We start from the raw sequence: 55,197 nt of genomic DNA, 5'->3' as shown, positions 1-55,197 counted from the left end.
CCTCCCTATCGACTTGGAACTTTTCTTATCTCCTTTATCCATTCTGACGGCCAATCTTTTGGCAGGAGTATTTGGTCCCCTTCACCTTTTAGTAATGTTCCTGTTTTCGTGTATTGCTTTTCAACTCTACCGATATTTAGTATTTGCCCTTTAGGAACTTCTATTACCGCTTCATACTCTCTAGAATTTTTCCAATCAGGAACTAAAGCTGTATTTATTTTTGCATTGATTCTATTCCCAGCAGGACTAGTAGTAACAAATGAACCATTAACTCTTGCACTTCCGCCAAAGGTTCTATAAAAATTTATATTCTCTTCTGTAATTACAGTTCTATAATGACCATCAGTAAACGAATCACTGATCCAATTTTGTAAGTTTTGTTTTTTAATTACCTTAACTTTATGATCGATACTTGTGGAATACTTTCCAGTATACTTTGAAACTGCCTTTCCAACATCCTCCTTAATTTCCTTCTCCGCAACATGTTTAGCCACATCTGTGACAACACGCTTCCCGCCTCGAACCGCCAATTTTTTAACAGCGCCCAGAGGACTTACCCACTCAATAAATTCATACTGCGTTCCAGCCGGAAATGGATCCAATGACTTAGCTCCGCCTGGATAAATAGGTAAAAGGGTCTGTCTTAAGGAGAGTTATCCCGGTTCTAAATTGCTAAAAATTCGATTTATATGATTTTATAAGGGGAATGATAATCATAAAGGGGGTCTTTTTGTTTAGGCCTTCAACCTCACTACCATTTCTAGTTTTTTCTCACTCTTAACCGTTACTTATAGTCAATAAAGATCATAAAAAACGCCTTCTCTCGAAGGCGCTTCTCCATCTTATTTAGATCCCCAAACAGTCTCACCGCTACCATTCAATACACTAAACGTCATCACGTTCTTCTCTCTCACCGAATCCCACTGCTGTAAAAACACTCCGCTATACTTCTTGCCGGCTAACGTAAGTTCAGCTGTATTTTTTCCGGTTTTCTTCCATGTTCCAGTCATTTCCCCGGAAATGGTATGGTTTTTGTTGAGCTGGATGTTAATGGTTTTTTTGATGTCGGCTGAGATGTCTTTTCCGTGCTGGATGAGTTTGTATGTTCCTGTGATGTCTTTTTGTTTAACTTCTTTCAGTGTTTCTCCTGCGTAACGATATGGCGCTGTTACCGGCCAGCCGTCTTTGTTCATGAACATTTGGTGGACTCTGACTTCGTGTTCTTCACCTCTGCCCGGGAAGCGGCTGTGAAAGATTAAATAGGAGCGTCCGGTTTTTTCGTCATAATATGCGGAGTTGTGGCCTGGTGAGACGTAACCGGTTCCTTTTTCTTTTTCTGTCTCAAATGAATAGCTGCCCATGAGTTTGACGCCGTACGGTTCAATGGAACGGTCGTCGAAGAATGTTCCTTCTTTTCCGCGGACGTCAAGCATCGAGTTGCCTTCTGCGTCATAGTAAGGGCCGTCCGGTTTTTTGGAGCGGGCCACACGGAGGTTGTAGCCGCCTGTTGCGTCGAGACCGCCATATGATAGGTATAAGTAGTAGTATTGGGTGTCTGGATTGTAGAGAACATATGGGCCTTCAATTCTGCTGTGGTTGCCGCCGAGCAGTTTTTTCCCGTATCCCTGCCCAGGAAGCGGGAAGCCCGTTTTCGGATTCATTTCAAGAATGAAAATGCCGCCTGAGTATGATCCATACACCATCCACAGCTTGCCGTTTTTATCAAAGAAGGTATGCGGGTCTACGACATTCGGATGTTTGGTCGCGTCATACGGTGTTCCATCATCGCTTGTTCCTTCCATGCCTGATTTCAAAAAGATGCCTTTGTTTTTGTATGGGCCTTCGATGTTATCTGCGACGGCGACACCCATGGCGGATCTAGGCGAGTCGCCGCGGCAGGCGTTGTAATACATGTAGTATTTGCCATCCGCCAGCTGTGTGACGTCAGCCGCCCACAGGGTATCAGATTGCGCCCATTCGAAGGTATCTTTTAATTCTTCGTAGACATTCGGAATCAGAGGATTGTCGTTGCTTACACTGGTGGTCAGTTGCTGCCATTGCATGAGGTCATTTGTTTTTGCTGAAGCAAGATGAGATCCAAATACATAAAAGGTGCCGTTTGTCTCAATGATGGAAGGATCATGAACGCTGACTTCTGTAAATACGGGTTTTTCTGCCTTTTGTGCATAGACGGGGTTTGGCAGGGTGAAGGCCATGATAAGGGCTGCAAGAAAACATACACGGAACAATCGATTCAACATCTACACAATTCGCCTCTCTTTTTCATTAAATTTTTAAACGCTTACATTTTTCTATGAAGGAACCCCGGCCGTCATAAAAGCCGGATGTTTTCATATTCAAACGGGTAGGTAATTCCCCACTGTTCTCTTACATTGTCCATGATGCTCATGACATCCAGGGAGAGACTGATGGTCTGGCTGTCTGTTTGATGCAGGACTGCTGCTTGCATATCCTCTACTTCATAGTTCAACCCTTTTGCCGTTTCTCCTTCTTTCATCATCTCTGTTTTTCCATTTGCGTACGTAATGAACGCTTTGTCCGGCCTTGTCAAGTCGTCGACTGTGATAAAGCCATTTTCTCCGGCAACTACGCCTCTTTTTGGCATTTTCGCCCTCATTGTCAGTGATATGACAGCCATTTCGTTGTCTGCGTTTTTTAGAATCATGCCTGACTGCTCGTCTACACCTGTGTCAGTCGGCTTGGCCGTGCTGAGGATCTCATTTGGCTGGCTCGTGAGAAAGTACCTTGCGAAAGCGAGCGCATAGGCTCCCGTGTCTAGTAGTGCGCCGCCAGCCAGTTCTTTATTAAAGAACCGATTTGTGACGTCGTATGGCTTGCGCGTTCCAAAGGAGACTTGAACCATTTTAAGAGGCCCGATGCGACCCGCCTTCACAATCTCACGGAGTTTTTTGTACAGCGGCATATGGTAGATGGTCATCGCTTCAGACACAATCAGCTGTTTTTCTTGAGCCATGCTGATGATCTCCTTTAGCTGTCTCGCATTGACGGTAATGGCCTTCTCACAAAGAACATGCTTGTGATGCTGAAGGCATTTCATCATATATTCATAGTGATTGGAATGCGGAGTGGCAATGTAGACAATATCGACATTCTCATCTTGCAGCAGTTCTTCATAGCTGCCGTATGCTTTATCGACATGATGCTCCTTGGCGAACTTCTTTGCTTTGTCTAAGTTTCGTGACCCTGCGGCATAGACCGTTCCGTTTACTTCTCTCAGTGCTTTGGCGAAATCTGAAGCGATTGCGCCAAGTCCGATGATTCCCCAATTTAAGCTCTTCACTGCACTTCGCTCCTCTTTTATTGAAATTTATATCTAGAGTACGACAGCAGCCGCCCGCACTCCTGTCTGGCTACGGTGTGCAATGTGCTGAAAGAAAACCCGTCCTGCTTTCTGCGTCACGCTATTACAATAGCAATCTAACTTGTTAAAGACTGTAAAAAACCTTTTGACTTCTGCTGCTGAACCAATTAATATAATACTCAGTTAATAGTTATCAGAATTTTTAGGAATTGAGTGATTCATATGACACTGCATAAAGAGCGTCGGATCGGCCGGCTGTCTGTTCTTCTGCTGCTGAATGAGGCGGAAGAGAGTACACAGGTCGAGGAGCTGGAGCGAGATGGATGGAAGGTCTGTCTCGGCAAGGTAGGATCAATGGACGCGCATAAAGTAGTAGCTGCAATTGAAACCGCTTCCAAAAAGAGCGGTGTCATTCAATCTGAGGGTTATCGCGAGTCACATGCGCTTTATCATGCGACGATGGAGGCTTTGCATGGCGTGACCAGAGGTGAAATGCTGCTTGGATCGCTGCTTCGGACGGTGGGCTTGAGGTTTGCCGTTTTGAGGGGAAATCCTTATGAAAGTGAAGCAGAAGGCGATTGGATCGCTGTCTCGCTTTACGGAACAATTGGGGCGCCGATCAAAGGACTTGAGCATGAGACATTCGGCGTTGGAATCAATCACATATGAAACAGCCCATAGATCTTAGGCGATAGGGGGCTATGCGTGAAAACAGATTTTCACAGCATAGCCCCTTTTTGTATGGGCGCTTTACCAAAGTAAAGACAAAGGAGTTGGACTTATGGTGATTTTAGACGGTTCTTCATTGACAACAACCGACGTCGCGCGTGTGCTGTTTGATTTTGAAGAAGCAGCGGCTTCTGAAGAAAGTATGGAGCGCGTAAAAAAAAGCAGAGCGGCAGTGGAACGGATTGTTCACGAAGAAAAGACAATCTACGGCATTACAACCGGATTTGGCAAGTTCAGTGATGTCCTGATTCAGAAAGAAGACTCGGCGGCGCTGCAGCTGAATTTAATCCTTTCTCATGCCTGCGGTGTCGGCGACCCTTTTCCTGAATGTGTTTCCAGGGCAATGCTGCTTTTACGCGCCAATGCGCTGTTAAAAGGGTTTTCCGGTGTACGTGCTGAGCTGATTGAACAATTGCTTGCTTTTTTAAATAAACGCGTCCATCCTGTCATCCCCCAGCAGGGATCACTTGGCGCAAGCGGGGATCTGGCTCCGCTTTCCCATCTGGCACTTGCGCTGATCGGCCAAGGAGAAGTCTTTTTTGAGGGGGAAAGAATGCCAGCAATGACGGGATTGAAAAAAGCCGGTATTCAGCCGGTAACGCTGACATCCAAGGAAGGGCTTGCCTTGATTAACGGGACTCAGGCCATGACCGCTATGGGTGTGGTCTCATACATTGAAGCTGAAAAACTAGCCTATCAAACTGAGCGCATTGCCAGCTTAACGATTGAAGGGCTGCGAGGAATTATAGATGCCTTTGACGAGGATATTCACTTAGCCCGCGGCTATCAGGAGCAGATCGATGTCGCAGAACGAATACGTTTCTATCTATCTGACAGCAGCCTGACAACCTCCCAAGGAGAACTGCGGGTACAGGATGCATATTCATTGCGCTGTATTCCGCAGGTACACGGTGCGACTTGGCAGACGTTAGGCTATGTCAAAGAAAAATTAGAGATTGAAATGAATGCAGCTACGGACAATCCTCTCATTTTCAATGATGGTGACAAAGTCATCTCTGGCGGAAACTTTCACGGGCAGCCGATTGCCTTTGCCATGGATTTTCTGAAAATCGCAATTTCAGAGCTTGCGAATATCGCAGAGCGTCGGATTGAGAGACTTGTAAATCCACAGCTGAATGACCTGCCGCCGTTCCTAAGCCCTCATCCCGGTCTGCAATCCGGTGCAATGATCATGCAGTATGCCGCGGCCTCACTCGTTTCTGAAAATAAAACACTGGCCCATCCTGCAAGTGTGGATTCTATTCCGTCATCCGCAAACCAAGAGGACCATGTCAGCATGGGAACCATCGCCGCTCGGCATGCTTATCAGGTGATCGCGAATGCAAGAAGAGTCATTGCGATCGAAGCGATTTGCGCATTGCAGGCGGTTGAATACAGAGGCATAGAACATGCAGCGTCCTATACCAAACAGCTTTTTCAGGAAATGAGAAAAGTCGTGCCGTCCATTCAGCAGGACCGTGTGTTTTCCTATGACATTGAACGCTTGACGGACTGGCTGAAGAAGGAATCTTTATTACCAGATCATCAAAATGAAGAACTGAGGGGGATGAACATATGACTGATGTAAAAAAATCAATCCGTGCCAACAGGGGAACAGAGCTTGAATGCTTAGGGTGGGAGCAAGAGGCGGTGCTTCGGATGCTTCGAAACAACCTTGATCCGGAAGTCGCCGAGAAGCCGGAGGACCTCATCGTATACGGCGGGATTGGCAAAGCCGCACGGGATTGGGACGCTTTTCACGCCATTGAGCATTCCTTGAAAACACTAAAAAATGATGAAACATTGCTCGTGCAATCCGGAAAGCCCGTTGGCATGTTCCGTACACACCCGCAGGCCCCGCGCGTGCTTTTAGCAAATTCTGTTCTTGTTCCGAAGTGGGCGGACTGGGAGCATTTCCACGAGCTTGAGAAAAAAGGGTTAATGATGTACGGGCAAATGACGGCAGGCAGCTGGATTTACATTGGCTCACAAGGCATATTGCAAGGAACCTATGAAACCTTCGCTGAGCTGGCGAGACAGCATTTCGGAGGAAGTTTAAAAGGAACATTGACGCTGACAGCCGGGCTCGGCGGAATGGGAGGCGCCCAGCCGCTGTCTGTCACGATGAATGAAGGAGTCGTCATTGCCGTTGAGGTTGATGAGAAACGCATCGACAAGCGCATCGAAACAAAATACTGCGACTGTAAAACAGCCTCGATTGAGGAAGCATTAGCGTGGGCTGAAGAGGCAAAGCTGGCAGGAAAACCTTTGTCCATCGCTCTTCTCGGAAACGCGGCTGAGGTTCATCACACACTTTTGAACCGAGGCGTCAAAATTGATATTGTGACGGATCAGACATCTGCCCATGACCCTTTAATCGGTTATGTTCCCGAGGGCTATTCACTTGATGAAGCTGACCGTTTGCGGCAAGACAATCCAGACCTTTACGTGCGCCTTGCGAAGCAAAGCATGAAAAAACATGTGGAAGCCATGCTGGCCTTTCAACAAAAGGGCTCTGTTGTATTTGACTACGGCAACAATATCCGACAAGTCGCAAAGGATGAAGGGCTGGAGAATGCCTTCGATTTTCCGGGGTTTGTCCCTGCCTACATTCGCCCCTTATTCTGCGAAGGAAAAGGACCGTTCCGCTGGGCGGCGCTTTCCGGTGATCCGGCAGATATTTACCGTACGGATGCGTTATTAAAAGAACTGTTCCCGACAAATAAAGCCCTTCACCGCTGGATTGATATGGCACAGGAAAAAGTCACGTTCCAAGGCTTGCCGTCCCGTATTTGCTGGCTTGGATATGGAGAACGAAAAAAGATGGGCCTCGCCATTAACGAGCTGGTTAGAAACGGAGAGCTAAAAGCGCCTGTCGTCATTGGAAGAGATCATTTGGACTGCGGGTCTGTCGCCTCTCCAAACCGGGAGACAGAAGCGATGAAGGACGGAAGTGATGCTGTCGGCGATTGGGCTGTGCTAAATGCGCTTGTCAATACGGCGGCGGGTGCAAGCTGGGTTTCCTTCCACCATGGCGGAGGCGTTGGAATGGGCTATTCCCTGCATGCCGGCATGGTCGCGGTTGCCGATGGAAGTGAGCTGGCTGACGAGCGGCTTGCCAGAGTCTTAACGAGCGACCCGGGAATGGGCATTATCCGTCATGCGGATGCGGGTTATGAACGTGCCGTTGAAGTAGCGAAGGAACAGGACATTATCGTGCCGATGCAAAAATAAAGGAGTGATGACATGCCGAAACAAATTGATACGATGCTCATTAACATTGGTCAGCTTTTAACGATGGAAAGCAGCGGCCCCCGTGCGGGCAAAAGCATGCAGGATCTTCATATGATCGAAGACGCTGTTGTCGGCATCCATGAACAGAAGATTGTGTTCGCCGGAAAAAAAGGGGCTGAAGCCGGTTATGAGGCAGACGAAATCATTGACTGTTCGGGACGGCTTGTAACGCCGGGCCTCGTTGATCCGCACACCCATCTTGTATTTGGCGGATCTCGGGAAAAGGAGATGAATCTTAAGCTTCAGGGCATCTCCTATTTAGATATTCTGGCGCAGGGCGGCGGGATTCTGTCTACTGTCAAAGACACCAGGGCGGCTTCAGAGGAAGAGCTGCTGCAAAAAGGCCATTTTCACCTGCAAAGAATGCTGTCCTACGGCACGACCACGGCTGAAGTGAAAAGCGGCTATGGCTTGGAAAAAGAAACAGAGCTGAAGCAATTGCGTGTCGCAAAAAAACTGCATGAAAACCAGCCTGTTGACCTTGTCTCCACGTTTATGGGAGCCCATGCGATACCTCCCGAATATCAACACAATCCGGATGAATTTCTGGATCAAATGCTTTGCCTTTTGCCGGAAATCAAAGAGCAAGAGCTCGCCAGCTTTGCAGATATTTTTACAGAAACAGGCGTTTTTACCGTCAGTCAATCCCGCAGATATTTAAAAAAAGCGGCTGAGGCGGGATTCGGGTTAAAAATACACGCAGATGAAATCGATCCGCTTGGAGGAGCTGAATTAGCGGGTGAGCTAAAGGCTATCTCAGCCGACCATTTGGTAGGTGCCTCAGACGAAGGCATAAAGAAATTGGCTGAGTCAGGAACGATCGCCGTCCTCTTGCCGGGCACGACATTTTATCTTGGCAAAAGCACATACGCCAGGGCAAGAGCTATGATTGATGAAGGTGTATGTGTCAGCTTGGCAACGGATTTTAATCCTGGCAGCTCGCCGACTGAAAATATCCAGCTGATCATGTCGATTGCCGCGCTTCATCTGAAAATGACTGCGGAAGAAATATGGCATGCGGTCACAGTCAATGCCGCACACGCCATAGGAAAAGGAGAAGAAGCCGGTCAGCTCAAAGCCGGCCGATCAGCTGATCTAGTCATTTGGCAAGCCTCGAACTATATGTATATTCCGTATCACTACGGCGTCAATCATGTACACCAAGTCATGAAAAACGGAACAATTGTAGTCAACAGGGAGGGAGCCATTCTTGGATAAATACCCTTTTCTCAGAGAGGCAGGTTCTTCGTTTAAAGACCGGGATGTCACAAAAATGAGCGACCTGATATCAAAATGGGACGGCCAAAGCATTAAAGGGCCAGCATTGATAGGTGTCCCTCTATCAAAATCCTCTATCAGTCATTCAGGCGCTTCCTTTGCTCCTGGAACAATCCGCCAGGCACTCAAACATTCATCGGCCTATTCTGCGGAGCTTGAAGGACATGTCGTATCAGATTTTCTTTACGATCTGGGGGATATCGATATTCATGTAACTGATATCGTAAAGTCACATCAACAAATCTTCCATACCATGCATGCTCTGCTTTCGGACCATCCAGATTGGGTGCCGCTCATACTCGGGGGAGATAACTCGATCAGCTACTCCACCATAAAAGCGATAGCACAAACTAAAGGAGCGGCAGCAGTTATTCAATTTGATGCCCATCACGATGTTCGAAATACGGAGGACGGGGGGCCGACAAACGGCACCCCCTTCCGCCGCCTTTTGGATGAAGAGATCATTGAAGGCCAACATTTGATCCAGCTGGGTATCAGAGAATTCAGCAACAGTCAGGCATATGAAGCATATGCAAAAAAACACAACGTGAACATTCACACGATGGGCATGATTCGTGAAAAAGGACTAGTCCCGACGATAAAAGAGATTTTGCCTGCCATTCAAACAAGAACAGACTCCATTTTTATATCCGTTGATATGGATGTCTTAGACCAGTCCCATGCACCCGGCTGTCCAGCGATTGGCCCGGGCGGCCTCTATACAGACGAATTGCTCGAAGCAGTCAAGTACATCGCACAACAGCCCAATGTTGCCGGGATTGAAATCGTTGAAGTTGATCCTACCCTCGATTTTCGAGATATGACAAGCAGAGCCGCAGCTCACGTTCTGTTACACGCATTAAAAGGAATGAAACGCTCCCCATTCAAGTGATCTTCTGGCAGGTTGTATTTTGGGTATGAGAAACTCATCTGCCTAATGAATGGCAGCTAAAAGGAGGGCGAGACGGTGGATCTACAGGAGAACAGCGGCCAACAGCTAAAACGCACGATGAAAAGCAGGCACTTATTTATGATCTCATTGGGAGGCGTCATAGGGACAGGGCTTTTCCTCAGCACGGGTTATACGTTAAACCAAGCTGGACCCGGCGGTACGATACTCGCTTATTTAATCGGCGGGTTGATGATGTACCTCGTCATGCAATGTCTCGGTGAATTGTCGGTCGCCATGCCGGTGACCGGATCTTTTCAAAAATATGCTACCACATTCATCGGGCCATCTACCGGTTTTATGGTCGGCATCATGTACTGGGTGAATTGGGTGGTGACGGTAGGTTCTGAGTTTACCGCATCAGGTATTCTCATGCAGCGCTGGTTTCCTGACAGCAGCGTATGGATGTGGAGTGCGGTTTTTGCAGCTCTCCTTTTCATATGCAACGCATTTTCAGTCAAGCTATTTGCGGAAACCGAATTCTGGTTTTCCAGCGTGAAGATTGTCACGATCATTTTATTTATCATTTTAGGAGGAGCCGCCATGTTTGGTTTGATCTCTTTAAACGGGACGGCAGATGCTCCTATGTTGTCAAATTTTACAGGTCATGGAGGGTTGTTTCCGAATGGTTTTCTCGCCGTTTTTATCGCTATGATATCTGTGAGCTTCGCCTTTTCCGGTACAGAATTAATCGGAGTCACAGCCGGAGAATCAGCAAATCCTCAAAAGGATATTCCGCGATCCATCCGTAATGTTGCATGGAGAACAGTCATTTTTTTCATTGGCGCTGTCTTCGTATTATCCGGGCTGATTTCATGGAAAGAAGCAGGCGTGATTGAAAGCCCGTTTGTAGCCGTATTTGCGGAGATCGGAATCCCTTACGCCGCTGATATTATGAATTTCGTCATATTAACTGCCTTGCTGTCCGTCGCCAACTCGGGCCTATATGCTTCAACCCGTATGATGTGGTCGTTAGCAAACGAAAACATGATCAGCTCCCGTTTTAAGAAAGTGACATCTAAAGGCATTCCCTTAAATGCCTTAATGATCAGTATGGCCGTATCTTGTTTATCTCTCGTTTCCAGTATCGTGGCGCCCGGAACTGTATATGTGGTGATGGTAGCGATTGCTGGATTTGCAGGAGTCGTGGTCTGGATGAGTATTGCGTTGTCTCAACTCTTGTTTCGAAAGAGATTTCTTAAAAAAGGGGGGAATGTAAAAGATCTGACATTTCGCACGCCGCTTTATCCTCTTATGCCTATAGCTGCTCTTTTATTATGTTCAGCTTCTTGTATCGGTCTTGCTTTTGATCCCAATCAAAGAATCGCACTCTTCTGCGGAATTCCTTGTATCATCCTATGCTATCTCATCTTCTATTTCAAAAGAAAGGTTGAGAAAGCAAAAAAAATCAACCAAGAAGAATATCAGATCGATCATATCCTTTAATCAAAACAGCACACCCCACTCAGATGGGATGTGCTTTATTTTTATTCCGTAATCAACGTATGAATCAGTTTCGGCGCCTTCGCTTCCGCTGCGATACGGATGTTGTCATAGACTTTTGCGATGACTTCATCGACGTTTTCGCGGTTGGCGTAAAGCGTAACAAGAGACTCGCCTTTTTCTACCTTGTCGCCGACCTTTTTGCGGAGCATGATGCCGACGGCCAAGTCAATTTCATCTTCTTTTGTGGCGCGTCCGGCACCTAACAGCATTGCTGCGACGCCGATTTCGTCCGCGACAATTTCGGAGACAACACCGGCTTCTTTGGCAGGCACATCAATTTGATATGCAGCTTGCGGAAGCTTAGATGGATCGTCAACAATCGAGCTGTCACCGCCTTGGTTTTTGAGGAAGTCCTTGAATTTTTCAAGCGCTTTGCCGTTTTTCATGACTTCTTCCAGCTTCGTTCTCGCTTCGGCCAATGTATCAGCTTTTTTCGCAAGCACAACCATTTGGCTTCCGAGCGTTAAGACAAGCTCATGAAGATCCTCAGGGCCCTCGCCTTTGAGCGTGTCGATCGCTTCTTTGACTTCAAGCGCATTTCCGATCGCAAAGCCGAGCGGCTGGGACATGTCAGAAATGACAGCCATTGTTTGGCGGCCGACGTTATTGCCGATACGAACCATCGCTTTGGCAAGTTCAGCTGCGTCTTCTTCTGTTTTCATGAAGGCGCCCGCTCCCGTTTTTACGTCAAGCACGATAGCGTCCGCCCCGGCAGCGATTTTTTTGCTCATAATCGAGCTTGCGATCAGCGGAATGGAATTGACCGTTCCCGTTACATCACGAAGCGCGTACAGTTTTTTATCAGCCGGCGTTAAATTGCCGCTTTGGCCGATGACGGCGACCTTGTCGCGGTTCACAAGCTTAATAAATTCGTCCTTCGACAGTTCCACATGAAAGCCGTCGATTGCCTCTAATTTATCAATCGTACCGCCCGTATGGCCGAGGCCGCGGCCGGACATTTTAGCAACCGGCACATCAAGAGCCGCAACTAGCGGGGCGAGAACGAGTGTTGTCGTGTCGCCGACGCCGCCGGTGGAGTGTTTATCCACTTTAATCCCTTCAATGGCAGAAAGATCAATCGTTTCACCGGAGTTCACCATAGCCATCGTCAAGTCCGCGCGTTCACGGTCACTCATATCCTGGAAGAAAATCGCCATAGCAAGCGCGCTTGCTTGATAATCAGGAATGCTTCCGTCCGTATAACCTTTCACGAAAAATTGAATTTCTTCAGTGGTGAGTTCTTTTCCGTTTTGTTTTTTGATGATGATATCTACCATTCTCATGTTTGGTCACCGATCCTTTTCGATTAAGTTCAATAAATCAAGCCCACAATTGCTGCTGATAAAAAGCTGACAAGCGTAGCGCCGTATAATAATTTCAGGCCAAAACGAGCGACAACATTTCCTTGCTTTTCATTCAGTCCTTTTACGGCACCGGCAATGATACCGATCGAGGAGAAGTTCGCAAATGACACAAGGAATACCGATACGATCGCTGTTGTACGGCCGCTGAAATGGAAGCCGTTTTGCGTTAGCGACGTCATGGCAACAAATTCATTCGATACCATTTTTGTTGCCATAATGCTTCCCGCATTAACTGCTTCGTTCCATGGGATACCCACAAGAAAAGCGAATGGAGCAAACACATATCCAAGAATGCCTTGGAAGGAAATACCGAATACTGCATTAAAAATGCCGTTAATTAAGGCAATAATCGCAACAAATCCGATCAGCATCGCAGCGACGACCACCGCTACTTTGAAGCCGTCAAGGATGTATTCTCCGAGTACCTCGAAGAAGGATTGTTTTTCTTCTTCTTCGACACGAAGCATATCCTCTTCTTTTTTTACATCATAAGGATTAATAATTGAAGCGATGATGAAACCGCCAAATAAGTTCAAGACCAGTGCCGTTACGACATATTCCGGTTTCAGCATCGTCATATACGCGCCGACGATTGACATTGATACGGTTGACATCGCAGAAGCGCAAAGCGTGTACAAGCGCTGCTGGTTTAAAAGACCGAGTTCTTTCTTCAAGGAGATAAATACTTCTGACTGCCCTAAAATGGCTGAAGCAACTGCGTTATACGACTCCAGTCTTCCCATACCGTTTACCTTGCTGAGGGCAAGGCCGATATATTTAATAATAAACGGGAGGATCTTCCATTTTTGCAGAATCCCGATCAAGGCGGAAATAAACACGATTGGCAAGAGAACGTTCATAAAGAATGTCGTTTGATCCGCATTCACCAAGCCGCCAAACACAAAGTTGATTCCTTCTGCCGCGTATTCAAGCAGGTAACCGAATCCTTTTGCAAATCCTCCTACGAGGAAATTCCCTACCCCGGTATTGAGGAGAATGTAGCCGAGAATAAATTGCAGAATGAGCATAACAACAATTGGGCGGATCTTAATTCTTTTTTTCCCGCTGCTTGCGATCCACGCAAGGCCTAAAAACACGATCAAACCGATTATCCCAATCAAATACTTCATATGTGTTTCTCCTTTGTTTGTATTCGCTTACAATAACTACTTCCCCAGAAAAGATAGAAGAGTAACGGAAAGCAATGTGCCTTCCGTCTACTTCTTAATAGTTGTCTCCGCCTGATGCGTTTTCGCCTTTTACAATGGAAACGCCTGCACTTGCGCCGATTCGGCTCGCTCCCGCCTCGACCATTGTGTCTACATCTTCTTTCGTTCTGACGCCGCCGGATGCTTTCACGCCGATATCAGGGCCTACTGTTTTGCGCATTAAGGCGATATCTTCCTTCGTTGCGCCGCCTGTAGAGAATCCCGTTGATGTTTTCACGAAATCCGCTCCCGCAGAAACCGCTAAACGGCACGCGCGTTCTTTTTCTTCATCAGTCAGAAGGCACGTTTCGATAATGACTTTGACAAGCGCTTTTCCGGCTGCAGCTTCCACCACACCGCGGATATCCGCTTCGACCATATCGTCTTCTTTGTCTTTCAACGCAGCAATGTTAATGACCATGTCCACTTCAGTGGCGCCTTTTGAAATCGCGTCTTTTGTTTCGAACGCTTTTGTTTCAGTTGTGTTGGCACCGAGCGGGAAGCCGATGACCGTACAGACGTCAACTCCAGTTCCCTCAAGCTCTTTTGCAGCAAGCTCCACCCATGTCGGATTGACACATACTGAAGCAAATTTGTATGTTTTTGCTTCTTGAATTAATGTTAGAATCTCCGCTTTTTGTGTATGCGGTTTCAAAGCTGTATGATCAATTATGTTAGCTAATGACATCCTTCGCACACTTCCTTTTTTGTTAAGATATTTTTTAGCATAACCGACTTTTGAACATATGTAAATTGGTAATTGAAATTTTGTTCAACGAACGGTTTACACGTGTCACAAATCATTAACAAGCGCCCTTGCAGTATGCTGGTCAATGATCAAAACGTTGGCATATTTTCCGGTTAATGCACCGTGTATGGAGGACACTTTTCTGCTCCCGCCGGCCACTAAAATCGAGCGTTCCTTCAGCCTAAGGTCTTCAAGCTCAACGCCGATGGTCCGGTCATTGATGGCTCTGCTGCAAATATTTCCTTTCGCATCAAAAAAGCGTGAACAGATATCCCCGACGGCCTGTTTTTTCAGCAGGGCTTTCTCTTCTTCGTTAAAGTATCCGAGCCGGAACAACAGCGCTTCGTCACGGACAGTTCCCACCGTGAAGAGAGCGATATTCGCCTGCTTGCCCATCTCGATGATCCGCTCAATATGACGGTCTTTCTCCACCATTTTCTTCACATCGGCATTATCAAACACGACGGGAAGCGGGAGATAGCGCGGCATCGTTTGAAATGCCTCTGCAAACAGCTGAATCGTTTCAGCGGAATACGTGTTTACCCGGGAATGGCTGATGCCGCCTTTCAGCTGGACGACCTCGACGCCTTTTACCTGCTTCGGCTGCATGTTTTGCGCAATTTGATACATCGTGGTTCCCCAGCTGACACCGACAATGTCGCCGTCTTTCACCGTTTCATGCATATATTCTGCACCATAGCGGCTTAGGTCATGTGTAATTCCTGCATAATCAGGTGTCGGAGAAAATACAACATGCGCCTCGAGAAGCCCGTATTTCTCTTCAAGCATGGAACCGAGCGCATCCAAATCCTCAAAAGGGTCCAAGACGAGAATCTGGACAAACCCTTTTGCTTTTGCATATTGCAGCAGCCGTGAAACGGTCGGCCTTGAAATGTTGAGCTGCTCAGCAATTTGCTGCTGACTGTAGTCTGACTGATAATAAAGCCTTGCCGCTTCTATGCTTAATTGCTGTTTTTCCCGATCCATTCCGCACCTCCCTTTGGATCAGTTCATGATGAAACTGCTTTCGATTTGCTTTTATTATACAGGCTGGCCCCAGCTTTCATCCACCTGATTTCTGAGAAACTGAAAAACGCTCTGAACACGGACCTGTCCAGAGCTTACTTCTCCCATGTCATATGCTGATAAATCCCTTTCATAATGGCGTAAAGTCCATATAGGATCAGCCCGCACGCTAATATAGACAGAATCATTTTACCATGCGGCTGCTGCGCGAGTTCGGCGAGCGCGCCATCAAAGCCTTTTGTATCGTCAGGATCAGCGGTCATGGCTGTCTTGATGAGAAAATAGCCGATAGCTGAGAAAATAATGGCCCGGGCGATATTGCCTGCGCGCCCGGTGTTTTTCGCGATGCATATCATGTGTTTGTCCATTTTCGACGTATCGAATTCTTTCATAAAAGCAGCCCGGACACCCTTCACAAATTGAACGATCGCAAATAGGATAAAACCAGCACCCGTAAGCCCTGTGAGCCATTGGCCGAACGGCTGGGCCAATACATAAGCGGACCACGTCTGTTCTGAAGTGCCGCCGTCTCCTTGGCCAAACACAAAGCGCAAGGCATTCCAAGCAATGGATGCATAAACGGCGGCGCTGAAAAAGTTTCCTGTTCTCCGCGTCAGGCCGCGCCTGCTTGTTCCGTGGCCTTCCGTGTCCTTGAGCGCGCTCAGCACCATCCAGATCACATAACCGACGAGACCGACGCCAATGAAAAAAAGCAAGAATGACCCGTACGGCATGCGTGATAACGTTTGGAGCGCTCCGCTCGAATCTTTTGCGCCGCCCGCCCCAGCTGCCGTCATACATGCTAAAATCCCGAGCAGGATAAACACGCCGCCGAATGCAAAATAACCAAGCCTCCCGAATCGCTTGACCCAAGGCTTGGTTTCCTGTTTGATTTTTGACATGTACTGGTCTTTCACGGCCATGTGTCCAACCCTCTTTCACAGAATCCTTACTGTAACATTCCCGATTGGACAAAATTGAAACAGCTGCTGCCTTAGCTATGGCTGGCTGAGACATGTTTTTGCTGGTCAGCTGACTGTGCAGGCGTCATCCAAGCAGCCGCTGCGGCAGCTGTGATTCCGCCCGCTAATTTTCCAATGATCATAGCAGCCGCCATTTCTTTTTTCATTCCGGCTACAAAACCGAGATGGCTGCCAAGCACAAAGGCTGCGCTAACCGCAAACGCGACATTGATGACCTTTCCTCTCGGCGTCATATCTTTTAATGAAGCCAGCATGGGAATATGATGAGCCAAAGAAGTCACCAAGCCTGCTGTTGCTGTCTCATCTAAATGAAAGCATCTCCCCAGTGCCTGAAGAGGCTTTTTAAAGACTTTTGTAATAAAGGCGGTCATCGGAAACGCCCCTGCCAACGCAATGGCGATGGTCCCTGTCGTTTGTATCCCTGTTTCGACGTTTTCCATCCCTGGAATCAGCACAATGCCAGTCATCGTTTCAACGGAGACAGCTGCAAGCCCGATAATTGCAACCATACTGACAGCCTTCCCGAAGAGATGAAATAACCGAATGATGATATCGGTGTACCGCCATAATCCAAAAGCGATCACAGCAGATAAAAGACTTGGAATCAGGAGGTTTTGACCTATCATGATGATGTTAAGGCCTGCGCATAATCCGCCGGTTAAGCACCCGATCGGCACTGTACACAGCCCGATTAAAATGCCTTTTGCAAAGTACGGGTGATCCTCTTTTTCGATGATGCCTAGAGCGACGGGAATTGTGAAGACAATAGCCGGTCCCATCATCGTTCCTAAAAACACCCATGAAAACAATCCGGCTTGTGGATCTTTCGCCATTTCTCCAGCGAGCGCATATCCTCCCATATCAATGGCCAAGATGGTGTTCGCAAAGGATGAAGGATCGGCGCCAATCGCTGTATAAACCGGAGAGACGATGGGAATCAGGATAGCTGCCAGCACGGGTGCCAGCGACACAATTCCGATCATGGACAGCGCCAGCGGCCCCATGGCCTTGAAGCCGTCAGCAAACCGCTCGCCAAGCCCCCACCTGTTTCCCAAACAATAATCCGCCGCTCCCAATAGTAAAAAGGCAGCCAAAATGAATACAACCGCGTCATTCACCGTCATGGTTTCTCCTTTTTCAAACGTATGATTGGTTTTATCATATCATCTGAAATCGGTTAGTAGAGCTGAATCTTATCCAATATGCGCTAAAAATTCTTTTATATCGGCTTTCTCAACGGCTGTTATGATGTGCCGTGCTTTTTCATGTGGAACCGTTAATGTCAATTTTTCTTTTATGTCTTCTTCAGACAGCTCGTTTCCTGGGGCTCCTTTTGGACAGTCCACACGCGCTTCGCAAATCCGGCCGTCTGATAAATAGACCCGGACAATCGTGAAACGGCCTTTTGGAACGGCATGAGGAGCCGGCTGAATGGCATTGTCATATACTCGCTGAATATGCCCTATTGTCGTTTGAATGACGCTTGGGATCGGCTGGCTGTTGAAATGCTCAGCGTTCAGCTCATGTCCGTGCAAAGCAAGAGCAATCACATATTCAACGCTGAAACGGCCTTCCTCTCCAGTCTTCGGCGATCTTTCCGTCAATGCAGCATCTCCGCCTGGCGGAAAAATCACTTCAATCCGCTCGGTATTGGCAGCAGAAATAGCTTCTTCAGAGACAAGCTTTCGTACCGCATCTGCAGCATGGTGTGCCGCAGAGCAAAATGGGTAAATCTTAAACCATAGGCCAGGCTTCACGATTCTCCATGATGCGCCCCAACGGTTTAGCAACGTGTTTTGTGCTTTTTCTAAATCGCCGTACAGGCCGAAGAAACCTGTATCTCCATCAAGTGCCGTACGGGACCCGCCGAATTCTGATTGGGCCAGCTTAACGGCAAGCAAGCCAGCCTGAGCCGCCAGCCCGGCGTGCAGCGGTTTCATTTCTGTCCCAAATTGCACCCTCATCCCGGCAGATTGCGTTGCTGCAAAACCAATGGCTTTTTCCAGCTCTTCCTGAGTCAGTTCCTCTGCGTAACCTGCAGCGCAGGCAGCAGCGATCGCGCCAAGCGTTCCTGTATTATGCCAGCCCTTTTCATAGTGGCGGCCGCCAATCGATTCTCCCAGCCTTGCCATCACTTCAACACCAACAATATAAGCGCCAAGAAGCCGCTCGTCATATCCGCGAGCGGCAGAAGCCATAAGAGCCGGCACGATGACAGCACTGGGGTGTCCTCTTACATCGGAGTGGACATCATCAAAATCCAATGCATGGGCGATAAATCCATTGAGCATCGCGGATTGTAATGGCGCGGCCTTTTTTCCTTGCCCGATAATAGGAACAAGGGACGCGCCTCCTTCATCCTCTATCAGGCGGAGGAGCTTTTGAATTCCTTTATCTTCTCTTCCTGCGAATGAAGCGGCTGTAAAATCGAGTAACCCTTTTTTTGCTTCACGCATCGCGGCAATTGCACGCTCAGGCTGTGACGTTCTCACAGCCTCCGCGAGACCTGCTGTCAGCCCTTGTCTGCTCATTTGATGGTCTCCAGTACGATAACAGCCAGCTCAGCGAAATATTGAGATGCAACCGTCAAGGCTTCTTCATCCAATGTAAAGGCCGGGTGATGCCACTCCTCCGTACCGTTCGTTCCCATCCACACAAAAAATCCCGGGATCTTCTCTTGATACAGAGCGAAGTCTTCTCCGCCCGGAGACTGCTCAGCGTGAACAGTTTGATAGCCAAGCCGTTCCGCAGCTTCGGATGCCGCATTCAAAAATGTGCCGTCATTCTGAACGGAAGGCAAATAAGGAAACCACTTGAATTCTGCTTGTGCCCCATAGCCCGCGGCAATTCCTTCAGCCACTCGTTTCATATGTTCCGGAACAGCCTGTCTCGCTTCTTTTTGAAAGGTTCGAACCGTCCCCTCCATTTCAGCCTGGTCCGGAATCACGTTCCACGAAGTGCCCGCCTGTACTCTTGTAATACTGACGACCGCGTTTTGCAATGAGCTGATGTTGCGGCTGACCACAGATTGCAGGCCGCTGATGATTTGTCCGGCTGCAGCGATTGGATCAATACTGTTATTCGGGATGCCGGCGTGTCCGCCTTTCCCTTTGACGACGATCTCAAATCGGTCAACACTTGCCATGAGGGGACCTTCTCTTACACCTATGGTCCCGACAGGCAGATCCGGCTTATTGTGCATGCCGAAAATCGCGGAAACGTCATCAAGTACGCCAGCTTCTATGACCTTTCTTGCTCCTGCGGCAATTTCTTCAGCTGGCTGAAAAATAAAGCGGACAGTACCTTTCAGCTCGGCTCTTCTTTGATTCAGCAAAATGGCCGTGCCGATAATGGAAGCTGTATGAAAATCGTGTCCGCACGCATGCATCGTGCCGTCAACCTTAGATGCAAACGGCAGATTCGTCTGTTCTTGGATCGGGAGTGCATCAATGTCCGCACGTATCGCGATGACGGGTCCATCTTCCTGCCCTTTGATTTCTGCAATTACGCCTGTTTCCAATAGAGGAACGTCAAGAATCTCAATATGCTCTTCCTCAAGCCAGCGGCGGATTTTTTTGGTCGTTTCAACCTCTTGAAATGACAGTTCAGGATGTTCATGAAGATCACGCCGCATATTGATTAAACGGGTATGAAACGTTTTGTCGGCCATTGTTCTTCTCCCTTTCTTATATAAGCTCTGCAGGCTCTCCCACCTGCTTGATAAATCTTTTCGTCCGTTCGTTTTTCGGATAGTCAAACAGTTCTTCTGGCGTTCCCTGCTCGATAATATGGCCGTCTGCCATAAAAATCACTTTATCAGCGACCTCTTTCGCAAACGCCATTTCGTGTGTAACAATGATCATCGTTGTTTGTTTTTCCGCAATGGACTTGATGACCTGAAGCACCCCTGCGACGAGCTCAGGGTCAAGCGCCGAAGTTGGTTCATCCAGCAAGATCGCATGCGGATTGACCGCAAGTGCCCGCGCAATGCCGATTCGCTGCTGCTGGCCGCCGGACATTGTGATCGGATAGCTGTCAGCCTTATGCTCTAAACCAACTTGTTTCAGAATATCCATTCCAATGCGCTTCGCTTCGTCGCGTGATTTGTGTTGAGCCACGATTAAAGCTTCTGTAATGTTTTGCAGAGCCGTTTTATTTTTAAACAGATTGTAGTTTTGAAAGACCATGGCCGTTTGCTGGCGAAGCCGGTGTGCTTCCTTGCGTGTGAACTTTTCCGCGTTCAGTTTGGCTTCTCCGATTTCAATGTGGCCTTGATCCGGACGTTCTAATAGATTTAAGCACCGGAGAAGCGTTGATTTTCCAGAACCGGACGGACCGATGATCGCCACGACTTCTCCGCGTTTCACTTTTAGATCGATTCCGTCGAGCACGACGAGATCTTTAAACGCTTTGCGAATATTTTTTACTGTTATCAACTGATTTCACCTCTAAGTCCGGTATGGCTTGCTCATGGCGCGTTCAAACATGTCCTGCAAAATGCTGTAGATAATGGTAAGAACCCAATAGACAATCGCAACCGCTAAGTACGTCTCAAAATATTTGAGGTTTCCTGAAGCGTACATCTTCCCTTGGGCGAACATCTCCATGACCCCTAATGTAAAGGCCAGTGAGGTTTCTTTGAGTAGTCCGATAAATGTATTTCCCGTTGCCGGAATCGCATTTCGGACGGCTTGCGGCAAAATAATCCGTCTGTATGCCTGAAGTTTTGTCATGCCGACAGACAGGCATGCCTCCAGCTGCCCTTCATCAACAGAATTGAGGGCGGCACGGAAGATTTCTGCCAAATAAGCGGCGTTTTTTAAACTTAACCCGATGATGGCAGCTGTGAGAGCTGTCATTTTGCTCATCTCCGGAAACAGCTGCGGCAGTCCGTAGTAGATTAAGAACAGCTGCACAAGTGTCGGCACGCCCCGGAAAAAGGATATATACAGCTTTGACAGCTGATGAAGCACTGGAATTTTGTTCTTTGTGATGAGTGCGAGAATAAGTCCTCCGATAATGGCAAAAATCATAGCCGCTACGGCCATAAACAAGGTGATCGGAAGGGCCTGAATTAAAGTCGGGAATGCTGATATCATGAATTCCCAATCAATTGTGTTCATTCTGGTGATTCACCGCCGTTTCTTAATGCTTCTGTTCTACTGTGATATCTTCATTAAAATATTTTTCGGAAAGCTTTTTCAGTGTCCCGTCTTTACGCAATTCATCAAGCGCTTTATTAACTTTTTTGCGGAGCTTATCGTGTGCGTCGTCCTTGGCAAATGGGAATGCAACTTGTTCGTACACAATCGGATCTCCTGCAAGCTTTAACGGCAAGCCGGTTTTCTTCATTTGCGCGATCAGCACAGTTCGGCTGTTGACATAAGCGTCTACACGGCCGTAAGCGACATCCTTCAGCGTGCCTTCTTGTGTTTCGTATGTTTTGATATTAATTTTTTTATCAGGATCTTTGCTTTCAAGATTTTTTGCGTGATTTGAACCGAGAACGGCAGCGACTGTCTTCCCTTTTAAATCGTCTACTGACTTGATGTCATGATTGTCTTTTTTGACAACAATCTGTGTTCCCGCATAAGCGTATGGTTCAGTAAAGTGATACGTTTCCTTACGTTCATCAGTCACAGCTACCTGGTTGGAAATGGTATCAAGCTTGCCTGTTTGAAGCTCTCCCATCAGCCCGCTGAATTCAAGCAGCTTCCAGTCCAGTTTCATGTCAATTTTCTTCGCGACCGCTTCCATCACTTCCACATCAAAACCTGTCAGCTTTCCGTCTTCTTTATAAGCAAATGGGTAACTTTGTCCTGTCGCACCGACATGAAGTACATTGTCATCCTCTTTACTGCTGCTGTTTCCATTGCCGCAAGCTGAGAGCACCGCTAATAATGCAGCAACGAACAGCACAGTCCATTTTTTCATTTTCATTTGATTTCCCGCCTTTTCTATTTTATAGGTCATTTCGCAATTGTTTTTTCATATAGATTGTCATATGCCCTTTGCCAAGGTCTTGTTCACCTGAGCGGACATACCCTTTTCGTTCATACATCTCAATCAGCCACGGATGCTTATCCGCTGTTCCGAGTGAGACAAACGGAACCTTTAACGTATCACGGAGGATTGTTTCCTCCAGCCATTGAAGCAGCTTTGTTCCGACTCCTTTTTGACCGGTGTCAGGGTCCACAGCGAACCACCAGATATGCGGAACGCCATACGGTCCCGGCTGCTGTCCCCAAGGCATTCTTAAGGTAATGGTCGCGATGATCCGCCCGTCCTCTTCCATGACGTAGCAGGCGTTTTTCCGGATGTTATTTAACACCAAATCCAGATCCGCATGAGCGGCAGCAAAACGAATACCGAGCTTTCGAATCGGTTCATAAGCCCGCAGTGTCAGCTCTAGAAGCTGTTCGGCATCACGTTCAACTGCAAGACGATATTGTGCCTTCATCTAGCGTTCCTCCTTACTTTGCATAACGGTTTACCGGCTTTTCCAAACCGAAGTGGTCTCTCAATGTAGTGCCTTCATATTCTTTTCTGAACACGCCGCGCTCCTGTAAAATCGGAACCACTTGATCAACAAACACTTCAATTCCTTCCGGAAGAAGCGGAGGCATGATGTTAAACCCGTCACATGCCTTCTTATCCACCCATTCCTGCATCTTGTCGGCGAGCTGCTCCGGCGTGCCGACGAAGATATGGTGGCCTCTGGAGCCTGCAACGTATTTGTAAAGCTCGCGTATCGTCATATTGTCACGTTCAGCCATTTCCTGAACAAGCTTGAAGCGGCTCTTCACCGCATTGGAAGCATCTGCGTCAAGCTTCGGCAACGGCCCGTCAAGCGGATATGCTGACAAATCAATTCCGCCTAAATAATTTTGGAGAATTTGCAGACCGACAGATGGAATAATCAGATCTTGAAGCTCCTTGTATTTGGCTTGCGCTGCTTCTTCGGTATCAGCAATGATCGGGAAAATACCCGGCATGATTGCAATTTTTTCTGGATCACGTCCAAATTCCGCAGCCTGCTCTTTAATCGATTGATAAAAATCTTGAGCTGACTCCAGGTGGTTTTGCGCTGTGAAGATCACTTCTGCTGTTCTGGCAGCCAGTGCTTTTCCGTCTCCTGATGATCCTGCCTGGATAATGACCGGCTGGCCCTGCGGCGTTCTTGAAACGTTAAGAGGCCCGCGAACCGAGAAATATTCTCCTTTGTGGTTCAGCTCGTGCATTTTTTCCTTCTCAAAGAATTCACCTGTTTCTTTATTGCGGATAAAAGCGTCCTCTTCCCATGAATCCCAAAGTCCCTTTACAACCTCGACAAATTCCTCTGCCCGCTGATAGCGCAAATGGTGTTCAAGATGCTTTTCACCGCTGAAATTCAGCGCTGTTGATTCAATAGACGAAGTGACGACGTTCCATCCGGCACGGCCGTTAGACAGATGATCCAATGACGCAAACTGTCTGGCAATGTGAAACGGCTCGCTGTATGTAGTGGAAGCTGTTGCTGTCAGTCCGATTCTTGATGTTACCTGCGCCAAAGCAGAGAGCAAGGTGAATGGCTCAAACCTTGTTAACACATTTGGATGAGACTTGCTGTCAATTGATAGGCTATCCGCTAAAAACAGCATATCCAGCTTGCCCCGCTCCGCTGTTTTCGCAAGCTCTTTAAAATAATCCAAATTCATGCTCGCATCGGCAGGCGCGTCCGGATGCCGCCAAGACGCCACATGATGTCCTGTACCCGCTAGAAAAACCCCTAATTTGATTTGTTTCTTTTTGCTTGTCATGACGTTACTCCTTTTATCATGTTTTAGGCTGAAAAATCCGAAAAATAAACACCTATATTCCTAGTCGTTTAATATGAATAAATCAAAATGTACCCTTGTCTTAGGCGTTTGTCAATGAGTTAAGATCAAATTTTTCATATCTCGCGGAATCATGGGGCGGCATTTGTGCAACCTGTGTACTCGTAAAACTAGTCTGATGATGCTGAGACTCAGTTTTGATCCAAAGTTTATATAAATATAGCTTGCGCGTGATCGGCGTTGTAGATTTAGCACAATCCATTTTGCCAATCATTCAGAAGCAGTGACATCGTACAAAAAAATAAGCTGATCCCGGATTCATACCGGAATCAGCTGATTGAATCTTAATTAAGCTCTAGAATATTTTCTTCTGCTTTAGCAGAAAACACTTTAGGCTCCAGACAGTCAAGGTCTTCATGAAATAAACTTACTTTTTGGATTTGCCGATTGTTGTAGTGGTGAAAGTAGTAGTTTCCCGTGTCGTTGCACATCACAGAAGTATATTGCGTATAATCAATTTCGTCTTCTTCCGTTATCACAGCACCCTTGGGTATTGCCATGTTTGCCAAAAGCTGAAAAGCAGCTGATACACCTCTCGTTTCATCTGCCGCCGGCTCTAGATGTTCTTTCAGAAAAACAGCTCTGACAAACCGTGAAGGCGGTGTATAATCTCCCGGCAGACCCACAGTACCTGAGCCTTGGCCAAAAGCGGACAGCATCAATCCGCCCATCTCCTTGCTCTCGAATTGTTTCGGCCTTATTCCTATATATTGCCGAAGATTGCTCACGTGCCATAGAAAGTCGGGGCTGTTCGTCATGACGCCTGGTTGATTGTCATAGATTTTGATGCCGTCTGCTCTCGGTTCTATCGTCAGGCTGCGTCCCGTCCGGTCTGACAATATCCAGTGTAGCGGTAAAACGGTATCCAATAGCTCTAATTTCTTCTCCACAATCGTTAAAGAGCGGATCTTTTCTTTTACGTCTTCCAAAGACTTACAAACTGACAGCGCCCATGTTACAAACTCATGCGGGGCAATTTGAACGCCGTCTTCCCGTCTCGTTTTTTCGTACTCCGCATATCCCATAAAATAAAGCGCCGCACAAGATAAACCGCTTTCATTGACACCATCGGCAAATAATATATTTCCAAGTTTTCTCCCCATACCGATAAACGCGTACTGTGTTTGGTGCACCTTTCCGTCAGCTTCACTCTTCCAGTTGTAATGGCGCGGATAGAGAATGACCTCCGTCCCCAGCTGAAATGCAAAATCCATTGTTCTCGCTAATAAATGATTCCGGTCAGCAGTTTGCAATGTAAGACTTGTGCACAGATTCAGTCCCCTTCCGATTCAGGCTAAAATCATACATTTTGTGAACAACTTGTTTTATCAGCATAACGAAAGTCAAATAGATTCGTCAAAAGATTAACATTAATCAAAACGAGGAATCCACCCCAAAGCAAAGAATGACAAGAAGATCAAAAATGTACGATGCTGATGTTTATGGTGATTGCTTCCTTTTTATTTCTACAGGCCTCTGCAGCAGCAGAGCCAATAAGAAATTATGCAGGTTCATAATTCATCGCTGATGTTCTAAAAGGGCAGCAGGAAAAGAAATCTTAGCGTCCGTTCCGCAAAAAGGGCTGATGATGATTACAGACCAGACAGGCACAATAAAGCCGCCATAACAAAAAAATCCAGCCTCCTAAAAGGCTGGATTTCATTATTTCGCCAAAACAAGCTCGTGAATCGCATGCGCAACACCATGTTCATTGTTGGAGCGTGTTTGAAAGTTTGCGGCTTCCAATACTTCTGGGATGGCGTTTGCCATGGCAACGCCGCAGCCCGCCCATTCAATCATTGTCAGGTCGTTCCCGTTGTCCCCTATGCTCATGACTTCCGCTTGTTCAATTCCAAGCAGCTGTGCCAGCTGGCGTACGGCATTTCCTTTGCTGGCTTCCGGATGCAGAATTTCATAAAAGAAAGGCGCGCTTCTGACCATTGTATATTTTTCTCTCACGTCTTTTGGAATCGATGTAATGACGTGGCTTAAGTTCTCCGGTTTATCAATAAACATCACTTTCGGGATGAGGATATCTTTTGGCACCTCGTCAATCTCGCGGAAATGAAGCGGCACTTGCGTCACATAGGATTCGTATACGGTAAATTCGCTAATATCCCGGTTAGGCGTATACAAATTAGATGAGTCAAAGAAATGCATCGGCGTCTTCAGCTCTAAGCTCAGATCATATAATGAAGTCAAATCATCATAACCGAGAGACAGCTCCGTGACCACTTCGTTTGTATAGGTATTTTGAACAAGCGCTCCATTATACGCAATAACATAGTCGCCTTCTTCAATTAAATTCAGTTCATCTAAATATCTCCGCACACCTCCGATCGGCCGGCCGGTGCAAAGCACAATTTTGACGCCTTCCGCTTTAGCCGCGTGAAGAGCGTTGCGGACTTCCTCTGTTACTTCATGATGATCATTTAAAAGTGTTCCGTCCATATCAATTGCAATTAGTTTGTACATCCTGCATCTCCTTCGTGTCGTTTTCAGGCTATAGTCCCATCATATCGTTTTTTCTTTTTGATATTCAACTGGAAGAGATGATTTTCTCCGGATTCTGTTTAGACGCCGGCCTTGTCTTCGAGTACGAGTGCGCGGTTTCCGCTTTCTTTTTGTCTCCATGCCGCCGTTTTCTGTTTTTTCCTGTTTCATCAGCAGGAAGCCGGCAGCTAAAAAAGGAATGCCGGTTATATTCAAGATGGCAAGCTTCACACCCGCCGCCGTCAAAAAGAATCCCCATGAAGATGCAGGATTCCGCCTGATCATGACGTAAGCCGTCATTTCCAGAACAATCAAGATGGCATGAAGAACTACACAATACATAAGACATACAAGCGCAAAAAACAATACATAATTCACGATTGCCCCTGAGTACATCATAGCGCGCATCATTTGTATAAACGATAAGGACTGCATGGATCCGCTGATAACATTAGGGTTATAGATCGTATAATCACTAAATAAGTCTTTGATCTTGAGAAAAGCCCATAATATAAATATCCACTGAATGATATGTAAAATAAGTCCTGTTAACACCAGTCTTTCAGCTTTTTTATTTCTCATATTTCTCCTCCTTGCCGGTCTTTGATGTGATTCTTGTCATCGTTTTTGTCTGGCCATTTTGCTCCCATATCAGCGTCCCATTTTCTCCTCTTTTCAGCGTGCTTTTGAGCGGATAATAAGGTCCGAGATACTGAATCCCGATATCCCCGTCAGTGCTTTGGGAAATCACCTTGTATGCCATAAAAGGCAGCTGTACCTCTCCTCTTCCTTCAATCACTTCCGTCTCCATCACCTCGTCTTTGGTAAAGGTGACTGTTGCTGATTTCACGCCATCCATGGGTCCCGGGGTAATTCCCTCATCCCACGTGCCGTAATAAAACGGCGTTTCCTCTTTTTGTTGTTGGCAGCCCGATATCATGACGCTTACAGCGGCCAGCAGCAAAGCGATAAGACCTTTGCTGCGCAACTTGATCACCGCCCTTTCTCACCTTTTTAGGCAAATGCCGTGGCACTGTGCCAATGACTACATAAGTTATAAGGAATTCACCCACATTTTATTTTTAAGGAGATTGATTACATGAATCCATATCAATATTACAGCCCGCAGCTGCCTCAGCAGGAACCTTACTATAGCCAACATGAATACAATCCTTATCCGCAGCAGGATTATTATGATCCTTACCAGACGGACAGACAGCCGCCGGCGTTAGAAAGAAGAGTTGCGGCACTTGAACGGCAAAACGAACAGCAATCAAGAGAGTTAACACGCCTTACGAATGAAGACCGCCGTCAAAATCGGGAAATTGCACGGATTGCCGAACAGGTCAATCAGTTAAGCCAGGCTGTTGAACGCCATACACGCCGTTTAAACCGGCTCAATCAGCGCCTCCGCACAGTAGAAAACAGGCTGAATATCCCATTTACTGCTGGGGAAGGCGGTTTCTGAAGCAGGCAAAGAAAAAAAGCGGAATACGATTCTCCCGATTTCAGGGTTTCGTTTTCCGCAATCCTTATGGTTTTAAAACGGAACATTTACATAAAAAGGGTTTGTACCAGTATACAATCTTTACCGTTTTCATTCAAAGATAGAGGAGCTGAGGAAAATAATTGTAGTTCCACTTTTACAGAATTTCTTTTCATTCAAGTTGCATGATAATACCGACTCACATCAATCGATCACATGGAGGAATGATTCATGCATCATACACAACACGGCTTGCAGCAGCTGAACCAATGCCGCCAGACTGCTCAGCAGCTCATTCAGCAAACACAGCAAAGCAGCCAGCAATATCGCCAAATGCTTCATCAGGAGCAGCAAAACATCCAAATGCTGCAGCAGATTCTAAACCACGAACAACAAGCGGCACATACCATTCAGCAAGCGCTGCACGGACATGACATGGCCATTCAAAAATGCCAGCAGGTTGTCAACATGTGCAACCAAATGCAGCAGGAATTCACTGGACAATCCAGCGTGATGAATACGAATGTGTCTACACTTCCATTCGGCCAAAATACGCCATTCCAGCAGCAATCCTACCAGCAGTAACATATAAAAAGCTCAACACAATGCTAGTGTTGAGCTTTTTTCTTACTGTTCTTTGCGAATATGTATATCTTGAATTGACTGTTTCGGGGCATGAAATCTGCTCTCGGCTTCACTTCTTGCCTCGGCAAAAGCCCGCGCCTCCACATGATCTTTGTAGACATCCAGCTGAATCAAATACAGCGGGCGTACTTTAAATCCATGAATAATGGTCACCGCCCATAACGGGACCACAATAAAAACACCGGGCAGATCGGGCAAAACAAAACCAAACGCAAAAATGAAAAAATAAATGATTCCGTACATGATCCACTTTCTATTTCTAACCTTGATGCCAATAAATAAAAAGGCAAAAAAACTGGTAATGGCAAAAGGCATGAAAATAAACAGCATCCACCAGCTATGCAGCCATTCCCAAGCGGCACCTCTTTTTGTAATTCCCATATTTTTCTCCTCCTATTTACCTATAATAATCGATTAGGCATACCGCGTCACCCATAAACGGGAAAAACTTTCTCCCTTTAAAATTGTGATAGACGGCGAACAGGTTTCTTGCTATATTATTAATTGATAATGATAATCATTACTAGTCAATTAAAATACATATTGGAGGGTTCTTGATGAAAAAGAACACATTGCTCGTGGGCATGCTGGTGCTGCTTCTTATGTTTGCCAGCGCTTGCAGCGGCACGGCTTCGAAAGGAAGCTCAAGTGATTCAGCTTCCGAAAAGACAGAAATGAGAACATACAAATCAACAAAAGGGAACGTCAACATTCCTGCACATCCGAAACGCATTGTCACTGATTTTTATGCCGGTGAATTGCTGTCTGTCGGGGCCAATGTGGTCGGCTCAGGCTCATGGTCATTTGATAATCCGTTTTTAAAATCAAAGCTGAAAGATGTGAAGGATGTTGGTGATCCGATCAGCGTTGAAAAAGTGATGGAGCTTCAGCCTGACTTAATTGTTGTCATGAATGAAGAGAATGTCGATAAATTAAAGAAAATCGCTCCAACTGTTGTCGTTCCTTATAACACAGCGAAAAACGTAGAAGACACAGTCAGCATGTTCGGAGATATCGCCGGAGCGAAAGACAAAGCAAAATCATTTATGGCTGACTTTAACAAAAAAGCGGAAGCTGCTAAAAAGAGAATTGCCGGCGTCATCGACAAAGATGCGACCTTCGGCATTTATGAAAACACGGACAAGGGCGAATTCTGGGTGTTCAATGACAATGGCGGACGCGGCGGCCAAGCTGTATACAATGCACTCGGGTTAAAAGCGCCTGAAAAAATCGAACAAGATGTCATCAAAAAAGGAGAGATGAAACAGCTCTCTCAAGAGGTTATTCCTGAGTATGCCGCAGATTATATGTTCATTACGGATTACAACCCGAAAGGCGAAAGCAAAACACTCGACAAGCTGGAGAATTCCTCTATTTGGAAGAACCTGGACGCTGTTAAACATAATCGCGTGTTTATCAATGACTTTGACACGTTTTATCCGTACGATCCGATTTCCGTCAGCAAACAGGTGGATATCATCACCGACATGCTGATCAAACGGGCCGAAGAAAATAAAAAATAAAAAAACGGCACAGTCATGACGCTGTGCCGTTTATTATGATTCACTTTAATGTTGACTGTACGGAGTCCGGCATATCTTCAAACCTGACTTCTTCCCAAGTCTCGACATACTTTCCTTTCGCCTTCACCTTCAAGTACGCGTTCTTCCGAAGCTCTTTGCCGGCGAAAAAGGTCACTTCTTCTTTTTTCCCAGATGCATTATATCCGTCTAATGTATATTCAGTACCGCCCGGGCTAAGATGTCTGCCATCTCGATCAATCTGAACATAGACATCTTGCTGGTGAATAAACGGATTAAATCTGTCTGTAACATCGTTATGAAAAAAGAGAAGCCCGCATATTACGGCAGCAGCCGCCAAGACGGCCAGGATTGCCATTGCTTTTTTCATCTTTGCACTCCCCTTACTTGTTCATTTTTTTCAAATAGCTTGACCGCACCGCGAGGAAGAATAGAAGCTGAAAAATGAAAAACCCTCCGATGGTGAGACTGAGCGGCCCCGCTACATCGGAATAGCCTTCCACAGCCAATGTTCTCAAGGCAAACAGCGTATGCATGACGGCAATGACAAATGGAAAGAAGAAAAGAATTGCCAATTGTATCGTTACGCTTTGTGCCATTTCACGCTCACTCAGGCCGATTTTGGCCAGTGAACGGTAGCGCTCCCGGTCTTCATCTAAATCAGTGAACAGCCTGAAATATAAGAAACTTGCTGCCGCGACAAAGAATACAATTGCGATAAACAGGCCGATAAATAAACTCAGGCTCGGCAGCTGCACCGTATCATAGTAGGTGCCGGCTTTTGACATAAAATCAGAATGCACGTCGATATAGTTGCCGTAGATCTCATCTTTCAGAGATTGGCTGAACCCAAGACTGTCTTTCCAATGATCGTAGCTGTAGCCGTATAATGACGCTTTATCACCGAGTGATTTGAGCTGATCAAAGGTTTTATCGTTCACCGCGATGATGGCATTCAATGAGATCAGCGGTTTTTTGACTTCTTTTACTGACAGTTTTTGTCCGGACAGCTTGCCTTTTTGGTTCAGCAGCTTCAGCTGATCCGGCGCTTTGTTTTTGAAATTGCGGTCATACGTGCCCGGGAAATAGACAGCCTCGTCTTCTTTCAGGCCGTTCACTTTGACATGGAAGTATTTTACCGCATCCGATTCACTGATCATGTAAACAGGCGGAACAGTATCCCCTGCCTGATAGCGAATATTGGAAACATCTATTTTGTCTTTCTTATACGTAAAGCCGTGTGTTTTCAGTTCATGGTCAATTTTTTTCAAATGAGTCTGTTCTTTTGGATTGTTGCTGTAAGATAAATACTCCATTTCATAAGCGGACTCTTCCGCCCCGACGGTCGATTTGTACATCGCGAGCACACCCGTAGCCGTAAACGCAACCGCAGAAATAATGCTGACAATAAAGAACAGGCGGGCGTTGTCTTTTAAACGATAGACAAGGTCAGAAACCCAAATGACATTTTTCCCGCGCAGATAAAAGGTTTTCCACTTCTTCAGCGCGCGCAGAATCCATATGCTGCTTTGGCTGAAAAAGAAATACGTTCCGATGACGGTAAGCAGTAAAATGATAAACGGTTCAGTCCCGTGGACATTGCCTTTAAGGACCATGCCGTACCCGCCGCACAGACAGGCGATGCCGAATAAGGACAGAAGCACGGACGGCTTAGGCTCCGGCTTAATCTTGTCAGTGCCCTTTATTAATTTGATAACCGTATTTGATCTGACAAAAAGGATCGTAAACTGCGATAAAAGGAAAAATAAGAGCAGAAATCCGCCGGCCGTAATACCGAGCGCTTTCCAAGGCATATACAAAGGCAGCGCGTCCATTTCTAAAATATAAGCGCCAACCGTAAAGAACGTCTTTGAAAAAATGAATCCTCCGATTATGCCGGCTGCAATTGACATGACGCCGATGATCATATTTTCCGCAGTAATGAGCTTTCTCAGCTGCCCCGGCGTGATGCCCTGCATGAGCAGGATGCCGAATTCTTTATTTCTCGATTTTAAAAACGCATTAACCGAATACAGAACAAATAAGAAAGAAAAAACAAAGATCATCCATTCCGCGGCGGTTAAGCCTTTTTTGGCGATGTTATTCAGGTAGCCTTCCTTTAATGCCGGATGAAACAGGAACATCGCAAAGGTAAAGAAAATCAAAACGGAAAAGGCGCTGCTTAAAAAGAATGCAAGATAGGCCCTTTTGTTTCTCGTGACGTTTTTATAAGCGAACTGAAGAAAGGTCATTTGCGTTTCCCCCCAGCATAGACAGCACATCGAGAATTTGTTCATAAAATACTTGGCGGTTTTCCCCGCGGTAAATCTCATTAAACAGTTCGCCGTCTTTTATAAAGATGACGCGGCGGCAGTAGCTTGCCGCAACAGGATCGTGGGTCACCATCAAAGCCGTGACATGATCATCCTGATTCAAGCTCTGCATCGTTTCCATGACGTCTTTTGACGCCTTGGAATCAAGGTTTCCCGTCGGTTCATCGGCCAGAATGAGTGACGGCTTATGAATGACCGCTCTTGCAATGGCGGCACGCTGGCGCTGTCCTCCGGATACTTCAAACGTCCGTTTGTTGAGCAGGTTTTCGATACCGAGCTTTGCCGCGATGCCTTGCAGTTTTTCTTCCATTACAGACGGCGCTTCTTTTTCAAGCGTTAACGGCAGCATGATATTTTCACCGATTGTCAGCGTGTCCAGAAGGTTGAAATCCTGAAACACAAATCCGAGCTGCTTGCGGCGGAAATGAGCGAGCTTTGTCCGCTTCAGGCGATGCGGGTTTTCTCCATGAATCAAGATATCGCCTGAATCCGGACGGTCGATCGTTGAAATGATATTCAAAAGCGTTGTTTTTCCGGACCCGGACGGCCCCATCACCGCCGTGAACTCGCCTTCTTCTATTGAAAATGAAATTTGCTTTAAGGCTTGATAGGACACTTGTCCTTTATAGGTTTTATTTATATGTTTAACTTCAAGCATATTCGCCATGAGAATCCTCCTTATGGTTTTATTCTTGTTGATCTGGGCTGCTTTCATGTAGTGCCGGGACGTTCAACATAAAAATCCCCTTGACATAAATCCATGTTATCAAGGGGAAACAAAGCGAGCTATGTTGTTTTCTTAACGGAGCCTTACATTTTTGTAAGAAATGAAAATCGAACAGAAGTCCCTTCACCGGGAGACGAGCTGATGTCTACCGTATGATTGAGCTTACCTGTAATTTCTTTGACGAGATGGAGGCCGATTCCCGTAGATTCTTGGTAACGCCGCCCGTTTTCACCGGTGTAATAAGGGTCAAACACCCGCTTGATGTCTTGGGAGGGAATCCCGACGCCGTAATCTTTGACTTCAAGCACCGTCCTGTCTTCATCGCGGAAGACATTCAGCTCAAGTCTGTCACTCTTGCCCGCTGAATACTTGACCGCATTTGTGACCACTTGGCCGATCGCAAATTTGAGCCATTTTGCATCGGTGTAAATCTGATGATCATCGCAAATGTCCATTTTCGGATAAACGCGGTATTGAATAAAAAATCGTTTATAGCTTTGAATAACTGATTGGAGGAGCTCAGACAGGGAAACCGCTTCGATTTTAAAATCCCGTTCAAACAGGTCGAGCCTTGAAGAATAAAGAAGCGTCTCCAGCCCGAATTCAATCTGCCGGACTTCTTTTTTGATTTGTTCAAAAACGGGCTCATCCTCTTCTTGAATGATTAAATTAATAACCGACAGCGGCGTCTTTACTTGGTGCACCCATTGATTCATATACGTCACCCGCGCGTCAAGCTTGGCTTCGGTCTCATGGAGCTTCTGGTGCTGCAGCCGGATCAGCTCCATCTGCTTTTCATACAGCTCTGAACAAAACACTGAAGAACCGAGATACGGGATGTCCGTCCCTTCCTGCCCCGAGCTGAGCCAATGATACACGCCGCGATCTTTGTACCAGCGATAAGCAAGATAACCCGCCAAAATAAGAAGCTGCACGCCCAATATGTAAAACAGGTGAGAAAAAGAATGAAGACCCGCAAACCAGTAATAAAAGAAGACAAACAGCCCTTGAAGGAGAAATAGCAGAATCAGGACTGTATGAGACCGGAGAAACAGCTTCATGATTGCGCCCTCAGCTGGTAGCCTTCGCCCCGCACCGGTTCAATAGAAACAGGCGCATTCAGCTCCCGCAGTTTTTTTCTGAGCCGCGTGATATACACGTTAAGTGTATTATCATCGACGAAAATGTCGGTGTCCCACGTCTTTTCCATGAGACGGTCCCGACCCGTCACCTTTTCTCCCCGCTCCAGCAACACTTCCAAAAGCTTACTTTCTTTTTTAGAAAGCTCGCTTTTTTCATCCTGAAAACGCAGTTCAAACCGTTCTACAAAGAGCTGAACGCCGGCATATTCAACCACTTTCTCCCCCTGCTTTGCGGCGTACTCCCCGTACGCCCTGCGGATCTGGCTTTTGATTTTCGCCAGCACAATATCATAAGAAAACGGTTTTTCGATATAATCGTCTCCCCCGTTTTCAATCGCCATCACCTGATCCATTTCCCCGCTTCTGGCTGAAATAAAAATGATCGGGCTGGTGGAATGCTGGCGGATCTGGCGGCACCAATAATATCCGTCATATGCCGGCAAATTGATATCAAGCAGCACTACATCAGGCTTTTCCTGCAAAAAAACATCAAGAACAGCCGTGAAATCCGCGGTGACCACTGTTTGATATCCGTATTTTTCAAGGTAATTCTGCAACAGTCCACGAATGTCTTCACTGTCTTCCACAATCATGATCTTATTCAAACTGAACCACTCCCGTTTCTTACACTGCTGCCATCATCATAATCGTTTTGGGCGTATGGACGCAACACCGCACAAAAAAACCGCCATCTCGGCGGTTTTTGGTCTCTTCAGCCGACCTGCTGCTTAGCTGCTTTACCGGCTGATCCGAACTCTCTCATTTTGCTTCGCACTGTCTCTTCCACGGCTTCAATGCCTGGTGTCATATAGCCGCGCGGTTCGTACAGATCGCTGTTTTCCTGAAACATGCGGCGTGTTTCGTCTGTCCAGGCTACCATACATTCCGTATTGATATTGATCTTCGCGTGGCCGAGCGTGATGGCTTTTTTGATCTGATCCTGCGGAATCCCGGATGCCCCGTGAAGAACGAGGGGAATATCAGTCATGCGGGAGATAGCCTCCATTTCCTTAAATCCGAGATTCGGCTCACCCTGATATTTGCCGTGTACAGAGCCGAGGGCGGCGGCCAGCGCGTCGATATTGGTTTCTTTGACGATCCGCTCACATTCCGTGATATCGGCATAGCGTACCCCGCCGACCAGTCCGTCTTCCATTCCGCCGACCGTGCCGACTTCGGCTTCTACTGACACGCCGTGCTTTGCGGCATAATCGGTGACTTCTTTTGTCATCGCGATATTCTCGTCAATCGGCTGATGGGAGCCGTCAATCATCACTGAGCTGAATCCGGCATCAATGGCCTGTCTGCAGCGTTCCGCACTGCTTCCGTGATCAAGATGAAGCACCACGGGAACGGTAATCGCCATGTCCTCCATTAACGCGCCGACCATGGCGGCAATCGTTTTAAATCCGCCTAAATAGTCGACCAGGCGATCGGAAGCCGCGGCGATGACCGGTGATTGCTCCTTTTGCGCAGCCTGCAAAATCGCCTTCGTCCACTGCAGGCCGTTGATATTAAACTGGCCGACTGCGTATTGCTCCCGCTTTGCATCTTCAAGAAGCTCTTTCATCGATACAAAAGCCATGTCCACCCCTCCTTTATCCATTACATGTTGAAGTATTTTGATACGATATCAACCGTTGTTTTTTTCGCTGTTTGAATGGCTTCCTCAGCACTCAGCTTATAGTATTCAGGCCGGAAGAGCTCAACTGATACAACATCAGAGAAGCCAATTTCCTTTAGTGCTGATAAGTGGGCATCTAAGTCAATCGCCCCTTGGCCCGGCCATACACGATCCTTATCCGTTAAAAAGCCGATTGGGAAATCTTCGGTATCGTCGATATGATAGATGAAAATTTTCTTTCCGTCCGCCTGCTTTAAGCTTTCAATATTTGACCCCATTGCATGGAAGTGGAAACTGTCAAGGACAAGCCCGACATTGTCACGGTCGACTGTGTTTACGATGTCGTACGCCTGTTCAAACGTATTAACTGTACACTGCGGATGGCCGACAAATTCGAGCGCGATTTTTACGCCATACGGCTCCGCGATATCTGAAAGCTCAGTCAGCACCTCAACACTGCTCTTTTTGATCTCTTCTTTTACAATCTTCTGCTCAGTCACAAGCGGGACGGCCACGACATATTTCACACCGAGGGTTTTGCACGTTTCCATCATGTCTTTAAATTCAGCGATGATCTCATTGTGGCCCTTTTCATCACGGTTGTTGAAAAAAACGAGTGCGTTTAAGGCAAGCGGCTTGATGTGATGGGTTTGAAAATATTCCGCAAGATCAGCCAATGAATGGTCTTTTAAGTACTCTGGCAGCTTATCCATTGTGCGGATTTCAATATAATCATAGCCATGCTTTTCGCATAGTTCTAAATCCTGTTTAAGGTTTGAGTTTTCCAATGTTGTTGCTTCATTGAAACAAAGTTTCATGTCAGACTCCCCCATCTGCGTTTTAGATATGAAGGGAGTTCGGCAGGAAGGCTGTTCGCCATATCCCGCCGAACTCCATGCTCAGCTTATGCCAGACCTAATTCTTCTTTCATTTTTTTAAGCATAAATCGGCTTGATTCATCTGCTCTTTCGTCGACCCAAGCAAATACTGCATTCGTCGCAATTCCGTCGAACTTCATCTCTCTCAGCTTTCTGAAAATCGTATCAAAATCAACCTCGCCTTGACCAATGTCCAAATGCTGGTGAACCGTTACTTTCGCGTCAGGCGGATTGACGATGTAGCGCAAGCCATGAGCCGCTTTATGATTAAAAGTATCTGCAAATAAAACATGTGTGAGGCGGTCGCCGGCTTCGTCAAACATGGTCTCAATGTCGCCTTTGCCGTCATCATAGAAGAAAGTATGCGCAGTCGAGTAGACAAGATTGATCCAATCCTTGTCAAGCGCGCGGATCATATCCATCGCACCTTTGTGCGTTTCGATAAAATCGTATGGATGGGCTTGAAGATTGAGTTTAATGCCTTCTTTTTCAAAGACTGGCAGAAGCTCATCCATGGATTTGATAAATTTTTCTTCACTTGTTAAAGGATCATATTTTGAACCGCTGAATTCGCTGTTCATCAAATCCACTTCAAGTTCAACTGCAATTTCGATCGCCCTTTTCCAGTTGCGCACCGCAGCCTGGCGGCGGTCTTCATCAGGACCCGCCCAGTGGTAAAGAGGAAGGAGCGATGATAGCTTAACACCTGTATCCTTTAATAGACGCTTTAATTGTTTGATCTTTGCTGAATCGACTTTCGGATATTTATAGAATGGACAAAAATCCTCGCGCGGCGATAGCTCAATATATTCATAGCCAAGCTCCGCTGTTTTATAAACCATTTCCTCCAAAGTTAAATCATCACGATACATCGATGGATCCAATGCTAATTTCATATTTTCACTCCTCTATTTTTTTAGTTTTTAACTGTTGTAAACGATTGATAGAATTCCGGTTTTTCCTTCAATTCAACCTTTTCTTTTTGTCCAGATTCCTGGGCTTTTACACACGCGTCAGTCGTAACAGCAGCAATATAGCCGTCCCATGCCGTCGGCCCGCTGACCTCGCCTTTCTTTTGTATCGAATCAATGAAGTCTTGGATTTCCACATCGTACGCAGCCACAAAGCGTCTCTGCCAATCCATCAGAATATCTGTGCTGAATTTGCCTTCTTTTCTCATGCTGATGCTTGATGGTTCAGGAAGCTTAATGACGCCGTCTTCTCCTACAATTTCACATTGAATGTCATAGCCGTATTTACAGTTCACATAGATTTCAGCATTGATGACGATGCCGCCTTTCGTTTCAATCAATACGATTTGCGGATCTTTCAAATGCGGAAGTGCATTTTTCGATTTTTTTGGATAGATGACTTGAACGGACTCGTAGTCATCATTGACGAGCCAGTGCAGTACATCAATTTCATGAACAAGCGTGTCGACTACGGCCATATCCGTTGTGTAGTTATCTCCCACAGTCGGGTTGCGGTGCGCGCAGTGAATCATAAGCGGCTCGCCAATAACATGATTATCGAGTGCTTCCTTTAGCTGTACGTAACCGCTGTCATAACGGCGCATGAAGCCAACTTGAACTAGGCGTTTGCCCACTTTGATTTCCTCTTCGACGATGCGCATGCATCCTTCAGCCGTTGTCGCGAGCGGTTTTTCACAGAACACATATTTCTGGGCTTTAATTGCTTTCAGCACGCTCGATTCATGCGCAGGACCCCAGCTTGTCACTAAGACAGCATCTACATTTTCGTCTGCAAGCAGGCTGTCATCATTCGGATAAACCGCCGCGTTTAATTGGTATTGCTCAACGACCTTTTGTGCAGCTTCTTGATTGACATCCGTTACAGCAACGATTTCTGCGCCGGACAGCTTGTTCGTAATGCGGTTAATATGTTCTTTTCCAATTGCTCCAGTTCCAATTACGCCAATACGTAAACTCATTGACAGCCACTCCTTCTGTTGGTTACATCATTTTGCTTTCTGTTCCTTGCTTTACTTGGCTCTGAGGAGATCCGTAGAGTTCCTCCTGAATTTGTTCAAGCGACTTGCCAGACGTATTCGGCGCGAAGAGAATCCCGATAATCATACTGGCCGTCACACATCCGAGGAGAATTGCAGCCATCGTTCCAATGCCGAAATTGGTCATAATCATTGGGACAAACAGACTCCAAATCCCTATTGAAATACGGACGAGGAAAAACATCAGTCCTTGTGCAGAAGCACGATATTGCGTAGGAAAGATTTCACTGGCCCATAACTGATAGTTGGCTTGCTGCCCGGCTCCGTTATTGATGCCGATCACGACAATAAACAGAAGCAGAACAGGCAGGCCTTCAACCGGCAGCAGAAACAGCGTCCATCCGATCACTGCCATAAAAGCGGCGATTCCAAATACGGTTTTTCTATATTTGTCGGCAAAGGGCATGAAGATCAAAGCGACCCCCAACCCTGTGAAGATAAACAGTCCCATTTGCAAAAGGTTTGCCATGTTGGCAGATACACCGCCGACCTGCTGATAAATGTATGGCATAAAGAAGCCCATCACACCGGCGGCTAAATTCCAAACCAAGTACATACCCATCAAAAACAGTATGCTTTTTAGATACATTGGCTTGAGCAAATCAAAATACGATGTTTTGTTCAGTACGGCCGGCTTCTCTTCCTGAGCATCTCCCGGCTGATTTTTTGCCTGCCAGGCGTCTGACTCCGGAAGCCTGATTCTCAGGATGTACGTAATCAGCGCAATGACAAGCAGATGGGCAAATACGATTTTATTCCCCAAGAGGCCTAAATCACCGACCAGTACGGAGAGAAGCAGCACAACGACTGCCCCTGCCGCCCAAGCGACTTGTGCCACGCCGCAATGACGGGCCCGATTTTTCTTTGGCGCATTTTCTGCAATAATGGTCCATGATGCGGTAATATCAGCTCCTACTGATAAACCGATGATCATGTAACCGCTTAACAACATGGGGAAATTAACCCCAAACAGAACCAAACAAATCCCTATTGCATAAACCAGCATGCTATTGGTATAAACAGCCTTCCGCCCGACTTTATCAGCTAGATACCCGCCAAGCAGTGCGCCGACAGCGGCAGAAATTGCGTTTGCGCTTAGCGCGCCGAGCAGCCCGATTTGCGTATCAGATAGCTTTAGGTAACTGACCCATAATGATAAACCAGCAGAGCCCGCCACAATGGAACCTGCATCAATATAGTTGGCCAATGCTGCTGCGATTGTCCGTTTATTGAAGGCCGAATCTCCATTGGTATTACCCATATATTCAGTCCCCATTAAGCCAGATCCAACAACTGCTCATCAATATAGTTTCTCGCGATCAATGCATACTCAAGCGGGTTTGCAACATCGGGGTCCTGTTCAGCTTCGACGACAATCCATCCGGAATAATCGTGCTTCAACAGCTGCTGATATACTTCTCTAAAATCAATGCATCCATCACCGGGAACCGTAAACATGCCTTTTAAAAACGATTGCTGAAACGATTTCCCTTCAAGCCTGCATTGTTCCATGACATTCAGGCGGGCATCTTTAAAGTGCACATGCTTAATGCGGTTGATATGCTTCTCAAGCATCCCCAAGTAGTCACCGTCAGAAATATACGCATGGCCTGTATCATAGAGGAGGTGTACATGCGCAGGGTCTGTTCCTGCCATCAGGCGGTCGACTTCTTCTGCCGTTTGGACGCCAGTACCGAGATGGTGATGATAGACGAGCTTCAGGCCATGCTGGTCAGCAATTTTGCCAAGGTGATTCAGCCCTTCGCAAAGCCGTTCCCATTCATCATCCGTAAAGTGCGGCTTCTCTGTGAACACGTTTTTCTCCAAGCTTTGCACGCTGTAGGTTTGTTCAGAGACAACTGCGACATCCGCGTTTACTTGCTGCAAATACTCACAATGCAGGGTAAGTGCTTTTGCCGCTTCACCAAGTCCGTCACGCAAAATAAAACTGCTGAACCATTTTCCCGCAATGCGTAAATTCCGAAGCTTCAGCTCTTTGTTCAGGATGGCAGGTTCGGGGAAAAAGCCCCCGACCTCCGTGCCTTGAAAACGTGCGACAACAATATCACTTAACAAATGCTGAAGCGTATTTCCCGCTCCAATTTCAGGCATATCATCATTCCGCCATCCAATGGGAGCGATCCCCCACAGGATTTCATTTTTGCCCATCTATGGTGCCTCCCCTCTAATACTGCTTCGCAGATTCCAGCATTTTCTCTTTTGCTTCGTATGCTTTCTGAACGCTTTCTTGTTCAGACACCTCTGCTACGCCGACATGCCACCAGCTGTCATAGCCGTCAGTCATTGTTTTTGGCAGAACCTTCATTTCAATTAACGTTGATACGTCTTGTTTCTTCGCATCCTCTAACGCCGCTTTTAATTCTTCTACTGTGTTTGCACGGTAGGTTTTCGCGCCGTATCCCTCAGCAACTTTCGCATAATCGACATTTAAAATCTGGTTGTCATCTGTGCGGAACTCACAATAGTAGCTGCCGCTGCCATGATCCATTTGCAAGTTGTTGATACATCCAAAACCAGAGTTATCAAAGAGCAGCACATTGATTTTCTTGTTGTACTGAATCGCCGTAATCAGCTCGGAGTGTAGCATTAGAAAGCTGCCGTCTCCGACAATGGAATACACTTCTCTGTCAGGATGGGCCAGTTTCAGACCCAGTGTCCCGGACACTTCATAGCCCATGCAGGAATACCCGTATTCCAGGTGATACGTATTCGGAACATTTGAATGCCACAGACGCTGCAAATCTCCTGGAAGGGAGCCTGCTGAGCAGATGATCACACTGTCTTCAGGAATTGTCTCGTTGATTGTCAGCAATGCCGTTGTTTGCGGAAGCTCAGTATTCAACGTGTCAGCGTATTCATTTAGAACCTCTTGAGAGAAATGATTTTTGATTTCCGGATCAAATGCTTCCCGTTTAAACGTCACTTTGCTGAGGCGTTCGCGTTCAGCGAGCCATTCGTCCTTCAGCTCCTTAATCGTTGAGCCGAATTCACTCTTATAGCCTTCAAGCAAGCCGTGCAGTTTGCCAAGCGTCACTTTCGCATCCGCTACCACTTGGAACGCATCGAGTTTATACGCCTGCATTCGGCTGACATTGATGTTCAGAAACTTCGCTTTATCAAAGTCAAAAGCGGTCTTAGAGGATGTCGCAAAATCCGTATATCTTGTGCCGATACCAATAATCAAGTCAGCTTGGCGGGCCGCTTTATTTGCCGCAAGTGTACCTGTGATGCCCATTCCGCCAAGGTTGTTCGCAAAATCAGCTTCAACTGTCGACTTTCCTGCCTGCGTTTCAACTAACGGAATGTTATACGCTTCAGAAATGGCAACCAGTTCATCGCGCGCACCGGAGTATTTTGCGCCTCCGCCGACGAGGATCACAGGATTTTTGCTGGCTTTAATCAGCTCCGCCGCACCTTGAAGCTCGCGCTCGCTCGGCTGCATGCGATCAATATAGTGAACCCGTTTGACGAAGAAACTTTCATCAAAATCGTATGCTTCTCCTTCGACATCCTGAGAAATACAAATCGTTGCCGGACCTGCTTTTGCCGGATCAGTCATGACTTCAAACGCGCGCAGCAAACTGCTCATAAGCTGCTCAGGGCGCGTAATGCGGTCCCAGTATCTCGATACAGGTTTCAATGCATCGTTTGTTGTAATCGCCGCACTGTATTCTTGCTCCATTTGCTGCAGTACAGGGTCTGGCTGTCTTGTCGCAAATGTATCTGCCGGAATCAAGAGAACCGGGATATTGTTTGCCAATGCAGTACCGGCTGCCGCCACTAAGTTGGCCGCTCCCGGTCCGACGGATGTAGAGACCGCATATATTTTTCTTCTCAGCATTTGTTTGCTGTACGCCATTGCGGCATGCGCCATTCCTTGTTCATTCTTCCCTTGATAGACTTTCAAATGGCCTGCATCCTGCTCAAGCGCCTGGCCAATCCCTAACACGTTTCCATGACCGAAAATTGTGAAAATCCCTTCTACAAAAGGCTCTTCCTTTCCATCTACATGGATGTACTGCTGGTTTAAGAATTTAATCAGCGCTTGTGCTGTTGTTAAGCGAATTTTTTTACCCACAAACGATCCCACCTTTACTCGATCTTTTTCAATTATGACTGTGCTTCAATAAGCTGTACGATTTCATCCGCAGTCGGCATCGCTTCTGACGAACTGTGCTTGCTCACCACAATGGAGGCTGAAGCGCTGCCGTATTTCAATGCCGTTTCGATGTCTTTTCCGCTGACAAGGCCATAGATAAAGGCTGACGCATAGGAGTCACCGGCTCCAAAGGTTTTCAGCACTTTTGTCTTGTACGCTTGGGCGCGGAATACCTCGCCTGATTTGCTGTATGCATAAGAGCCTTCGACGCCGTGTTTGATGACAACGAGGTCGGCTGAATGGTCAAATAAATGATTGACGGATTCTTCATTGCTTCCGCCTGTGCGGTTTTCCATCACATCAAATTCATCGCGTGTGCCGATGACGATATCAGACTGCTCGGCAACCAAAGAATAGTAAACGGCTGTTTCATCTGCTGACTGCCACGTATACGGGCGGTAATCCAGTTCGAACACCACTTTGACCTGATGCTTTTTCGCATATTGAACAGCTTTTAACACCGCTTCCCGTGACGGGCTTTTGGCGAGCGCTGTCCCGGAAACAAGCAGCATTTTCGCATTTGCGATATAGTCCTCGCTTACCTCTGAAGGCTCAAGATAAAGATCCGCCACATCATCGCGATACATTAAGATGCTGCATTCTTCAGGACTGAGGATTTCTGTAAATGCAAGACCTGCTTTGTGTCCATCTTGATCAACAATCATCTGCGTTGTATCAACGCCGGTATTTCTCATATAAGACTCTATGAATCTTCCATGCTGGTCATCTGGAATTTTGCCGATAAAGCCCGCTTTTAAGCCAAGCTTCGCGCTTCCGATCGCGATATTCGCAGGTGAACCGCCGACATATTTCGAAAATGTCATCGTTTCTTCCATTGGGCGGTTGTATTCGACTGCGTTCAGATCAATACATGCCCGGCCGATGGCAACAATATCAAAAGCCTTCTCTTCATTGAATGTATACTTCATCGTAAACAGCCACTCCTCACTTGTTAGCGTTCTAAAATCCACTCATGCGCCGGGTCATTATGAAACTTCCATTTCCGCGTCGGCCCTGCCATGACATTTAAATAGTAGGATGTGTATCCGTCCGGCACGCCTACCGGGTGGTATCCAGCAGGAACAATGACAACGTTTTCATTTTCTACAGTCATTGTCTCGTCAATAGAGCGGTCATCTGTGTATACACGCTGAAACACAAAGCCCTGTCCCGGGTCTAATTCATGGTAGTACGTTTCTTCTAAGAAAGATTCCTCCGGCAAGTTGTCTTGATCGTGTTTATGAGGCGGGTAGCTGGACCAGTTGCCGCTGTCTGTATAGACTTCAACTACTAATAGGCTGTTAGCTGAAGGGTCTGAATCCGGAAGAATGTTGTGAACAGTACGTTTGTTTGAAAACTTCCCGCGATGCTCAATTCCGTTGTCTTCCGCTTTGATCAGCTTTGTCGGAAGCTGTTTTTCCGATGGAGAATAGCAAAGCGCCACTCTTGCGTCGCTGACCGCTGTGATCTCAAATGCACGATCATTTGAAATATAGACGCTGTCTGTCGGTTTTCGTTCGAATACGCTTTCACGCGTGCCGATATTCTCAAAAGTTGACTCATGATCGGTGACTGTAATTTTTCCCGTGACCGCAACAATACAGATTTCTTGTTTTTTCAATTCTTCTGCATAGCTGGAACCGGAAGCGAGATCTAACACTTTAAACTCTACATAGGTGAGATCAGAGTTGGATTTTGTTACTTCATGCACCAGTTTGACCCCATTAGATACTTCATTCGACTGCGGCTTACGCAACAAATAACTCATAGTGAAGCCCTCCTCTTTCTATTGTAAGAATGAGTCCGAACAGCGCACATGGACGCCGTTCGGATGTTCGTCGTTTAGTTGAAATCAGGTGCCGGATATCTTGCCGTAACCACTTTTTTACGTGTATAGAAGTCGACGCTGTCTTTTCCGTTCGCATGCAGCGTTCCAAAGAATGATGACTTCCAGCCTGAGAATGGGAAGAACGCCATCGGAGCCGGAACACCCAAGTTGATGCCGAGCATACCCGCATCAATGTTTTCACGGAAGTAGCGGATTGCGTTTGAGTTGGATGTGAACAGGCAAGCACCGTTCGCAAACTCAGACTTATTGGCAATCTCAATTGCTTCTTTCAGGTTTTTCACGCGGATGACAGATAAGACCGGAGCAAAAATTTCATCTTTCCAGATCGTCATCTCTGTCGTGACATTATCAAAGATCGTCGGGCCGACAAAGTAGCCGTCGTCAGACACATTTTCACGTCCGTCACATACGAGTCTCGCGCCTTCTTCAAGCCCTTTTTCGATATAGCTGAGCGTGCGCTTCTTGTTGTCTTCGCGAATAACAGGTCCTAAGAACACGCCGTCATCAAGGCCGTTACCGATTTTAATGTCAGCCACTTTTTCCTGCAGCTTCGCCATAAACTCATCAGCGATTCCTTCTTCAACCGTCACAACCGCACAAGCCATGCAGCGCTCACCGGCAGAACCGAAGGCTGCTCCGATAATGTTTGTGATTGTGTCTTCGAGATTCGCATCGTTCAGGACAATCGTATGGTTTTTCGCGCCAGTCAGAGATTGAACGCGTTTTAAGTTTTCGCTTCCTTTTTTGTAGACATATTCGCCGACTGGCTTTGAGCCTACGAATGAAATCGCTTTAATTTCAGGATGCTCGAGGATGCCGTTCACAACGTCATGCGCACCGTATACGACGTTGAATACCCCTTTCGGAAGGCCCGCTTTTTCAAAAAGTTCAACCAATTTCTCTGTTAACAGCGGTGTCCGCTCAGATGGTTTTAAAATAAATGTGTTGCCGAGCGCGATTGCCATCGGGAACATCCAGCAAGGAACCATCATCGGGAAGTTGAATGGCGCGATTCCGCCGACAACTCCGATTGGGTAGCGGTAGTTGGCCGCTTCAACATCTGTTGCAATGGAAGCAAGTGAGTCACCCATCATCAGGGAAGGTGCTCCAGCCGCGAATTCTACGTTTTCAATTCCGCGTCCCACTTCTCCAAGTGCTTCTTTTGTGTTTTTTCCATTTTCAATGGTAATCAGATGAGCAAGTTCTTCTCTATGCTGAGACAGCAGCTGCTGGAAGTTAAATAGGATTCTGGCACGGCGCGGAACCGCCACTTTTGACCAAGTTTTAAACGCCTCAGACGCTGTTTGCGCTGCGTAATCGATATCCTCTTTTGTTGAAATCGGCACTTGGCACAGCACTTCTTTCGTCGCCGGATTCACAACGTCTTCGTATTTATCTGTTTTGCTTTCAACCCATTCACCGTTGATGTAGTTTTTTAATTTTCTGATTTCTGCCATTCTTATTGCCTCCTTCATTAGTAAACACATACACTTGTATGGATGGTTCAGGATAGATTCATATCAATATCCACTGTTTCAGTAAGCCAAGAATTAAACGCTTTCAAAAAAACCAAAAAAATAAAAGTTGATCCAATTTTAGATACAAGCAACCATTTCATGCACAACAGGTTACTTTTTGGTCATTTCTTGGTTATATTCTAATCGCATAATACCCATAAGTCAATCATAAACACTAAATTTTTTCATTATTTTTATTATACTAATCTTTTAACTCATTAAGAGAGTAACGAGAAGTCCATCGAATCTTGCAAAAGATATACACCGATGTTATCATTTTTTAAGCAACTATTGATCAACTCTTGGGTTTTATTATATATTTATGTTACGTAAAGATTCAAGAAGGAGTTTATTTATATGAAACTGATGCGGATTCAGGAAATGGAGGAGTACATTTTATCTCATGGCACTGTTTCCTTAGATGAGCTGTGCCAGGTGTTCAATGTCTCTAAAAACACAGTCAGACGTGATATCAACAAGCTAACAGAAAAGGGTGCGATTGAAAAAGTATACGGCGGCGTAACATCTATTGAGAAAACCGCATTAGTTCCTTTTGAGAATCGCACCATTCAGCACCAAGATGAAAAAACAAAAATTGCTCACTATGCTTCCCGTTTTATTGAAGATCACGATTTGATTTTCATTGATTCAGGAACAACAACAAAGTCTATTCTCGATACGCTTGATCCTGCCAAAAATGTCACCATTTTAACCAACAGTTTAGACATTATCAATGCGGCATCAGCTTTGAAGCATATCAACTTAATCATTATCGGAAACAATTATAAGAGAAAAACGCGCTCCTTTGTCGGCATGGACGACCCGGCTATGCTTGATAAGTACAATATCAACAAAGCCTTTATGTCTGCTACCGGAACGACGCTGACACACGGATTGACCAATTCGGATCTGCTCGAGTACGAAATTAAAAAAAGGATTTCGGAAAAAGCAAAAGAAGTGTATTTATTGGCTGACCATTCTAAATTCGGAAAATCAACGCTACTGACGTATGCGCCGTTTGACAGGCTGCATTGCATTGTGACATCCCAGCCATTAGATGACGAGTACACGCAGTATTGCAATGAGCACCAAATCGGCATTCATCTGGCCTAGCGGTTACAATAGTGTTGAGAGTCTTTCATCCATTTTATTCTAGGAGGCAGATCATGAAAAAAGCTACGCTCGGAAAATCAGACTTGCAGGTATTCCCTATCGGATTAGGAACAAATGCTGTCGGAGGACATAACCTCTACCCGAACCTGAATGAAGAAACCGGAAAAGAATTGGTTCGCGAGGCGATCCGTAATGGCGTGACGATGTTAGATACCGCTTATATTTACGGGATCGGCCGTTCCGAAGAATTAATTGGTGAAGTGCTGCGCGAATTCAACCGTGAAGATGTTGTCATCGCGACGAAAGCCGCGCACAGAAAACAAGGAAATGACTTTGTCTTTGATAATTCACCAGAATTCCTTAAGAAATCAGTTGATGAAAGCCTGAAGCGTTTGAATACGGATTATATCGATTTGTTCTACATTCACTTCCCGGACGAACATACGCCTAAGGATGAAGCTGTCAACGCGCTGAATGAGATGAAGCAAGCCGGAAAAATCCGCTCCATCGGTGTATCCAACTTCTCTTTAGAGCAATTGAAAGAAGCAAACAAAGACGGATTGGTAGATGTATTGCAAGGCGAATACAACCTGTTAAACCGTGAAGCGGAAAAGACATTCTTCCCGTATACGAAGGAGCATAATATTTCATTTATCCCTTACTTCCCGCTCGTATCAGGATTATTGGCCGGAAAGTATACAGAAGATACAACGTTCCCTGAAGGAGACCTGCGAAACGAACAGGAACACTTCAAGGGCGAGCGTTTCAAAGAAAATATCAGAAAGGTCAACAAGCTTGCGCCGATTGCTGAAAAGCACAACGTAGACATCCCGCACATCGTATTGGCTTGGTATTTGGCAAGACCGGAAATTGATATTTTAATCCCTGGAGCAAAACGTGCCGATCAGCTGATTGATAACATCAAAACAGCTGACGTGACGCTTTCTCAAGAGGATATTTCGTTTATTGATAAGCTGTTCTCATAAGAAGCAGAAAACAGCCTTCCCCACTGGGAAGGCTGTTTTTATTTGTGCAAAATTGATCTATCATCCTATGATGCTTGATGAATTAGCAGCTTCAGTGAATAACTGATTTTGAAGCAAAAACTTACAAAAAGAGCCATAAATCCGATAAAATAAAGGTAGGTTATCTCAGAAAGAAAGTGATTGAAAAAGCAAAACAAGATATGAAACGTTAGTATCATCTAGAAATAAGAGACTCATGTGTTAAAAAAATCTGACCCGCTATTTTTATTTGCTGCTTAGAATAACGGGCCGTTTCGGCGGTCTATGGAGGAAACAGAATGAAACTTACATATGTAAAAGCTTTTGTTGCAGTAATCGTTGCTTTAGGTGTACTGCTGCCATCAACCATTTCTCATGCAAAAAGTTTTAGCGGCCGCTCATCATCTAGTTACAGCAGCCGAAGTTCAAGCTCATCATACAGCGGAAGCTATAAATCCAGCCCAAAATCAAACTATAGTTCAGGAGCAAGCTCTTCAAGCAAAAATCCCAAGACGTCTGACGATTCATCATCATCGATTTCTCTAAAAAAGAAACCTTCGGAAAAGTCTAGCTCATCAAGCGCTAAAAAATCGTCAGGCACATTTTCCGGCGCCACCTCAAAAGTAAGCGGAAAGACATACAGCGGAAAAACGTCTAAAGCTTATGTAGGCGGACGTTATGTTTCAGTCAATCATTACTACAATGCAGGATTCTCGCCATCGGGATGGTTTGGATATTATAGCGGATTTACAATGGGCATGTTCATGATCAGCATGATGCACCCTTGGGGTTACACCTATCATCCAGTCGGGGGCCCAGGCTATGTTTCTTATGGCGCTTCGCCCATTGCCTGGATCGTTGACGTCATTGCTCTGATCATTATTTTACTCATTGTCATCGCATTGATCCGCGCATTCAAAACACCGAAGACGTACAGAAGGAGCTTTTAGGTAATGAAATTAGTATTAAATGAGCAAGAAGTTGTAGACGGGATTTGTGTGTATATTTCTAATGAAGAAGAGATTTACCCTGAGGACGTTGAAGTAAAAGAGCTGTCTTACAACAAGCGGACAGGATTCTTCGCTGAAGCCAAATATGGCCTGCACCACAAGCAGCTTGTGTCAGATGACATTTCAGAAGGCATTATTCAGTTCTTAGAGGAATACCACAACTTCAATCCAGACGTTACAGTAGTTGAATTGCAATTTGATAAGAAAAAAGGATTCTCCGCCTTGGTTTTCGTCAACGAGGGAGAATAAAAATCAAAACCTTACTCCGTGCGAGTAAGGTTTTTTATGATGATTTGTCCTGGGCATATGCTTTGAGATGCTTAGCATTCCCGTACTCACTGGATCTGTCACCTTACGTAAAAATCGCTAACTTTTTTAAAACATATGTTTCAAATTAGATAGGAAAAGGGTACTACTCTATTAACTTTGTTAAACATCAGAGATACTCATTGGCCTAACAACTGAGGGGGAACATTTGTGAAGACAAACACAAGGAAATATTTGATCTACTTTTTTGGCGCTTTAGGAGGGCTGCTTTACGGTTATGATACGGGCGTCATCTCTGGAGCGCTGCTGTTTATCAACAATGATATTCCTTTAACGACATTGACAGAAGGATTGGTTGTCAGCATGCTGCTCCTTGGCGCGATTTTCGGTTCTGCCTTAAGCGGCACATGCTCCGATCGCTGGGGCAGGAGAAAAGTTGTATTTGTGCTTTCCATCATTTTTATTATTGGTGCGCTCGCTTGCGCGTTTTCTCAAACGGTCGGCATGTTGATTGCATCTCGGGTGATACTCGGGTTGGCCGTCGGCGGTTCAACGGCGCTTGTGCCCGTGTACCTGTCAGAAATGGCACCGACGAAAATCCGCGGGACACTCGGCACAATGAACAACTTAATGGTTGTTACCGGTATTTTATTAGCATATATCGTAAACTATCTGTTCACGCCGTTTGAAGCGTGGCGCTGGATGGTGGGACTGGCTGCGGTGCCTGCAGTGCTTTTATTAATCGGGATCGCATTTATGCCTGAATCACCAAGATGGCTCGTAAAGCGCGGGCGTGAAGATGAAGCGAAAGACATTATGAAAATCACTCATGACCAAGAAAATATTGAGCAGGAACTAGCAGATATGAAAGAAGCGGAAGCTGGGAAAAAAGAAACAACACTCGGTTTGCTAAAAGCAAAATGGATTCGTCCTATGCTTCTCATTGGCATCGGCCTTGCCGTTTTTCAGCAGGCGGTCGGCATTAACACGGTCATCTACTATGCGCCAACCATTTTTACAAAGGCCGGTCTCGGCACATCGGCGTCAGTGCTCGGCACAATGGGTATCGGTGTACTCAACGTGATGATGTGTATTACAGCTATGATTTTGATCGACCGCATCGGCCGCAAAAAGCTGCTGATTTGGGGAAGCGTCGGCATTACACTGAGCTTGGCTGCATTAGCAGCTGTGCTCCTGACACTGGGTCTCTCTACATCAACAGCATGGCTGACTGTCGTTTTTCTCGGAGTCTATATCGTATTTTACCAGGCAACATGGGGTCCGGTTGTATGGGTTCTGATGCCTGAGCTCTTCCCATCCAAAGTACGCGGAGCCGCAACAGGCTTTACTACTTTAGTGTTATCAGCAACCAACCTGATCGTGTCGCTCGTCTTCCCGCTGATGCTCAGCGCCACGGGCATCGCATGGGTCTTTACAATTTTTTCAGTCATCTGCCTGCTTTCATTTTTCTTCGCCCTCTACATGGTTCCGGAAACCAAAGGGAAAAGCTTGGAGGAAATTGAAGCAAGCCTGAAAAAACGGTTTAAAAAGAAGAAAAGCAGCCAAAACCAAGTGCTGAGTGAGCGTACATTATAAAAAAAGGAATCGTCTCAAGGGACGATTCCTTTTTTATTACACCATAACCTTGCAAATATTGTTCGTGAATTCCACAGGGTCCTGAATCGGTAAGCCTTCGATGAGAAGCGCCTGATTGTACAGAAGATTTGTGTACAGGCTCAGCTTCTCTTTATCCTGTTCAAATGCGTCCTGCAGCGTTTGGAATACCTCATGATTCGGGTTGATTTCAAGCACTTTTTCCGCCTTTACATTTTGGCTGTCCGGCATCGCGTTTAAGATTTTTTCCATCTCGATTGTCACTTCGCCGTCAGCAGCAAGGCAGACCGGATGTGATTTGAGTCGTTTTGAGATTCTGACGTTTTTCACTTTATCTGACAGAATGTTTTTCATTTCCTCAAACAGATCCTTGTACTTGCTTTCTTCTTCCTCGGACTGCTTTTGATCCTCATCCGTGTCTATGCCTAGGTCTCCGCTTGATACGGATTTAAACTCTTTTTCCTGATAAGATGCCAGCATTTTAATCGCAAACTCATCAATGTCCTCAGTGAAGTAGAGAATTTCATAGCCTTTGTCCGCTACCATTTCCGTTTGCGGCAGTTTTTCTATGCGATCGTATGAATCACCGGTCGCATAATAAATGTATTTCTGCTCCTCGGGCATTCTGGATACGTACTCATCTAAGCTGACCAGTTTTTTCTCTTTGGAAGAGTAGAATAATAAGAGGTCCTTCAATTGATCCTTATTCACGCCAAAATCATTGTACACGCCGAATTTCAGCTGTCTGCCGAATGATTTGTAGAACGTCTCGTATTTCTCTCGGTCTATTTTCAGCAGGCTTTGCAGCTCGCTTTTGATTTTTTTGCTGATATTTTTCGCGATCAGCTTCAGCTGGCGGTCATGCTGGAGCATTTCTCTGGAAATGTTCAGAGACAGATCCTCAGAATCGACCATGCCTTTCACGAAGCTGAAGTGGTCCGGAAGCAGATCCGCGCATTTGTTCATGATCAGAACGCCATTAGAATACAGCTCCAAGCCTTTCTCATATTCCTTAGAATAATAGTCAAACGGCATGTTTTCAGGAATAAATAAAATCGCGTTGTAGCGAACGGCGCCATCCACACTGATATGAACGTGTGTCAGCGGTTTATCAAACCCGTAATGCTTTTCAGCATAAAACTTTTCATAGTCCTCATCTGTCAGCTCGCTTTTGTTTTTTCTCCAGATCGGCACCATGCTGTTGACTGTCTGTTCTTCCTGTACCTCTTCAAATTCATTTTCGCTGCCTTCCTTCGGCTTATTAATAGTTGTATCCATTTTGATCGGGTAGCGAATGAAGTCGGAGTACTTTTTAATGATTGCTTTTAAACGATATTCTTCTAAGAACTCGTCATAGCTGTCATCTTCTGTATTCTCTTTGATTTTCAGGATAATGTCTGTACCGACAGAATCCTTTTCACACGGCTCAATCGTATAGCCGTCTGCACCCGCAGACTCCCATTTATACGCCTCTTCGCTGCCGAGCGCCTTACTGATGACAGTCACGACATCAGCAACCATAAACGCCGCGTAAAAGCCGACACCGAATTGCCCGATGATGTCATGGCCGTCTTTCAGCTCGTTTTCCTTTTTAAACGCAAGGGAACCGCTTTTTGCAATGGTGCCGAGATGCTGCTCAAGCTCATCCTTTGTCATCCCGATCCCCGTATCAGAGATCGTTAATGTTCTCGCACTTTTATCAGCTGCGACCTTTATGTAGTAACTGTCTTTATCAAACGTAAGCGTATCGTCCGTCAGCGCTTTGTAATAGATCTTGTCAATCGCGTCACTCGAATTGGAGATTAACTCGCGCAGGAAAATTTCTTTTTGGGTATAAATGGAGTTAATCATCATATCCAGCAGTCGTTTGGACTCTGCTTTAAACTCTTTTTTAGCCACTCTAGATCGCTCCTTTTTGATATGTTGTTACGCTATGTAAACTCTTTTCAGCATCTATTTATCACATGCTGTGACAATTGTCAATTAGATTGATAGATGCATATATATGTAAATTTAACACTATTTAGGTCTGCTTTCACTATTTTTTCTCAGTCATTCTCATAAAAAAAGAGAGGCTTCATCATCCTCTCTTTTTTTCTGCATCATTCCAGCGGCCAAACTCCCGCTTCATCCATATATGCACCGGGTAGAAAAACAAACCGAACGGGATCAGAAACAATAGATTATGCCATGAGGCATTGAGAAATGCACTTGCTGCAATCGGAAACGTAATCTCTTTAAATAAAAAAGAGATGATAGTCAGCACAACAAACGCGGACGGAATCGTGACGAAGCAATAAAACTTGAGCTCCTTCTTATGCTGTACTTTCAAAATACACAAACCTCCCAACAATTTCTAGTCCATCTTAACATATGCTGGCATTTCTTTTCTCGCATGTTTATCACTGCACGTAGCGGGAAGACAAATAGAAAAAGGAGGACTCGTGTAATGGGAAAACTTGAAAACAAAACCGCAGTCATCACAGGCGCCGCGACAGGCATTGGACAAGCGACGGCAGAGGTTTTTGCCAATGAAGGCGCGCGTGTGATGATCGGAGACATCAATGAAGACCAAATGAAAGAAACCGTTGAAGCGATCAGAAAAAACGGAGGAGCGGCGGACGCCTTTCACCTCGATGTGTCAGATGAAAACAGTGTGAAAGCATTTGCTGATCAAATCAAGGATGCTTGCGGAACGATTGATATTCTGTTTAATAACGCCGGGGTTGATCAGGAAGGCGGAAAAGTGCACGAATATCCGGTTGACCTGTTTGACCGCATTATCGCCGTCGACCTGCGCGGCACGTTCCTTTGCAGCAAATACTTGATTCCGCTTATGCTCGAAAATGGAGGTTCTATCATCAACACCTCCTCCATGTCAGGCCGGGCCGCGGACCTCGACCGCTCCGGCTACAACGCTGCAAAAGGAGGAATCACCAACCTGACTAGAGCGATGGCAATCGACTACGCAAGAAACGGCATCCGCGTCAATTCTATTTCTCCGGGAACGATTGAAACCCCGCTGATTGATAAACTGGCTGGCACCAAAGAACAGGAAATGGGCGAAAAATTCCGCGAAGCCAACAAATGGATCACGCCTCTCGGCCGCCTCGGCCAGCCGAAGGAAATGGCGACAGTGGCCCTGTTCCTCGCCTCAGACGACAGCTCATACGTCACAGGAGAAGACATCACCGCAGACGGCGGCATCATGGCGTACACATGGCCTGGGAAGATGTTGATTGATGAGAAGTGGAAGGAAGAAACGAAATAGACATGGTCTGCGCAATTTTATGCGTTAATGATCAAATATGAATCAGCCATAGATATAGCTAAATAAAAGGGAGCTCAACCTGAATCATTAGGTTAAGCTCCCTCTTCATTTACTCTATTTCTTTTTTCCGCTGTCTGGCAGGAAAAAGAAATGAAAACTACATATTGCA

At 46.1% G+C, this 55,197-nt stretch carries 52 protein-coding genes and 1 pseudogene; 15 read left to right on the top strand and 38 right to left on the bottom strand.

Annotated elements, in window-relative coordinates:
- Positions 1–5: 5 nt before the first annotated feature.
- The 3 genes and pseudogenes from RAC86_RS05950 to RAC86_RS05940 all read right to left on the bottom strand — a co-directional run.
- Positions 6–617: pseudogene (locus RAC86_RS05950) on the bottom strand (T7SS effector LXG polymorphic toxin); the annotation flags it as partial.
- A 225-nt stretch (positions 618–842) separates the two neighbouring features.
- The gene (gene abnB / locus RAC86_RS05945) at positions 843–2,261 is read right to left on the bottom strand and encodes an arabinan endo-1,5-alpha-L-arabinosidase AbnB (RefSeq protein ID WP_072565529.1); all 1,419 of its coding nucleotides are present in this window, start codon (positions 2,259–2,261) and stop codon (positions 843–845) included.
- A 71-nt stretch (positions 2,262–2,332) separates the two neighbouring features.
- Positions 2,333–3,322, bottom strand: coding sequence for a Gfo/Idh/MocA family protein (locus RAC86_RS05940; protein ID WP_014115736.1), 990 nt, complete (start codon positions 3,320–3,322; stop codon positions 2,333–2,335).
- Between the two features lie 243 nt (positions 3,323–3,565).
- Here RAC86_RS05940 and hutP point away from each other — a divergent pair, with 243 nt between their 5' ends.
- From hutP to RAC86_RS05910, 6 genes are all read left to right on the top strand, one after another.
- Positions 3,566–4,012, top strand: coding sequence for a histidine utilization transcription antiterminator HutP (gene hutP, locus RAC86_RS05935; protein WP_003243875.1), 447 nt, complete (start codon positions 3,566–3,568; stop codon positions 4,010–4,012).
- Positions 4,013–4,124: 112 nt separating this feature from the next.
- Positions 4,125–5,651, top strand: a complete 1,527-nt coding sequence (gene hutH, locus RAC86_RS05930; RefSeq protein ID WP_014115737.1) for a histidine ammonia-lyase — start codon at positions 4,125–4,127, stop codon at positions 5,649–5,651.
- Positions 5,648–7,306, top strand: a complete 1,659-nt coding sequence (gene hutU, locus RAC86_RS05925; RefSeq protein ID WP_072565530.1) for a urocanate hydratase — start codon at positions 5,648–5,650, stop codon at positions 7,304–7,306. Before hutH ends, hutU begins: the two co-directional genes overlap by 4 nt.
- Before the next feature lie 12 nt (positions 7,307–7,318).
- Entirely contained in the window at positions 7,319–8,584 is a 1,266-nt protein-coding gene (gene hutI, locus RAC86_RS05920) for an imidazolonepropionase (RefSeq protein WP_072565531.1), read from the top strand.
- Positions 8,577–9,536, top strand: a complete 960-nt coding sequence (hutG, locus tag RAC86_RS05915; RefSeq protein WP_072565532.1) for a formimidoylglutamase — start codon at positions 8,577–8,579, stop codon at positions 9,534–9,536. The genes hutI and hutG overlap by 8 nt, the downstream gene beginning before the upstream one ends.
- A gap of 75 nt (positions 9,537–9,611) precedes the next feature.
- Positions 9,612–11,039 (top strand): amino acid permease, encoded by a 1,428-nt coding sequence (locus RAC86_RS05910; protein ID WP_072565533.1) that lies wholly within the window; start codon positions 9,612–9,614, stop codon positions 11,037–11,039.
- Between the two features lie 41 nt (positions 11,040–11,080).
- Here the strand turns inward: RAC86_RS05910 and RAC86_RS05905 are convergent, their stop codons facing one another.
- The 17 genes from RAC86_RS05905 to RAC86_RS05825 form a co-directional block, all read right to left on the bottom strand.
- On the bottom strand, positions 11,081–12,382 hold the full coding sequence (locus tag RAC86_RS05905) for a pyrimidine-nucleoside phosphorylase (RefSeq protein ID WP_072565534.1): 1,302 nt from the start codon (positions 12,380–12,382) through the stop codon (positions 11,081–11,083).
- A 29-nt stretch (positions 12,383–12,411) separates the two neighbouring features.
- Positions 12,412–13,593, bottom strand: coding sequence for a nucleoside permease NupC (gene nupC, locus RAC86_RS05900; protein WP_014115743.1), 1,182 nt, complete (start codon positions 13,591–13,593; stop codon positions 12,412–12,414).
- A gap of 94 nt (positions 13,594–13,687) precedes the next feature.
- Positions 13,688–14,359 carry a deoxyribose-phosphate aldolase gene (gene deoC, locus RAC86_RS05895; RefSeq protein WP_072565535.1) on the bottom strand — a complete coding sequence of 224 codons (672 nt, stop codon included), beginning with the start codon at positions 14,357–14,359 and terminating at the stop codon, positions 13,688–13,690.
- A 105-nt stretch (positions 14,360–14,464) separates the two neighbouring features.
- A complete protein-coding gene (gene deoR / locus RAC86_RS05890) occupies positions 14,465–15,406 on the bottom strand; it encodes a DNA-binding transcriptional repressor DeoR (protein ID WP_072565536.1) in 942 nt (313 codons plus the stop codon).
- A 134-nt stretch (positions 15,407–15,540) separates the two neighbouring features.
- Positions 15,541–16,368, bottom strand: coding sequence for a DUF1206 domain-containing protein (locus RAC86_RS05885; RefSeq protein ID WP_072565537.1), 828 nt, complete (start codon positions 16,366–16,368; stop codon positions 15,541–15,543).
- Between the two features lie 71 nt (positions 16,369–16,439).
- Positions 16,440–17,552 carry an ethanolamine utilization protein EutH gene (gene eutH / locus RAC86_RS05880; RefSeq protein ID WP_014115748.1) on the bottom strand — a complete coding sequence of 371 codons (1,113 nt, stop codon included), beginning with the start codon at positions 17,550–17,552 and terminating at the stop codon, positions 16,440–16,442.
- Positions 17,553–17,621: 69 nt separating this feature from the next.
- Entirely contained in the window at positions 17,622–18,959 is a 1,338-nt protein-coding gene (locus RAC86_RS05875; RefSeq protein WP_072565538.1) for an MmgE/PrpD family protein, read from the bottom strand.
- A complete protein-coding gene (gene sndB, locus RAC86_RS05870; protein WP_072565539.1) occupies positions 18,956–20,098 on the bottom strand; it encodes an N-acetyl-sulfur-metabolite deacetylase SndB in 1,143 nt (380 codons plus the stop codon). The genes RAC86_RS05875 and sndB overlap by 4 nt, the downstream gene beginning before the upstream one ends.
- 16 nt (positions 20,099–20,114) lie before the next feature.
- Positions 20,115–20,864 carry an amino acid ABC transporter ATP-binding protein gene (locus RAC86_RS05865; protein WP_072565540.1) on the bottom strand — a complete coding sequence of 250 codons (750 nt, stop codon included), beginning with the start codon at positions 20,862–20,864 and terminating at the stop codon, positions 20,115–20,117.
- 12 nt (positions 20,865–20,876) lie between these two features.
- A complete protein-coding gene (locus RAC86_RS05860) occupies positions 20,877–21,551 on the bottom strand; it encodes an amino acid ABC transporter permease (protein ID WP_072181639.1) in 675 nt (224 codons plus the stop codon).
- 22 nt (positions 21,552–21,573) lie between these two features.
- The gene (locus tag RAC86_RS05855) at positions 21,574–22,368 is read right to left on the bottom strand and encodes an amino acid ABC transporter substrate-binding protein (protein WP_061186828.1); all 795 of its coding nucleotides are present in this window, start codon (positions 22,366–22,368) and stop codon (positions 21,574–21,576) included.
- 22 nt (positions 22,369–22,390) lie between these two features.
- Positions 22,391–22,888, bottom strand: coding sequence for a GNAT family N-acetyltransferase (locus tag RAC86_RS05850; RefSeq protein WP_072565541.1), 498 nt, complete (start codon positions 22,886–22,888; stop codon positions 22,391–22,393).
- Positions 22,889–22,901: 13 nt separating this feature from the next.
- Entirely contained in the window at positions 22,902–24,227 is a 1,326-nt protein-coding gene (locus RAC86_RS05845) for an LLM class flavin-dependent oxidoreductase (protein ID WP_061186826.1), read from the bottom strand.
- A 362-nt stretch (positions 24,228–24,589) separates the two neighbouring features.
- A complete protein-coding gene (locus RAC86_RS05840) occupies positions 24,590–25,576 on the bottom strand; it encodes a choloylglycine hydrolase family protein (protein WP_072565542.1) in 987 nt (328 codons plus the stop codon).
- Between the two features lie 391 nt (positions 25,577–25,967).
- The gene (gene yidA, locus RAC86_RS05835) at positions 25,968–26,780 is read right to left on the bottom strand and encodes a sugar-phosphatase (RefSeq protein WP_014115757.1); all 813 of its coding nucleotides are present in this window, start codon (positions 26,778–26,780) and stop codon (positions 25,968–25,970) included.
- Between the two features lie 39 nt (positions 26,781–26,819).
- Positions 26,820–27,380: a hypothetical protein gene (locus tag RAC86_RS05830; RefSeq protein ID WP_072565543.1), complete on the bottom strand. Its 561-nt coding sequence runs from the start codon at positions 27,378–27,380 to the stop codon at positions 26,820–26,822.
- Positions 27,370–27,738, bottom strand: a complete 369-nt coding sequence (locus tag RAC86_RS05825; RefSeq protein ID WP_072566795.1) for a DUF3255 family protein — start codon at positions 27,736–27,738, stop codon at positions 27,370–27,372. The genes RAC86_RS05830 and RAC86_RS05825 overlap by 11 nt, the downstream gene beginning before the upstream one ends.
- A gap of 159 nt (positions 27,739–27,897) precedes the next feature.
- Between RAC86_RS05825 and cotNE the strand changes: the two genes are divergently transcribed.
- Both cotNE and RAC86_RS05815 read left to right on the top strand, forming a co-directional pair.
- A complete protein-coding gene (gene cotNE / locus RAC86_RS05820; protein ID WP_014115760.1) occupies positions 27,898–28,266 on the top strand; it encodes an inner spore coat protein CotNE in 369 nt (122 codons plus the stop codon).
- Positions 28,267–28,515: 249 nt separating this feature from the next.
- Positions 28,516–28,869 carry a hypothetical protein gene (locus tag RAC86_RS05815; RefSeq protein WP_014115761.1) on the top strand — a complete coding sequence of 118 codons (354 nt, stop codon included), beginning with the start codon at positions 28,516–28,518 and terminating at the stop codon, positions 28,867–28,869.
- Positions 28,870–28,911: 42 nt separating this feature from the next.
- Here RAC86_RS05815 and RAC86_RS05810 read toward each other — a convergent pair whose 3' ends face one another.
- Positions 28,912–29,310: a hypothetical protein gene (locus RAC86_RS05810; protein ID WP_003243293.1), complete on the bottom strand. Its 399-nt coding sequence runs from the start codon at positions 29,308–29,310 to the stop codon at positions 28,912–28,914.
- A gap of 176 nt (positions 29,311–29,486) precedes the next feature.
- Between RAC86_RS05810 and RAC86_RS05805 the strand changes: the two genes are divergently transcribed.
- Positions 29,487–30,452 (top strand): iron-hydroxamate ABC transporter substrate-binding protein, encoded by a 966-nt coding sequence (locus RAC86_RS05805; RefSeq protein WP_014115762.1) that lies wholly within the window; start codon positions 29,487–29,489, stop codon positions 30,450–30,452.
- Positions 30,453–30,492: 40 nt separating this feature from the next.
- Here the strand turns inward: RAC86_RS05805 and RAC86_RS05800 are convergent, their stop codons facing one another.
- From RAC86_RS05800 to iolA, 15 genes are all read right to left on the bottom strand, one after another.
- A complete protein-coding gene (locus RAC86_RS05800) occupies positions 30,493–30,840 on the bottom strand; it encodes a YxeA family protein (protein WP_061186823.1) in 348 nt (115 codons plus the stop codon).
- A gap of 13 nt (positions 30,841–30,853) precedes the next feature.
- Positions 30,854–32,722: an ABC transporter permease YxdM gene (yxdM, locus tag RAC86_RS05795; protein ID WP_072565544.1), complete on the bottom strand. Its 1,869-nt coding sequence runs from the start codon at positions 32,720–32,722 to the stop codon at positions 30,854–30,856.
- Positions 32,697–33,470 carry an ABC transporter ATP-binding protein YxdL gene (gene yxdL / locus RAC86_RS05790; protein ID WP_014115765.1) on the bottom strand — a complete coding sequence of 258 codons (774 nt, stop codon included), beginning with the start codon at positions 33,468–33,470 and terminating at the stop codon, positions 32,697–32,699. The genes yxdM and yxdL overlap by 26 nt, the downstream gene beginning before the upstream one ends.
- 143 nt (positions 33,471–33,613) lie before the next feature.
- Positions 33,614–34,591 (bottom strand): two-component system sensor histidine kinase YxdK, encoded by a 978-nt coding sequence (gene yxdK / locus RAC86_RS05785; protein ID WP_072565545.1) that lies wholly within the window; start codon positions 34,589–34,591, stop codon positions 33,614–33,616.
- Positions 34,588–35,277 carry a two-component system response regulator YxdJ gene (yxdJ, locus tag RAC86_RS05780; RefSeq protein ID WP_014115767.1) on the bottom strand — a complete coding sequence of 230 codons (690 nt, stop codon included), beginning with the start codon at positions 35,275–35,277 and terminating at the stop codon, positions 34,588–34,590. Before yxdJ ends, yxdK begins: the two co-directional genes overlap by 4 nt.
- Before the next feature lie 107 nt (positions 35,278–35,384).
- Complete coding sequence (gene iolJ, locus RAC86_RS05775) at positions 35,385–36,257, bottom strand: 6-phospho-5-dehydro-2-deoxy-D-gluconate aldolase (RefSeq protein ID WP_014115768.1); 873 nt, start codon at positions 36,255–36,257, stop codon at positions 35,385–35,387.
- A gap of 20 nt (positions 36,258–36,277) precedes the next feature.
- Positions 36,278–37,114 (bottom strand): 2-keto-myo-inositol isomerase, encoded by an 837-nt coding sequence (gene iolI / locus RAC86_RS05770; protein WP_072565546.1) that lies wholly within the window; start codon positions 37,112–37,114, stop codon positions 36,278–36,280.
- Between the two features lie 86 nt (positions 37,115–37,200).
- Positions 37,201–38,070: a sugar phosphate isomerase/epimerase family protein gene (locus RAC86_RS05765; protein WP_014115770.1), complete on the bottom strand. Its 870-nt coding sequence runs from the start codon at positions 38,068–38,070 to the stop codon at positions 37,201–37,203.
- A 20-nt stretch (positions 38,071–38,090) separates the two neighbouring features.
- Positions 38,091–39,125: a bifunctional inositol 2-dehydrogenase/D-chiro-inositol 1-dehydrogenase gene (iolG, locus tag RAC86_RS05760; RefSeq protein WP_072565547.1), complete on the bottom strand. Its 1,035-nt coding sequence runs from the start codon at positions 39,123–39,125 to the stop codon at positions 38,091–38,093.
- A gap of 22 nt (positions 39,126–39,147) precedes the next feature.
- Positions 39,148–40,464: a myo-inositol transporter IolF gene (iolF, locus tag RAC86_RS05755; protein WP_072565548.1), complete on the bottom strand. Its 1,317-nt coding sequence runs from the start codon at positions 40,462–40,464 to the stop codon at positions 39,148–39,150.
- Between the two features lie 14 nt (positions 40,465–40,478).
- Positions 40,479–41,372 carry a myo-inosose-2 dehydratase gene (gene iolE, locus RAC86_RS05750; RefSeq protein WP_072565549.1) on the bottom strand — a complete coding sequence of 298 codons (894 nt, stop codon included), beginning with the start codon at positions 41,370–41,372 and terminating at the stop codon, positions 40,479–40,481.
- Positions 41,373–41,388: 16 nt separating this feature from the next.
- Positions 41,389–43,302 (bottom strand): 3D-(3,5/4)-trihydroxycyclohexane-1,2-dione acylhydrolase (decyclizing), encoded by a 1,914-nt coding sequence (gene iolD, locus RAC86_RS05745; protein WP_072181626.1) that lies wholly within the window; start codon positions 43,300–43,302, stop codon positions 41,389–41,391.
- A 32-nt stretch (positions 43,303–43,334) separates the two neighbouring features.
- A complete protein-coding gene (gene iolC / locus RAC86_RS05740; protein WP_019259953.1) occupies positions 43,335–44,312 on the bottom strand; it encodes a 5-dehydro-2-deoxygluconokinase in 978 nt (325 codons plus the stop codon).
- Between the two features lie 23 nt (positions 44,313–44,335).
- The gene (iolB, locus tag RAC86_RS05735) at positions 44,336–45,151 is read right to left on the bottom strand and encodes a 5-deoxy-glucuronate isomerase (protein WP_061186814.1); all 816 of its coding nucleotides are present in this window, start codon (positions 45,149–45,151) and stop codon (positions 44,336–44,338) included.
- Between the two features lie 74 nt (positions 45,152–45,225).
- Complete coding sequence (gene iolA / locus RAC86_RS05730; protein WP_072565550.1) at positions 45,226–46,689, bottom strand: methylmalonate-semialdehyde dehydrogenase; 1,464 nt, start codon at positions 46,687–46,689, stop codon at positions 45,226–45,228.
- A 417-nt stretch (positions 46,690–47,106) separates the two neighbouring features.
- Here iolA and iolR point away from each other — a divergent pair, with 417 nt between their 5' ends.
- The 5 genes from iolR (at position 47,107) to RAC86_RS05705 (ending at position 51,739) form a co-directional block, all read left to right on the top strand.
- The gene (gene iolR, locus RAC86_RS05725) at positions 47,107–47,862 is read left to right on the top strand and encodes a myo-inositol utilization transcriptional regulator IolR (protein WP_061186813.1); all 756 of its coding nucleotides are present in this window, start codon (positions 47,107–47,109) and stop codon (positions 47,860–47,862) included.
- Between the two features lie 53 nt (positions 47,863–47,915).
- A complete protein-coding gene (locus RAC86_RS05720; protein ID WP_061186812.1) occupies positions 47,916–48,848 on the top strand; it encodes an aldo/keto reductase in 933 nt (310 codons plus the stop codon).
- Between the two features lie 317 nt (positions 48,849–49,165).
- A complete protein-coding gene (locus RAC86_RS05715; protein ID WP_014115780.1) occupies positions 49,166–49,816 on the top strand; it encodes a hypothetical protein in 651 nt (216 codons plus the stop codon).
- Positions 49,817–49,819: 3 nt separating this feature from the next.
- Entirely contained in the window at positions 49,820–50,125 is a 306-nt protein-coding gene (locus RAC86_RS05710; RefSeq protein ID WP_072565551.1) for a DUF2653 family protein, read from the top strand.
- A 228-nt stretch (positions 50,126–50,353) separates the two neighbouring features.
- Entirely contained in the window at positions 50,354–51,739 is a 1,386-nt protein-coding gene (locus RAC86_RS05705; protein ID WP_072565552.1) for a sugar porter family MFS transporter, read from the top strand.
- Between the two features lie 36 nt (positions 51,740–51,775).
- Here RAC86_RS05705 and htpG read toward each other — a convergent pair whose 3' ends face one another.
- Both htpG and RAC86_RS05695 read right to left on the bottom strand, forming a co-directional pair.
- Positions 51,776–53,656, bottom strand: coding sequence for a molecular chaperone HtpG (gene htpG / locus RAC86_RS05700; protein WP_072565553.1), 1,881 nt, complete (start codon positions 53,654–53,656; stop codon positions 51,776–51,778).
- A 181-nt stretch (positions 53,657–53,837) separates the two neighbouring features.
- On the bottom strand, positions 53,838–54,089 hold the full coding sequence (locus RAC86_RS05695) for a hypothetical protein (RefSeq protein WP_072565554.1): 252 nt from the start codon (positions 54,087–54,089) through the stop codon (positions 53,838–53,840).
- Between the two features lie 117 nt (positions 54,090–54,206).
- On the opposite strand from RAC86_RS05695, the gene RAC86_RS05690 reads away from it, so the two are divergent.
- Positions 54,207–55,028, top strand: coding sequence for an SDR family oxidoreductase (locus tag RAC86_RS05690; protein ID WP_072565555.1), 822 nt, complete (start codon positions 54,207–54,209; stop codon positions 55,026–55,028).
- Positions 55,029–55,197: the final 169 nt, after the last annotated feature.

The sequence above is a fragment of the Bacillus sp. LR_5 genome (assembly GCF_042709275.1).
Note: the sequence above shows the minus strand (reverse complement) of the source record. Positions and strands in the feature narration are given on the sequence as shown.

What these genes read in the sequence shown, in the direction of transcription:
- yxdL (WP_014115765.1), bottom strand. Translation starts at nt 33,470, where the DNA reads ATGGCGAATATGCTTGAAGTTAAACATATAAATAAAACCTATAAAGGA.
- iolA (WP_072565550.1), bottom strand. Translation starts at nt 46,689, where the DNA reads ATGGCAGAAATCAGAAAATTAAAAAACTACATCAACGGTGAATGGGTT.
- RAC86_RS05815 (WP_014115761.1), top strand. Translation starts at nt 28,516, where the DNA reads ATGCATCATACACAACACGGCTTGCAGCAGCTGAACCAATGCCGCCAG.
- RAC86_RS05690 (WP_072565555.1), top strand. Translation starts at nt 54,207, where the DNA reads ATGGGAAAACTTGAAAACAAAACCGCAGTCATCACAGGCGCCGCGACA.
- RAC86_RS05905 (WP_072565534.1), bottom strand. Translation starts at nt 12,382, where the DNA reads ATGAGAATGGTAGATATCATCATCAAAAAACAAAACGGAAAAGAACTC.
- yidA (WP_014115757.1), bottom strand. Translation starts at nt 26,780, where the DNA reads ATGTACAAACTAATTGCAATTGATATGGACGGAACACTTTTAAATGAT.
- hutH (WP_014115737.1), top strand. Translation starts at nt 4,125, where the DNA reads ATGGTGATTTTAGACGGTTCTTCATTGACAACAACCGACGTCGCGCGT.
- RAC86_RS05810 (WP_003243293.1), bottom strand. Translation starts at nt 29,310, where the DNA reads ATGGGAATTACAAAAAGAGGTGCCGCTTGGGAATGGCTGCATAGCTGG.
- RAC86_RS05885 (WP_072565537.1), bottom strand. Translation starts at nt 16,368, where the DNA reads ATGGCCGTGAAAGACCAGTACATGTCAAAAATCAAACAGGAAACCAAG.
- deoC (WP_072565535.1), bottom strand. Translation starts at nt 14,359, where the DNA reads ATGTCATTAGCTAACATAATTGATCATACAGCTTTGAAACCGCATACA.
- RAC86_RS05845 (WP_061186826.1), bottom strand. Translation starts at nt 24,227, where the DNA reads ATGACAAGCAAAAAGAAACAAATCAAATTAGGGGTTTTTCTAGCGGGT.
- RAC86_RS05710 (WP_072565551.1), top strand. Translation starts at nt 49,820, where the DNA reads ATGAAATTAGTATTAAATGAGCAAGAAGTTGTAGACGGGATTTGTGTG.
- hutU (WP_072565530.1), top strand. Translation starts at nt 5,648, where the DNA reads ATGACTGATGTAAAAAAATCAATCCGTGCCAACAGGGGAACAGAGCTT.
- sndB (WP_072565539.1), bottom strand. Translation starts at nt 20,098, where the DNA reads ATGGCCGACAAAACGTTTCATACCCGTTTAATCAATATGCGGCGTGAT.
- iolG (WP_072565547.1), bottom strand. Translation starts at nt 39,125, where the DNA reads ATGAGTTTACGTATTGGCGTAATTGGAACTGGAGCAATTGGAAAAGAA.
- iolR (WP_061186813.1), top strand. Translation starts at nt 47,107, where the DNA reads ATGAAACTGATGCGGATTCAGGAAATGGAGGAGTACATTTTATCTCAT.
- yxdM (WP_072565544.1), bottom strand. Translation starts at nt 32,722, where the DNA reads ATGACCTTTCTTCAGTTCGCTTATAAAAACGTCACGAGAAACAAAAGG.
- iolB (WP_061186814.1), bottom strand. Translation starts at nt 45,151, where the DNA reads ATGAGTTATTTGTTGCGTAAGCCGCAGTCGAATGAAGTATCTAATGGG.
- hutI (WP_072565531.1), top strand. Translation starts at nt 7,319, where the DNA reads ATGCCGAAACAAATTGATACGATGCTCATTAACATTGGTCAGCTTTTA.
- RAC86_RS05805 (WP_014115762.1), top strand. Translation starts at nt 29,487, where the DNA reads ATGAAAAAGAACACATTGCTCGTGGGCATGCTGGTGCTGCTTCTTATG.
- RAC86_RS05765 (WP_014115770.1), bottom strand. Translation starts at nt 38,070, where the DNA reads ATGAAATTAGCATTGGATCCATCGATGTATCGTGATGATTTAACTTTG.
- nupC (WP_014115743.1), bottom strand. Translation starts at nt 13,593, where the DNA reads ATGAAGTATTTGATTGGGATAATCGGTTTGATCGTGTTTTTAGGCCTT.
- RAC86_RS05715 (WP_014115780.1), top strand. Translation starts at nt 49,166, where the DNA reads ATGAAACTTACATATGTAAAAGCTTTTGTTGCAGTAATCGTTGCTTTA.
- RAC86_RS05860 (WP_072181639.1), bottom strand. Translation starts at nt 21,551, where the DNA reads ATGAACACAATTGATTGGGAATTCATGATATCAGCATTCCCGACTTTA.
- iolI (WP_072565546.1), bottom strand. Translation starts at nt 37,114, where the DNA reads ATGAAACTTTGTTTCAATGAAGCAACAACATTGGAAAACTCAAACCTT.
- RAC86_RS05720 (WP_061186812.1), top strand. Translation starts at nt 47,916, where the DNA reads ATGAAAAAAGCTACGCTCGGAAAATCAGACTTGCAGGTATTCCCTATC.
- eutH (WP_014115748.1), bottom strand. Translation starts at nt 17,552, where the DNA reads ATGACGGTGAATGACGCGGTTGTATTCATTTTGGCTGCCTTTTTACTA.
- iolC (WP_019259953.1), bottom strand. Translation starts at nt 44,312, where the DNA reads ATGAAGTATACATTCAATGAAGAGAAGGCTTTTGATATTGTTGCCATC.
- yxdK (WP_072565545.1), bottom strand. Translation starts at nt 34,591, where the DNA reads ATGAAGCTGTTTCTCCGGTCTCATACAGTCCTGATTCTGCTATTTCTC.
- cotNE (WP_014115760.1), top strand. Translation starts at nt 27,898, where the DNA reads ATGAATCCATATCAATATTACAGCCCGCAGCTGCCTCAGCAGGAACCT.
- RAC86_RS05850 (WP_072565541.1), bottom strand. Translation starts at nt 22,888, where the DNA reads ATGAAGGCACAATATCGTCTTGCAGTTGAACGTGATGCCGAACAGCTT.
- deoR (WP_072565536.1), bottom strand. Translation starts at nt 15,406, where the DNA reads ATGGATCGGGAAAAACAGCAATTAAGCATAGAAGCGGCAAGGCTTTAT.
- iolF (WP_072565548.1), bottom strand. Translation starts at nt 40,464, where the DNA reads ATGGGTAATACCAATGGAGATTCGGCCTTCAATAAACGGACAATCGCA.
- hutP (WP_003243875.1), top strand. Translation starts at nt 3,566, where the DNA reads ATGACACTGCATAAAGAGCGTCGGATCGGCCGGCTGTCTGTTCTTCTG.
- RAC86_RS05830 (WP_072565543.1), bottom strand. Translation starts at nt 27,380, where the DNA reads ATGAGAAATAAAAAAGCTGAAAGACTGGTGTTAACAGGACTTATTTTA.
- RAC86_RS05825 (WP_072566795.1), bottom strand. Translation starts at nt 27,738, where the DNA reads ATGATATCGGGCTGCCAACAACAAAAAGAGGAAACGCCGTTTTATTAC.
- iolE (WP_072565549.1), bottom strand. Translation starts at nt 41,372, where the DNA reads ATGGGCAAAAATGAAATCCTGTGGGGGATCGCTCCCATTGGATGGCGG.
- RAC86_RS05855 (WP_061186828.1), bottom strand. Translation starts at nt 22,368, where the DNA reads ATGAAAATGAAAAAATGGACTGTGCTGTTCGTTGCTGCATTATTAGCG.
- RAC86_RS05875 (WP_072565538.1), bottom strand. Translation starts at nt 18,959, where the DNA reads ATGAGCAGACAAGGGCTGACAGCAGGTCTCGCGGAGGCTGTGAGAACG.
- abnB (WP_072565529.1), bottom strand. Translation starts at nt 2,261, where the DNA reads ATGTTGAATCGATTGTTCCGTGTATGTTTTCTTGCAGCCCTTATCATG.
- iolJ (WP_014115768.1), bottom strand. Translation starts at nt 36,257, where the DNA reads ATGGCTTTTGTATCGATGAAAGAGCTTCTTGAAGATGCAAAGCGGGAG.
- RAC86_RS05800 (WP_061186823.1), bottom strand. Translation starts at nt 30,840, where the DNA reads ATGAAAAAAGCAATGGCAATCCTGGCCGTCTTGGCGGCTGCTGCCGTA.